At 69.5% G+C, this 56,649-nt stretch carries 48 protein-coding genes, 1 tRNA gene and 1 riboswitch (1 of these 50 only partly in view); of the genes, 25 read left to right on the forward strand and 24 right to left on the reverse strand.

Features of this window, described 5'->3' with window-relative positions:
- Positions 1-595 precede the first annotated feature (595 nt).
- Together AB6A65_RS02695 and AB6A65_RS02700 are read left to right on the forward strand one after the other, a co-directional pair.
- A complete protein-coding gene (locus AB6A65_RS02695; protein WP_371036818.1) occupies positions 596-1,105 on the forward strand; it encodes a hypothetical protein in 510 nt (169 codons plus the stop codon).
- A 68-nt stretch (positions 1,106-1,173) separates the two neighbouring features.
- Positions 1,174-1,959: a DUF6782 family putative metallopeptidase gene (locus AB6A65_RS02700; RefSeq protein WP_371036819.1), complete on the forward strand. Its 786-nt coding sequence runs from the start codon at positions 1,174-1,176 to the stop codon at positions 1,957-1,959.
- Between the two features lie 126 nt (positions 1,960-2,085).
- Here the strand turns inward: AB6A65_RS02700 and AB6A65_RS02705 are convergent, their stop codons facing one another.
- From AB6A65_RS02705 to AB6A65_RS02720, 4 genes are all read right to left on the reverse strand, one after another.
- A complete protein-coding gene (locus AB6A65_RS02705; RefSeq protein ID WP_371036820.1) occupies positions 2,086-2,388 on the reverse strand; it encodes a hypothetical protein in 303 nt (100 codons plus the stop codon).
- A gap of 165 nt (positions 2,389-2,553) precedes the next feature.
- Positions 2,554-4,179 carry a hypothetical protein gene (locus AB6A65_RS02710; protein ID WP_371036821.1) on the reverse strand — a complete coding sequence of 542 codons (1,626 nt, stop codon included), beginning with the start codon at positions 4,177-4,179 and terminating at the stop codon, positions 2,554-2,556.
- Between the two features lie 85 nt (positions 4,180-4,264).
- Complete coding sequence (locus tag AB6A65_RS02715) at positions 4,265-4,942, reverse strand: hypothetical protein (protein WP_371036822.1); 678 nt, start codon at positions 4,940-4,942, stop codon at positions 4,265-4,267.
- A gap of 128 nt (positions 4,943-5,070) precedes the next feature.
- Positions 5,071-5,652, reverse strand: a complete 582-nt coding sequence (locus AB6A65_RS02720; RefSeq protein WP_371036823.1) for a hypothetical protein — start codon at positions 5,650-5,652, stop codon at positions 5,071-5,073.
- A gap of 614 nt (positions 5,653-6,266) precedes the next feature.
- On the opposite strand from AB6A65_RS02720, the gene AB6A65_RS02725 reads away from it, so the two are divergent.
- Both AB6A65_RS02725 and AB6A65_RS02730 read left to right on the forward strand, forming a co-directional pair.
- Positions 6,267-7,955: a secretin and TonB N-terminal domain-containing protein gene (locus AB6A65_RS02725; protein WP_371036824.1), complete on the forward strand. Its 1,689-nt coding sequence runs from the start codon at positions 6,267-6,269 to the stop codon at positions 7,953-7,955.
- Between the two features lie 14 nt (positions 7,956-7,969).
- Positions 7,970-8,302 carry a hypothetical protein gene (locus AB6A65_RS02730; RefSeq protein ID WP_371036825.1) on the forward strand — a complete coding sequence of 111 codons (333 nt, stop codon included), beginning with the start codon at positions 7,970-7,972 and terminating at the stop codon, positions 8,300-8,302.
- Positions 8,303-8,335: 33 nt separating this feature from the next.
- On the opposite strand, the gene AB6A65_RS02735 is transcribed toward AB6A65_RS02730, so the two are convergent.
- The 6 genes from AB6A65_RS02735 to AB6A65_RS02760 all read right to left on the reverse strand — a co-directional run bounded on the left by AB6A65_RS02735 (position 8,336) and on the right by AB6A65_RS02760 (position 15,978).
- Positions 8,336-8,629, reverse strand: a complete 294-nt coding sequence (locus AB6A65_RS02735; protein WP_371036826.1) for a cytochrome c — start codon at positions 8,627-8,629, stop codon at positions 8,336-8,338.
- Between the two features lie 99 nt (positions 8,630-8,728).
- Entirely contained in the window at positions 8,729-10,789 is a 2,061-nt protein-coding gene (locus AB6A65_RS02740) for a PhoX family phosphatase (protein WP_371036827.1), read from the reverse strand.
- 648 nt (positions 10,790-11,437) lie between these two features.
- Positions 11,438-12,514, reverse strand: a complete 1,077-nt coding sequence (locus tag AB6A65_RS02745; protein ID WP_371036828.1) for a chemotaxis response regulator protein-glutamate methylesterase — start codon at positions 12,512-12,514, stop codon at positions 11,438-11,440.
- Positions 12,514-13,401: a protein-glutamate O-methyltransferase CheR gene (locus tag AB6A65_RS02750; RefSeq protein WP_371037236.1), complete on the reverse strand. Its 888-nt coding sequence runs from the start codon at positions 13,399-13,401 to the stop codon at positions 12,514-12,516. The genes AB6A65_RS02745 and AB6A65_RS02750 overlap by 1 nt, the downstream gene beginning before the upstream one ends.
- Before the next feature lie 30 nt (positions 13,402-13,431).
- Positions 13,432-15,657, reverse strand: a complete 2,226-nt coding sequence (locus AB6A65_RS02755) for a methyl-accepting chemotaxis protein (protein ID WP_371036829.1) — start codon at positions 15,655-15,657, stop codon at positions 13,432-13,434.
- Positions 15,658-15,705: 48 nt separating this feature from the next.
- Positions 15,706-15,978, reverse strand: coding sequence for a hypothetical protein (locus AB6A65_RS02760; protein ID WP_371036830.1), 273 nt, complete (start codon positions 15,976-15,978; stop codon positions 15,706-15,708).
- A gap of 281 nt (positions 15,979-16,259) precedes the next feature.
- On the opposite strand from AB6A65_RS02760, the gene AB6A65_RS02765 reads away from it, so the two are divergent.
- The 6 genes from AB6A65_RS02765 (at position 16,260) to AB6A65_RS02790 (ending at position 23,563) form a co-directional block, all read left to right on the forward strand.
- Positions 16,260-17,759, forward strand: a complete 1,500-nt coding sequence (locus AB6A65_RS02765) for a hypothetical protein (protein WP_371036831.1) — start codon at positions 16,260-16,262, stop codon at positions 17,757-17,759.
- 216 nt (positions 17,760-17,975) lie between these two features.
- Positions 17,976-18,341 carry a response regulator gene (locus AB6A65_RS02770; protein WP_371036832.1) on the forward strand — a complete coding sequence of 122 codons (366 nt, stop codon included), beginning with the start codon at positions 17,976-17,978 and terminating at the stop codon, positions 18,339-18,341.
- A 5-nt stretch (positions 18,342-18,346) separates the two neighbouring features.
- Entirely contained in the window at positions 18,347-20,377 is a 2,031-nt protein-coding gene (locus tag AB6A65_RS02775; RefSeq protein WP_371036833.1) for a chemotaxis protein CheA, read from the forward strand.
- 12 nt (positions 20,378-20,389) lie between these two features.
- Positions 20,390-20,881, forward strand: coding sequence for a chemotaxis protein CheW (locus AB6A65_RS02780; protein ID WP_371036834.1), 492 nt, complete (start codon positions 20,390-20,392; stop codon positions 20,879-20,881).
- Between the two features lie 120 nt (positions 20,882-21,001).
- Complete coding sequence (locus AB6A65_RS02785; protein ID WP_371036835.1) at positions 21,002-23,011, forward strand: methyl-accepting chemotaxis protein; 2,010 nt, start codon at positions 21,002-21,004, stop codon at positions 23,009-23,011.
- 66 nt (positions 23,012-23,077) lie between these two features.
- On the forward strand, positions 23,078-23,563 hold the full coding sequence (locus AB6A65_RS02790; protein WP_371036836.1) for a chemotaxis protein CheW: 486 nt from the start codon (positions 23,078-23,080) through the stop codon (positions 23,561-23,563).
- A gap of 947 nt (positions 23,564-24,510) precedes the next feature.
- Here AB6A65_RS02790 and AB6A65_RS02795 read toward each other — a convergent pair.
- Both AB6A65_RS02795 and AB6A65_RS02800 read right to left on the reverse strand, forming a co-directional pair.
- A complete protein-coding gene (locus AB6A65_RS02795) occupies positions 24,511-26,961 on the reverse strand; it encodes an FAD-dependent oxidoreductase (protein WP_371036837.1) in 2,451 nt (816 codons plus the stop codon).
- A 226-nt stretch (positions 26,962-27,187) separates the two neighbouring features.
- Positions 27,188-29,644 carry an FAD-dependent oxidoreductase gene (locus tag AB6A65_RS02800; protein WP_371036838.1) on the reverse strand — a complete coding sequence of 819 codons (2,457 nt, stop codon included), beginning with the start codon at positions 29,642-29,644 and terminating at the stop codon, positions 27,188-27,190.
- A 257-nt stretch (positions 29,645-29,901) separates the two neighbouring features.
- A riboswitch (TPP riboswitch) is annotated at positions 29,902-30,013 on the forward strand.
- Between AB6A65_RS02800 and AB6A65_RS02805 the strand changes: the two genes are divergently transcribed.
- From AB6A65_RS02805 to AB6A65_RS02820, 4 genes are all read left to right on the forward strand, one after another.
- On the forward strand, positions 30,004-30,612 hold the full coding sequence (locus AB6A65_RS02805; RefSeq protein WP_371036839.1) for a YkoF family thiamine/hydroxymethylpyrimidine-binding protein: 609 nt from the start codon (positions 30,004-30,006) through the stop codon (positions 30,610-30,612). It overlaps the preceding riboswitch by 10 nt.
- Positions 30,613-30,672: 60 nt before the next feature.
- Positions 30,673-31,257 carry an ECF transporter S component gene (locus AB6A65_RS02810; RefSeq protein WP_371036840.1) on the forward strand — a complete coding sequence of 195 codons (585 nt, stop codon included), beginning with the start codon at positions 30,673-30,675 and terminating at the stop codon, positions 31,255-31,257.
- Entirely contained in the window at positions 31,250-32,824 is a 1,575-nt protein-coding gene (locus tag AB6A65_RS02815; RefSeq protein ID WP_371036841.1) for an ABC transporter ATP-binding protein, read from the forward strand. Before AB6A65_RS02810 ends, AB6A65_RS02815 begins: the two co-directional genes overlap by 8 nt.
- Positions 32,818-33,558 (forward strand): energy-coupling factor transporter transmembrane protein EcfT, encoded by a 741-nt coding sequence (locus AB6A65_RS02820; protein ID WP_371036842.1) that lies wholly within the window; start codon positions 32,818-32,820, stop codon positions 33,556-33,558. The genes AB6A65_RS02815 and AB6A65_RS02820 overlap by 7 nt, the downstream gene beginning before the upstream one ends.
- A gap of 337 nt (positions 33,559-33,895) precedes the next feature.
- Here AB6A65_RS02820 and AB6A65_RS02825 read toward each other — a convergent pair whose 3' ends face one another.
- Positions 33,896-35,455 (reverse strand): S8 family serine peptidase, encoded by a 1,560-nt coding sequence (locus tag AB6A65_RS02825; RefSeq protein ID WP_371036843.1) that lies wholly within the window; start codon positions 35,453-35,455, stop codon positions 33,896-33,898.
- A gap of 94 nt (positions 35,456-35,549) precedes the next feature.
- Here AB6A65_RS02825 and AB6A65_RS02830 point away from each other — a divergent pair, with 94 nt between their 5' ends.
- Complete coding sequence (locus AB6A65_RS02830; RefSeq protein ID WP_371036844.1) at positions 35,550-36,056, forward strand: RNA polymerase sigma factor; 507 nt, start codon at positions 35,550-35,552, stop codon at positions 36,054-36,056.
- A 26-nt stretch (positions 36,057-36,082) separates the two neighbouring features.
- Positions 36,083-36,841: an anti-sigma factor gene (locus AB6A65_RS02835; protein WP_371036845.1), complete on the forward strand. Its 759-nt coding sequence runs from the start codon at positions 36,083-36,085 to the stop codon at positions 36,839-36,841.
- A 259-nt stretch (positions 36,842-37,100) separates the two neighbouring features.
- On the opposite strand, the gene AB6A65_RS02840 is transcribed toward AB6A65_RS02835, so the two are convergent.
- Together AB6A65_RS02840 and AB6A65_RS02845 are read right to left on the reverse strand one after the other, a co-directional pair.
- Positions 37,101-37,583 carry a hypothetical protein gene (locus tag AB6A65_RS02840; protein WP_371036846.1) on the reverse strand — a complete coding sequence of 161 codons (483 nt, stop codon included), beginning with the start codon at positions 37,581-37,583 and terminating at the stop codon, positions 37,101-37,103.
- Positions 37,584-37,832: 249 nt separating this feature from the next.
- On the reverse strand, positions 37,833-38,240 hold the full coding sequence (locus AB6A65_RS02845) for a thiol-disulfide oxidoreductase DCC family protein (protein ID WP_371036847.1): 408 nt from the start codon (positions 38,238-38,240) through the stop codon (positions 37,833-37,835).
- Between the two features lie 87 nt (positions 38,241-38,327).
- Here AB6A65_RS02845 and AB6A65_RS02850 point away from each other — a divergent pair, with 87 nt between their 5' ends.
- On the forward strand, positions 38,328-39,809 hold the full coding sequence (locus tag AB6A65_RS02850; protein WP_371036848.1) for an HTTM domain-containing protein: 1,482 nt from the start codon (positions 38,328-38,330) through the stop codon (positions 39,807-39,809).
- Between the two features lie 302 nt (positions 39,810-40,111).
- Entirely contained in the window at positions 40,112-41,005 is an 894-nt protein-coding gene (locus tag AB6A65_RS02855) for a homocysteine S-methyltransferase family protein (protein ID WP_371036849.1), read from the forward strand.
- A 56-nt stretch (positions 41,006-41,061) separates the two neighbouring features.
- On the opposite strand, the gene AB6A65_RS02860 is transcribed toward AB6A65_RS02855, so the two are convergent.
- The gene (locus AB6A65_RS02860; protein ID WP_371036850.1) at positions 41,062-42,144 is read right to left on the reverse strand and encodes a flavin monoamine oxidase family protein; all 1,083 of its coding nucleotides are present in this window, start codon (positions 42,142-42,144) and stop codon (positions 41,062-41,064) included.
- Between the two features lie 969 nt (positions 42,145-43,113).
- Between AB6A65_RS02860 and AB6A65_RS02865 the strand changes: the two genes are divergently transcribed.
- The 4 genes from AB6A65_RS02865 to AB6A65_RS02880 all read left to right on the forward strand — a co-directional run bounded on the left by AB6A65_RS02865 (position 43,114) and on the right by AB6A65_RS02880 (position 47,535).
- Positions 43,114-44,085, forward strand: a complete 972-nt coding sequence (locus tag AB6A65_RS02865; RefSeq protein WP_371036851.1) for an ABC transporter substrate-binding protein — start codon at positions 43,114-43,116, stop codon at positions 44,083-44,085.
- Between the two features lie 92 nt (positions 44,086-44,177).
- Positions 44,178-45,224 (forward strand): ABC transporter permease, encoded by a 1,047-nt coding sequence (locus tag AB6A65_RS02870; protein ID WP_371036852.1) that lies wholly within the window; start codon positions 44,178-44,180, stop codon positions 45,222-45,224.
- 14 nt (positions 45,225-45,238) lie between these two features.
- A complete protein-coding gene (locus AB6A65_RS02875) occupies positions 45,239-46,300 on the forward strand; it encodes a glycine betaine/L-proline ABC transporter ATP-binding protein (protein WP_371037237.1) in 1,062 nt (353 codons plus the stop codon).
- A gap of 203 nt (positions 46,301-46,503) precedes the next feature.
- A complete protein-coding gene (locus tag AB6A65_RS02880) occupies positions 46,504-47,535 on the forward strand; it encodes an AI-2E family transporter (RefSeq protein WP_371036853.1) in 1,032 nt (343 codons plus the stop codon).
- Between the two features lie 119 nt (positions 47,536-47,654).
- Here the strand turns inward: AB6A65_RS02880 and AB6A65_RS02885 are convergent.
- From AB6A65_RS02885 to AB6A65_RS02895, 3 genes are all read right to left on the reverse strand, one after another.
- Positions 47,655-47,740, reverse strand: a tRNA-Leu gene (locus tag AB6A65_RS02885).
- Between the two features lie 47 nt (positions 47,741-47,787).
- Positions 47,788-48,330, reverse strand: coding sequence for a tetratricopeptide repeat protein (locus AB6A65_RS02890; RefSeq protein WP_371036854.1), 543 nt, complete (start codon positions 48,328-48,330; stop codon positions 47,788-47,790).
- 33 nt (positions 48,331-48,363) lie between these two features.
- Positions 48,364-48,843, reverse strand: coding sequence for an Lrp/AsnC family transcriptional regulator (locus AB6A65_RS02895; RefSeq protein WP_371036855.1), 480 nt, complete (start codon positions 48,841-48,843; stop codon positions 48,364-48,366).
- Positions 48,844-48,948: 105 nt separating this feature from the next.
- Here AB6A65_RS02895 and putA point away from each other — a divergent pair, with 105 nt between their 5' ends.
- Together putA and AB6A65_RS02905 are read left to right on the forward strand one after the other, a co-directional pair.
- Positions 48,949-52,377 carry a bifunctional proline dehydrogenase/L-glutamate gamma-semialdehyde dehydrogenase PutA gene (gene putA, locus AB6A65_RS02900; protein WP_371036856.1) on the forward strand — a complete coding sequence of 1,143 codons (3,429 nt, stop codon included), beginning with the start codon at positions 48,949-48,951 and terminating at the stop codon, positions 52,375-52,377.
- A gap of 31 nt (positions 52,378-52,408) precedes the next feature.
- A complete protein-coding gene (locus tag AB6A65_RS02905) occupies positions 52,409-53,182 on the forward strand; it encodes a rhomboid family intramembrane serine protease (protein ID WP_371036857.1) in 774 nt (257 codons plus the stop codon).
- On the opposite strand, the gene AB6A65_RS02910 is transcribed toward AB6A65_RS02905, so the two are convergent.
- From AB6A65_RS02910 to thyX, 5 genes are all read right to left on the reverse strand, one after another.
- The gene (locus AB6A65_RS02910; RefSeq protein WP_371036858.1) at positions 53,166-53,957 is read right to left on the reverse strand and encodes an inositol monophosphatase family protein; all 792 of its coding nucleotides are present in this window, start codon (positions 53,955-53,957) and stop codon (positions 53,166-53,168) included. The genes AB6A65_RS02905 and AB6A65_RS02910 overlap by 17 nt on opposite strands.
- A 220-nt stretch (positions 53,958-54,177) precedes the next feature.
- Entirely contained in the window at positions 54,178-54,576 is a 399-nt protein-coding gene (locus AB6A65_RS02915; protein ID WP_371036859.1) for a DUF2177 family protein, read from the reverse strand.
- Positions 54,577-54,633: 57 nt separating this feature from the next.
- Positions 54,634-54,948 (reverse strand): HPF/RaiA family ribosome-associated protein, encoded by a 315-nt coding sequence (locus AB6A65_RS02920; RefSeq protein WP_371036860.1) that lies wholly within the window; start codon positions 54,946-54,948, stop codon positions 54,634-54,636.
- Positions 54,949-54,973: 25 nt separating this feature from the next.
- On the reverse strand, positions 54,974-55,318 hold the full coding sequence (locus AB6A65_RS02925; RefSeq protein ID WP_371036861.1) for a hypothetical protein: 345 nt from the start codon (positions 55,316-55,318) through the stop codon (positions 54,974-54,976).
- Positions 55,319-55,397: 79 nt separating this feature from the next.
- The gene (gene thyX / locus AB6A65_RS02930) at positions 55,398-56,303 is read right to left on the reverse strand and encodes an FAD-dependent thymidylate synthase (RefSeq protein ID WP_371036862.1); all 906 of its coding nucleotides are present in this window, start codon (positions 56,301-56,303) and stop codon (positions 55,398-55,400) included.
- A gap of 209 nt (positions 56,304-56,512) precedes the next feature.
- Here thyX and AB6A65_RS02935 point away from each other — a divergent pair, with 209 nt between their 5' ends.
- A protein-coding gene (locus AB6A65_RS02935; protein ID WP_371036863.1) for a thymidylate synthase crosses the window boundary here: on the forward strand, positions 56,513-56,649 show its start. The gene runs 835 nt beyond the window's last position; the window shows 137 of its 972 coding nt (coding positions 1-137); its start codon is at positions 56,513-56,515; its stop codon lies off the right edge, out of view.

Genomic DNA, 56,649 nt, shown 5'->3' on the forward strand with positions numbered 1-56,649 from the left:
TACTCGGGCTGGCTACTGCGTCCATTGTTTACATTGGTCTTGACGCGTATACACTCACTCGAATGCGTATAGAGCTGTTTTCCTTAACTGGGTCTGAACAACCAAATATGAGGATGGCGCACCTAAGGCGAAGCAACGCTTGGCTGGATTCCCTCATCCCAAAATCAGTCGGCTACTCAAGCAATGCACTCCATCGCGTGTTTCAGAGGTGCGGCTTGATATGGTCGTTCGCACTTCTGATATCTTCGCCATTGATCATTGTTGCGGCTCAAGCAATTTGCGTTGCCTCGACAACAACTCTATTGAGCGTCTCACTTTCATCGTTGCTTCTGTGGCTGGGCATAATCCTATCGGGGAGCAGCATAGTTATTCTCGTAATTGTTGCGATTGTCCCACTCAAATTTACCTTGCGAGCTGCGCAGGGGTAGGCTGCGTGCTCGCCACGCACCGCGCCGCCCATCGTGCATCGGCGCGTGACATCACGCGCCCTACGCCCACCGCATGGAGGGCAGCGCGGGGGGAATGTGAGGCGGCGGGGGCGTAGGGTGCGTGCTCGCCACGCACCGCATCGGGATCCGGAAACATCGGCCGGTGCGTGATATCACGCACCCTACGCGGCACCAGCGACGCCGCGGGAGCCCATGGCCACGGCGCGTCTCCGCCCTATCTCTCGCCCATGCGCCTCGCCCTCGCTCTCTGCCTCCTCGCCGGCCCGCTCCATGCCTGGGAGTTCTCGGCCGATCCGCTCTGCACCCTCTCCCACTCGACGGAGGAGGCGGCGGTGGTCGTGACCCATGATCCCGCCATCCCGGAATACGCGATCACCATCACCCGGGCGGGCGCGCCCTGGCCCGGGGGGCCGGTCTTCGCCATCCGCTTCGAGGGGCCCCGCGGCCTCACGATCTCCACCACGCGCCACGGCCTGGGCGAGGCGGGCCGCGCGCTCACCGTCACCGATCGCGGCTTCGGCAATGTCCTCGACGGGCTTCAGTTCAACGACACCGCCACCGCGCGTCTCGGCGACACGGCGGTGGCTTTCCCGCTCGACGGCGCGGCGGAGCCGGTCGAACGGTTCCGCGCCTGCGTCGCCGCGCCGGTCGCCTGAGCGCCCTGCCCCTCGTGACATTCCCGCCGATCTCGTTAGGCTTCGGGCCAAGCGGCGGGAGAGTGATCATGCGGAAACGAAGCCTCGCGGTGCTGGTGGCCGCCAGCCTCTGGGCGCTCCCCGCATTCGCGCAGCCTGACGGCTTCGGCGGGCAATGCCTCGCCGCACCCCACGACGCGCCGGTGACGGCGCGCCAGCACGAGGTCGCGGATCTCGTGGACAGCCTCCGCCCCGCCCTCGCCCGGTTCGATAGCCTCGAGCGCGCGCTGGCCGAGGGCGCCCCCGAGATCTGCCTCGTGGACGCGCTTCTCGACGCGCAGGGCTATCTGGGGGTGGAGGAGAACCGCATCGTCCTGCGCGCCGCCCTCGCCCCGCCCATGCGGCAGGCGGTGCTGATCCACGAGCTGCGCCACTTGCACCAGGCGCGCACCGGCGCCTGCCCGGGTCCGGCGCTGTCGATGGGCGAAACCGCGCGTGCCACGCTCGCCCTCGAGGCGGACGCCACGGCCGTCACGCTCCACGTCGCCTGGGCGCTCCGCGCCGAGGGCGCGCCCGCCGTCTGGGACGCGCTTGCCGCCTGGCCGGGGCAGCGGGACATCGCCGCCGCCTTCGCCGGTGCGATGGCCGAAACGGGCGATCCGGTCCGTGCCGCCGCGCGCGCCTTCGCGCAGTGGTACGTCTCGGAGTGGCGGCGGGAGACCTACCGGATCGCGGCCTGCGCCGACTACCTCGACCGTCAGGAGCGCAGCCACGCCCTGCCCACCTACGGGGCGCTTCCGCAGGGCTTCCTGTCGGCGCTCTGCACGCTGCCCGACGGGCGCGCCTACCCCTGCACGCCGCCCGCCGGCGAATGAGCGCGCCGGCCGCGCCCCCCGGGACCCGGCATGTCCCGCGCCGGTGACCCGGCGCGGGGATCAGTCGTCGGTGTCGTCGCCCTGCAGGATCATCCGGAACGTACCGAGCGCCACCCCGCTTTCCGCCTAGTCGTCGAAGTTCACCACGATCCCGTTCTCGGCCGTCGGCGCGAAAAGCGTGCAGGAGCCGCGGGCAAGCACGCTTCGCTCGCCGCCCACCGCGACGACGACGCGGCCCACATTCCCGGCATCGAAGCAGATGAGGTAGTTGCCGAGCGCCCCGCGTCCGGCCAGCACATACGCGTTCTCGGGTATGTCGCGTTCAAGCGCCCAGGTGCCCGACACCGAACTGTCGATTTCTGCCGCGGCGGCCAGCGGCGCGGCGAGGAAGCCTATCGCTAGGGCGAGGAGGCGGTAGCTGCTCAACATTTTATGGCCTCACCTATATGTAGTGAGAACACTAACATAACCGCGCCCGGCGGCGCCAGCGTTTGTCGAATCACTCGTCACTTTCACGCGGCCGGCGCGCAAGGCCGGTGCGCGGCGACAGTGTGCAGCCGATGCGTTAACAGGATACGGACGGCGATTTCGCCGTCAGCGCACGGTCTCCACCGCGACGCCTTCCGCGCTGCGGGACAGGCGTTGGGTCACCTCGCCGACCTCCCGCCCGCTGTCGCGCAGAATGGTCAGGAGCACATACTTCCCCTGGGGCAACTCCGAAAGGTCGAGCGTGGCGCCGAAGCTCCGGGCCGCGAGCGGCATCAGCGGCCCGGCCGCCTCGCTGGCGAGATCTCCCCGGCGCAGCTCCGCGCCGTCGGCGGCAAGAAGGCTGTAGCGCGCCTCGGGGCGCAGCAGAACGTTGCCCGTGTTGACCGCCCGCAGCGCGAGCGCGTAGTGGCCCGCTTCCTCGAGGCTGGAGACGCGCAAGGGCTCGAGCTCGGCACGGGCCACGTCCTCGCCCTCGGGGCGCGTCACCTCGACGAGGGCGGTGGCCGACCCCGCGCGCTGACCGTCGCCGTAGCGCGCGTCGAGCCGGAGTTCGGCGTAGTAGTTCCGGTGCGCCGCGTCGGTGCCGGGAAACCGCGCGAGCAGCCGCAGGTTCCGCGACTGGCCCGGCCGCAGGGTGAACCGCGCGGGCGCCACGTCGATCCAGCCGGCCGCCGACAGGTCCTCTCCGCGCAGCTCGGCGCTCGCGCGCCCGCCCATCCCTTCGGGCAGCGCGACCTCCACCGTCACGTCGACGGGATCGATCGAGGGGTTCTCGACCGTGACGCTGCCGGTGCGCCGCGCGCCGGCGCGGTAGTCGTACTCGAACACCTCGGGGCTGAGCCCGAGTTCGATGTCGGTCACCAGGTCCTTGATGTCGGGATGCCCCTCGAAGGCGATCTCGCGGCGCAGGGGCACCGTGCGCCGCCCGTCCACGTAAAGCTCTCCGCGCACGCGGTAGTCGCCCGCGGGCAGAAGCCGCCCGAGGTCCACCGGCACCATGAGCGTCGTTTCGGGAAGAAGGCGCCGCTCCTCGATGGGCACGCGGCGGATCTGCCGCCAGGTATCGCTGGCATCCTTGTAGTCCACCCAGATGTCGCCGCCGAAGCGGGAGTAGGTGCCGCCGCGGTTCTCCACCCGCGCGGTCACCACCGTCGTCTCGGGAAACGGCGCGGCGGCGGCGTCCTCTGCGCCCGTGACGTCCGGCAAGCGGTAGGACAGCGTCGCATCGGCAAGGCGCACGTCCTGCCGGGCGGGACGCCCCTCCGTGCCGAGAATGATCGGAACCAGAAGGCGCAGGGTCAGGCGCAGCCCCTCGGCATCCTCGGGCGGGCGCGCCGTCAGCAGAAGGCCGGCGACATGGCTGCCCTGCGCGGAAGCGGGCACGCGCATCAGAACCTCGAGGATCGTCGTCTGGCGCGCGTCCACCTGCACCTCGGAGGGCGCGGTGATCCACGGCGCGGCCGAGCGCGGCAGCACCTGGCCGCCCTCCTCGTAGGGCACGATGGTGAAGGCGCCGTCGGGCGTCTGGGCCAGCTGGACCACGTCCACCTCCAGAAGCCGCCCCTCGAGCTGCGAGGTTCCGGTGATCTCGATGGGAATGTCCACGGTGGTGCCGGGCGGCACCTCGCCTTCCACGGTGAGCGGGCGCACCTGGAAGCCCTGCGCCGCGGCGCCGGGCGCCATCGCGCCGAGGGTCAGAAGGGCGAGGAGGACAAGCAAGGCTGCGCGCACGGGGACGGCCCTTTCGCTGGGATGTCGCGCCGCGGGTCGGTGCGGCCACGCATTCGCTACGACAGGCCGCGGCGGTTTTCAACGCTCAGCGCGGCTGAAGCGTGATCTCCACCTCCAGGCTGTAGATGCCGGGCGCGGGCAGCCCGGTGGGATTGTCGGTGAAGCGCGGGCCCAGATCGGCCCCGACGCCCCAGAGCGCGGCGCCGCGCGCGCCCAGGGCGGCGAGCCGGCCATCGGCGTCCTGGTAGATGCGGGCCTCCCCGCCACCATTGCCGCCGCCCCCCGGGCGGCCGGGGCGTCCCGGACGGCCGGGATCGTCCAGCCAGTCGGGCGGGCCGGTCTCGCCCAGCCAGTCCGGGCGCCCCGGCGGGCCGAGCCAGTCCGGCCGGCCCCTGCCCCCCCCCGCGCGGTCGCGGGCGAGGTAGACCCGCCCGCCGCTCCGGGGGGCGCCGTCCGAAAAGGCCGGCTGGCGGTAGTTCGCGGGCGCGGGCGGGGCCGGCTGCCATGTCGGAAAGCCGATCGTGACGGTGTAGGGCACGGTGGACAGCACGCGGAACCGCGCCGTGTCTTCGGTGGTCTCGAAGCCCGGCGCACCCAGCAGATCGGCCACGACGTAGTCCACCTGCCGGTCGAGCACCTGCACCAGCAGCGCATCCCGCCCGCCCGGCCGCGGCACCACCTGCCCGCCCTGCTGCGCCACGGCGGGCACGGCGAGGCCGGCGGCGAGAAGAAGCGGAATTAGGGTGCGAAAGGGTCTCGTCATGCGCGGTCAGCTAATCCGAGCGGGGCGTCGAAGGCAACACAGCCGCGCGCCCGGGTGCGGGCCGCGCGGCTGTGAAGCGATGGCGGAGAGGCAGAACGGGGCCCCTCCACACAGGTCGTCGGTGGCGGTCAGGAGGCCGAAACCGTGATGGCGACGTCGAGCGAGTAGGTGCCGGGCGCAGCGACGTCGTTCGTGCAGTCCGTGATGTCCGGAGAGGCTGAGGTGCCGATGCCGTAAACGACGTCCATGCCGGGCGCGTAGGCCGTGCCCACGGTCCACGGATTGGCCCCGCCCGAAGGGTAGCTCACACCGGTGCCGTCTTGTCCGGGCGTCTCGTCGAAATGGACGGCACCGCCGATGGAGCAGCCGGCGACCGAGTTGTAGTAGTTGGCCTGCGCGTATCCCGGCGTCGGATCGCCGACACCGGCGTCAATCCAGGTCTCCCAGGCGAGCGCGATGTCGTAGTCCACGTTGGCCGTGACGGTGAAGGTGGCCTTTTCGTCGCCTGCGCCGTTGTTGTTCACGTTGTTGTTCGCGCCATCGCCCGAGCCGGTCGCGATGTTCAGGTCGCCGATGGTCGACCCCTGGCTGTCGGTGATCGCGATGTAGTCGCCGACCGTCGCATTCAGCGTGACTGTGTCGGTGGACTGGGCGTAGGCGCCCGTGCCGAGAAGGGCGAGGGCGCTCGCCGTGGCTGCAAGTTTCTTCATGTCTGTCCTCCAGTGTTCGAGGCAATGCTCAAAAAGGGTCGCGCCGCGGGACTTCGGGTCGCGGCCCGGGCCCTCAGAGGGTTAATGAGAGAGATTGTCGAAAAATTGAGCGGCCCGGGGCCGAATTGAGGCCGAGAAGGCGACAATGCGCGCGCCCTGCCCTGCGGCACCGCCTATACCATTGATACAATTCCAATATCGCGCAATAGATGTTAATTAATTATTAAATCTCTTTAAGGTTGCGCCTCGTCCCGGCGGCCGCCCCGTTCCGATCAATGGGGCGCTTCGCCGTGAACCTCCGGCATGGGCGCGGCGGCGCAGCACCCTCCTCGCGATGGCTCCCGCCGCAAGAGGCCCGGCCCCGATACGGCGGCGCCCACCCGGCCGCGCGAACAGATGACGCCGCGCCGGCCAGGACATCCCCAGCGCGCCCCGGCAGGGTGGCAATTTGACGACACTTCCCCGGGCCCGGACAAATTTGACTGTTTTCAGGATCTTCCGCATGGTAGCTAAACTGGAAATCGAATGTGCCGCGAAAAACGATCCACAGAGCAGCGCGGCGCGGCAAGGACAGGCCGGATCTACCGGCGACCTTTCGAGGCAGGAAAATGCAGGTGAGACCGATAACCGGCAGGCTTTTTGCGTGCGTCCTGTGCGCGCTCGCGATCGCTTTCGCCACCGTCGCGCAGGCCCAGAGCCGCGCCATCGTCGACAACGTCTTCTTCCAGACCGATCTTCGCACCGCGCTCGAGGATATCGCGGCGCAGACGGGGGCCAACATCGTGGCCGACCCCGGCGTGCAGGGTATCGTGACGGTCACCATCGAGGATGCCACGATCGAGGACGCGCTCGACCTGGTGCTGGCCGGCACCGGCTATCGCGTCGTGCGCCGGCCCGACTACTTCCTCGTCTACAATCCGGATCCCCGCGCCGACCTCTTCGCGGAAGTGTCGGACACGGAGGTCATCGCCCTGCGCAATCTCGAAGCCTCCGCCGCGCGCGACCTGCTGGTGGAGCCGCTGCGCAAATACGTGCGCGCCGACAGCGCGAACCGGCGGCTCGTCATCTCGGCGCCGCCGGAGCTTCTGCAGGTCATCCTGCAGGACGTCGAGACAATCGACCGCCCGAACTCCGACCAGACCGTCTTCGCCGCGCTCACCTACATCGAGGCGGCCAGCGCGCGGGAGCTTCTGCCCGAGCGGCTGCAGGGTTACGTGCGCGCCGACCAGGTCCGCAACAGCCTGTCGATCAGCGGCCCCGCCTCCGTCCGGCAGGAGGCGTTGCAACTCGTCCAGCGCCTCGACCGTCCGCTTCCACCCAAGAACGTCGATGCGCGCGACGTCTACGATACCGGCCTGATAAAGCTGGACCACGTGACGGCGGAGGTGGTGACGAACCTGCTGCCCGAGAACCTCGCCACCCATGTGCGCGCCGACGCGGTGTCGAACACGCTGTCGGTCAACGCGCCGCCCGCCATCGCGCGCCAGATCCACGCCGACATCGCCAAGATCGACCAGCCGCGCAAGCACATCATGCTCGAGGCGCGTGTGGTCGTGCTCGACACCACCGCCTTCCTCGATCTCGGCACCCAGTTCCAGCCGCCCGGCCTGACCGCCGGCGCGAACCGGACCGACGGCACCACCGACATTTCTGAGATCGCGCTCGGCTACACCAGCGGCCGGACCTTCACGAACGCGCTCGGCCTCACGCTGAACCTGCTGTCCGAGAACAACCAGGCCGCCATCGTGGCAAGCCCGCAGGTTCTTGCGCAGGACGGGATCGAATCCGTGATCCGCGTGACCACCGCCGAGTTCTTCCAGATCCTGACCGAGAACGACAGCTTCATCCGCAGCGACCTCGAGGAGATCGAGACCGGCACGATCCTGCGCATCACACCGCAGGTGGGCCGTGACAGGACGCTCACGCTCGACATGGAGCTCGAGGTCTCCGACGTGGTGGCGCGGGGCGAGCAGAACCTGCCCGTTGTCAACCGTCGCACGGTGCAGAACACCGTGCAGCTTCAGAACGGCGGGACCGCGGCCGTGGCGGGGCTTTCCGATCTTCGCAGCCAGCAAGGCCGCAGCGGGATACCGGGGCTTCGCAACCTTCCGTTTCTGGGCCGCAACGACACCTCGCGCAGCCGGACGCAGCAGGTGGCGATCTTCGTGACGGCAACGCTGGTGGAACCCGAGGACCGCCGCTTTCGCAGCGGCAACCCGGGGGCGGTTCCGCTCGGCCAGGTGGACGAGACGGCCTTCCGCTCCGAGCTTGCCGCCGCCATGGACCGGCTTGGCTACCGGTGAGGGAGGGCGTGAGCTTGAAGAAGACGCTAATCTTCCTGGTCGTGTCGGCACTGGCGTCCTGCGCCGACGTGAACGTCTCCAACTCCCTTTCGGGGGTCGTGCCGATCTCGGGCGGTCAGACGGCGCGCGTGTCCGCCGACGATCTCGTGATCGCGATGGGGCGCAGCGGCTTCTCGCGCGAGGAGATCCTCGAACACGGACCCGCGATCCGGAACGCGCTGTCGAACCGGGGCGGCGCGGAAGTACGCCGCGGCGGGCGCGTCACCGCCATTCTTTCGGTGATGGACGGCTCGCTTTACGTGGTCAGCCAGCGCGGCGGCACCTACGTGCACGAACTTGGCGCCTGATCCCAGCGCGCGCGCCGAGAGCCGCACCTCACGTCACTCGCGCGACTGCGCCAGGTAGGCGGCGATCGCGGCCACATCCTCCCGGGCGAGCGCGATCCGCGGCATCATGCCGATGCCGGCCTGCGTGGCGTGCTGCAGAACGCGCGCGGGCAATCCGCGAATGTCGCCCACCTCGCCCTCGGCCCCGGTCGGACCATGGCATTCGCGGCAGTTGGCGATGTAGAGCGCCTCTCCGCGCGCGATCTCGGCGGTGTGATCCGCGATCGCCTGCCCCGTCAGCAGGGGCGAAAGGATACAGATGATCGCGGCACTGCGGTATCCCGTCACGGGGGCGGCCTCCCTTGCGCGCGGCGCGTTGCCTTCGGTCCCGGGCGTCGCGTGGAAAGGGCGCGAAACCGCGCCCTTTCCGTCTTTCTAAGTCCGGCGTCAGGTGCCGATGAAGCCGCCATCGTCCTTCGTGATGACGACGGTGGCCGAACGCGGCACGGTGCCGTCGTAGTCGGGAAAGCCCGACCCGAAGTCGCCCTGGGCGAACTGCTCGGCCGAGGCGTGGGCGCCCGGATGCTGGAAGTTGACAAACATGGTCTTTCCGTCCGGCGTGCTGACGACGCCGGTGCACTCCTGCCCCCAGGGTCCTGTCATGAAACGCTTGATCTCTCCGGTGGCCGGATCGGCCGCCAGCAGCATGTTCATGCCGAACTCCTTGAGCGGGCCTTCGTAATCGGGACCGGTATCGCCCATGTCGGTCTGGATCCACAGCCGCGAATCGTTGTCGCACCACAGCCCGTCCGGGCAGGCGAAGATGCTGTCGTCGCCCAACGCGCCGCCCGTGGCCAGCGCCGAGTTGCGGGCGTTGCCCGCGATCACGAACAGATCCCACTGGAACGTCGCCTTGGTGTGGTCGACGTTCTCGTAGTTCCAGCGCACGATCTGGCCGAAGTTGTTTTCCGCGCGCGGGTTGACGGCGTCGGTCTGGGCCTGGGTGCGGCGGGAGTTGTTGGTGAGCGCGAAGTAGAGCGTGCCGTCGTTGGGATCGACGGTGCCCCATTCCGGGCGATCCATCTTCGTCGCGCCCACATGGTCCGCGGCGAGGCGGGTGTTCACGAGGATGTCGGCCAGATCGGCGAAGCCGTTGGCCGGCGTCAGCCCGTTGCGTCCCGGCGCCAGAGCCAGCCATTCGCCGGTGCCGTCGTCGTTGAACTTGGCCACGTAAAGCGTGCCGCTGTCGAGGATCGAGCCATCCGTCTCTCCCGGCACCCAGACGCCGTCGGAGACGAACTTGTAGATGTACTCGAACCGGGCGTCGTCGCCCGAGTAGCACACCACCGGAGCCCCCTCGACGACGGGGGCGAACACGACGCCCTCATGCGCGAAGCGGCCCAGATGGGTGCGCTTGACCGGCGTGCTTGCGGGATCGAACGGGTCGATCTCGACCATCCAGCCATAGGTATTGGGCTCGTTGCGGTAGTCCTCGGTGGCCGAGGCGCCCCGGGTCGTGGCGTCGAACCTGACGAACTCGTCGGCGCCCGACTTCGCCTTGTGCCAGCCGTAGCGGCCACCGTTCGGGTTGGTCGAGACGCCATAGCGGGCATGCTCGCGCGGCAGGTCGGGCTTCTGGTCGATCTGGGTCGTGTTCGAGAAGTAGCCCGCCCAGTTCTCTTCCGCGGCGAGATAGGTGTTCCACGGCGTCACGCCATGGGCGCAGTTGTTGACCGTGCCGCGGGTCATCGTCCCGTCGGGGCTGTACTTGGTGCGCACATGCGCCGAGCCGCGGACCGGGCCGCCGATCTCCATCGGCGTGTTGCCGGTGATCCGGCGATTGTGCGGGTCGGCGACGATGGCCCACTGGCCGTCGGCCTGCCTTGCGGTACGATAGATCGAGATGCCGTGGGCGGCGATCTCCATGCGCACCTCGTCGTCGTCGCGCATGCCGTCGGCGTCGTAGACCACGCTGCGCTTGTCATGCGCCACGCCCTTGTAGCCTTCCTTTTCGGCATGCAGGAAGCGCGGCTCGATGTACTCGTGGTTGAGGACGAGCAGACCGTCCTCCGAGGAGACACCGTCGATCGGGAAGAAGTGGATTCCGTCGTGGCATTGGCCGATCTGGTGCTCCTGCTCCGCGCCGGTGTTGGCGCCGGAACGGAAGGCGGGCATGTCGCCCGAGACCGGCTCGCCGGTCGCGCCGAGAACCTGGAAGCTGTAGCCTTCGGGGACGACCACGACGTCCTCGAAACTCACCGGCACGGGCTTGAACCCGATCAGCTTGGAGGTGCCCTGCGCCAGCGCCGCCTTGCCCGACAGCGCGCCGCCGATCAGACCGGTGGCGATGGTGGCGAGGCCCCCCATCATGAAGCCGCGACGCGCGACGCGGGCCTCCATCACGTCGTAGAAGTTGCGATTGGCGGACGTGTTGCACTGCGGCTCGTCGCCGTGCTCGTAGCCCATCGCCTGCGTGTGGTCGGGATAGTCCCGCTCAAAGTCCTTCATGTCCAGCTCCCTGTGCTGCATCGAAAGAGCGAGTCGGCAGACCGCTCGACGCGGAGTTAGCTGCCAAGTGTCACAGGTGCGTGACGAACGCGGCGGGGCGCGACCCGCCGCCGGCAGCAGCCCTCCGAGTGTGCCCGCCCCGGGTGATGTTCCATTGATCCACCGCAAACCAGCGCGGAACTCGGGAGATGGCTGACGCCGGGTCGTTTCGTGCTGGAGAACGCTCGGCGCATTGAACAGTGATTATTCGCGACTCGGGAACGAAGCGACACCGCCCCGGCCCGGCAAACGGGCGCTTCCCGGCGGGGCCCGCCCGGAAAGGCCCGCCGGACGCCGGAGGTGGAAGATCCCGACGAGACAAGGTGGATCGGGACGATAAGACCCCGTCGCCCGCGCCCCGGCCCGCGCGGTGTCGATGCGCCGGGTGTCTGCCGCGACCCCATGTCCGGCCTGCCCGTGGCCCGTGACAGCGTGCAAAATGCGGCGCGCGCCAGCCGCCGTCACGCCTTTTCTGCCGGGGCCGGACGCATGCAGCGTGGCGCATCGCTCCTCTTGCCACCTCGGCTGGCGCGTGCGGGGCGACGACCGCTCGCTCGCACCGGCTGGGTCGCCTCTCTTCGAAAGCGCCGCCGTGCGGCAAAAAGGGCCTCACTCCTGGCAGAGCCTCATGGCGGCCGCGGCGAGCCGCGGAAGCGGCAGTTCCTCCTCGACGCCACCCATGCGCCTTGCCTCCTTCGGCATCCCGTAGATCACGCAGCTGTCCTCGTCCTGGCCCAAGGTGCGGGCGCCGGCCTCGCGCATCTCCTTCAGACCGCGCGCGCCGTCATCGCCCATGCCCGTCATGATGATCCCGACCGCGTTGGAGCCCGCGTTCTGCGCCACCGAGCGAAACAGGACGTCCACCGACGGGCGGTGCCGCGACACCAGGGGCCCGTCGCGCACGTCGATCCCGTAATGCGCGCCCGAGCGGGTGACCATCGTGTGGCGGTTGCCGGGGGCGATCAGGGCATGACCGCGCAGCATGCGGTCCCCCGGCCGGGCCTCCTGCACGGAGATGTCGCACTCCCCGTCGATGCGCCGCGCGAAGGCCGCGGTGAACGTCTCGGGCATGTGCTGCACGATCACGATCGGCGGGCATCCGGCCGGCATCTGGCGCAGGAAGAGGCGCAGCGCCTCGGTCCCGCCGGTGGAGGCGCCGACGGCGATGATCCTGTCGGTGGTGCGCGCCATCGCCCTGCTTCCCGGCGGCGGAAGCATGGCGTCGGCGGTCAGCTTCGCCTCCACCTCGGACGGGCGCAACCGCGACAGCCGCGCCTGCGCGGCCGCGCGCACCGCGTCGCAGATGCGAACCCGGCTTTCCTCCAGAAAGCCGCGAATGCCGACCTGCGGCTTGCAGATCACGTCCACGGCTCCGGCCGCCATGGCCGCGGTCAGGGTCGCGGTATTGGCGCCCACGAGCGAAGAGCACATGACCACGGGAATCGGGTGTTGGGCCATGAGCTTCTTGAGAAAGGTCACCCCGTCCATGCGCGGCATCTCGACGTCGAGAATGATCACGTCCGGCTTTTCAACGCGAAGCCGCTGCGCCGCGGCGAAGGGATCGCTTGCCGCACCCATGACTTCCAGCCCCGGGTCGGACGCGATCAGTTCGCACAGTGTCTGACGCACCACCGCGCTGTCATCCACGATGAGCACCTTGAGCGGGCGCCGCGGCTGCGCGGACATCACGGGCCCTCCTTGCGGTAGAGCGTGGGCGCGACCTGCCGCAGCCCCTGGGGCACGCGGCTCAGCCCCTCGGCGTGACCGGTGACGAGATACCCGCCTGGCCGCAGGCGGCCCACGACCCCTGCCGCGATCATCGGCTGCTCGGATGGCGGGAAATAGATCAGGACATTGCGCAGAAAGGCGATGTCGGCGGTCAGGGCCGGGCCACGGGCCGGCTCTGACAGGTTCGCCCAGGCCAGTCGCGCCTGCGCACGCAACTCCGGCACGATGCGGTAAAGCGGCCTGCGTCCCGCGCGGGACCGCATGAGATAGCGCCGGCGAAAGGTCTCCGGCAGACCTTCGATCTCGTCTTCGGTGAAGATCGCGGTGGCGGCCCGTTGCAGGATGCGGCGCGAGATGTCGGTGCCCACTACCGCCCAGCGCAGCCCGCCGGCACGCGACCGGGCGGCCTGATCCAGCACCATCGCAGCCGACCACATCTCCGCCCCGGTCGAACAGGCGGCGCTCCAGACCGTGAGGGGCCAGGACCGCCCTGCGCCGGAGGCCACCACCTGGTCTATGCCCTCCTGTGCAAGCCAGTCGAAATGCGCCCGCTCCCGGAAGAACGACGTGGTGTGGGTGACCAGCGCCTCCGCGAGGTTCTGGCGCTCGGCCGCGCCCGAGGGGCCCCGCAGATGGGCGAGATAGGCGTCGAAATCTGCCGCTCCCGTCGCCTGAAGCCGTCGCCCGACGCGCAGCTCCAGAAAGCTGCGCTTGGCGGCATCGATCCGCACGCCGGAAACGCGAAGCATGATGTCGCACAAGCCGCTTGCTTGGACCTCGGTCAACGCCGGCGGAGGAGAGGTCTCGACGGCACCCGCCGCGCCGCCGAGCCCGCGATGCGTCATCGCGCTCACGTCGATGTTCCCCCTGTCATCTCAGGCCCGGCCCGCCGCGCGCGTGTTTTCCCTCGCGTAGCGCTCGAAATCGCTGTCCGAGATGTCCTCGGAGCCGAGATCCAGCGTTACTCCCTGACCACCCGCCACGACGGGCGGCATGGAAGCCCGGGCCGTTACGGTCGAGCCGGATGCCTCCGTCGCGGGACGCAGGCCACGCGGCGCGGGCGACACCCCTGTCGTCGCACCGGGCGACGAAACTTCTCCGGATGCGTCCGACAGGCGGAAATATCCGATCACCTGGCGCATCTGCTCGGACTGAGACGCGAGACTCTCGGCGGACGAGGCGGCCTCCGTCGCGGCAGAGGCGTTTTGCTGGATCACGATGTCGAGTTGACGGATCGCTTCGTTGACCTGTTCAGCGCCCGTGGTCTGCTCCCGGGCCGCGGCCGAGATCTCCTGCACCAGATCCGCGGTGCGCTGGATCGAAGGCACCAGCGCGCGGAGCATCTCGCCCGCCCGGGCGCTGGCATCGAGCGTACGTCCCGAAAGCGACGAAATCTCCGTCGCGGCCTGCTGGCTTCGCTCGGCCAGCTTGCGCACCTCGGAGGCGACGACGGCGAAGCCCTGGCCGTGCTGGCCGGCGCGCGCGGCTTCCACGGCGGCGTTGAGGGCCAGCAGATCGGTCTGGCGCGCGATTTCCTGGATGATCGTGATCTTCTCCGCGATGGTCTTCATGGCGGCGACCGCCTCGTCCACGGCGCGGCCGCTATCCTCGGCCTCCTGCGCCGCCTTGGTGGCGATCTGCTCGGTCTGGGCGGCGTTGTCGGAGGATTGGCGTATGGTGGCCGACATCTCCTCCATGGAGGCGCTGGCCTGGCCTGCCGCAGCCGCCTGCTCGGTGTTGCCCTGGCTGAGTTGTTCGGCAGTGGCGCTCATTTCCTGCGCGCTGGCGGCGACACTGTCGGCACTGGCACCGGCACTGGAAATGACCTGGCGCAAACGGGCCAGCATGTCCTCGAGCGCGATGCCGAGCGCGTCCACTTCGGAGCGGCGCGTGACGCTCGCGGTCAGATCACCCTTCGCGATGGTTTCCGCTGCACGGGTCATGCCGCGCAGGTCCCCGGCCATCGTGTCCATCGCGCGCAAGAGATCGCCGATCTCGTCGCGCGGTCGGTTGGCCGCGGCAATGTCCAGATCGCCCCGCGCGACCCGGTTCGCCACATCCGTTGCCAGACCGAGACCACGAGTGATCGATATCATGATCCATGCGCCGGCGGCGAGGCTGACGATGAACGCCAGGGCCGCGGCGGAAAAAAGCATCGACCGGGCCTCTGCGTAAGTGGCATCGGCCTCGGCCTGGGCATCGACCATCTCGGCACGGCTGCCGGCGAAAACCTCGGAAATGGTGTCGAGCGCCCGCTCGAACGCCGCATCGGCCGGCCCCGTCGCCAATGCCTCCGCCTGCCGGTTGCTGTTCTCCAGCGCCAGCATGCGCACCTCGTCCAGGACGGAGGCCGACCTGTCCCAGGCATCGCGCAGATCGCTCCTCTCGGCGCGGGCGGTCACCCCGAGAATGGCGTCGATCCGCGCAAGCGCTGCCGACCCTCTGGCCAATGCCGCGTCGAGCTTGGCCGAAGCCTCTTCCTGCTCCGCGGGATCGGCCTCGAGCAAAGTCATCTGCGCCGCCGCCTGGGCGGCCAGAAACGCGTCCGCCATCTCGTCGAGCGCGCCGTCGACGGCGTTCGCGTCCACCCCGGCGCCTCGCGCAACGGCACCGCGCAAGGCCGAAACGGCCTCCCTCCCTTCGGCGATGGCAGCCTCGCCGGCATCGCGCGCAAGCCGGCGGCCGCGGGTGTTGGTCTGGGCCTGCGACATCGTCGCAACTTCGCCGAGTATGTCGTCGAGATCGTCAAGCGCCCCGCGGATGTCGGCCATCTGCGCGAGCAAGTTTGGACCGGCTCCCTCGGCCATGTGCGCGAGCGCAGCGTCAAGCTTGGAAGCATGAGCCGCGATTGCCGCCTCGGCCGCCTCGAGTTCGGCCGGCTCGTCGGCGACGATCAGCCGGTTCATCGCGATTTCCATTTCGAGCGCGTGCCGGCGCATGTCGGCAGCCGTGAGGATATTGTCGGCGCTCTCGTTGACGATTTGGTCAAGCACGGAGTCGAGGCTTTTCAGATTGCGCTCCGACACGAAGACGAGGGCGCCGAAGAGGACGAGAACGAGCGTGAAGGTCGCGGCCAGCTTGGCCTTTAGGGTCGGGCGCATGGGAACCTCCTGAAACGTGCCGAACCGGGAAACGGAACCAAGGAAGAATCAGGTCTCTCGCGGGGGCGGGCCCAGCGCAGCCCGTGCCCGAGGGCCAAGGGCCGGATCGATGTCGCGCGCCTGAAGGGCAAGCCGCGTCGCCTGAAGCAGCTGCAGCGCCGGCGCCGTGGCCCGCCCCTCGCCGAGTTCCAGCCGCACGGGCCGGGCCGGATCGAGATCGGCGAGCCGCGCGCAGAGCGATGCATGCACCGACTGCGCGCCCGACAGGTCCAGGGCCGCGTCGATGTCGAGAATCTGCAGGTCGGGCGAATCGGCGGGCACGGCAACCTCCTTTACGGTCGAGGCCGTTGGTAGCGCCCTTCGCTTAACGATCGCTTGCCAGCGCCGGACCGACGGCGCGCTTGGCCGGTAACCGGATGTCAACGGGGGTCAGGAAGAAACGTCCCATCGAGCGGCTGCCAAGCGAGCAAGAGATGCCCAAGGACACGGTTGAAATCGTCGCGGAAGGATTGGCGCAGGCCGAGGAGGCGCGCAGCCGCGTGGTCGCCGCCTTCGAACGTCTTTCGCAAAGCCTCGGCGGCGCCAACGAAAGCCTCGGCGACGTGGGCGGCGCGGTGAAAGGGCTTGGCGCGCTGCTGTCGCGTCTCGACGACCCGGGCACGCAGGATGCGCTTGCCGGCATCTGCGAGGAGATCGCGCAGCTTCTCGCCACCCAGGCCAAGGAGCTCGCTCAAGGCGCGCTTGCCGAAGGGCTTGACGGCGCGTTCTCGGCCAGCGGCGCCATCCTGCGCGAAACACGCCAGCTGGCCATGGTCGCCACCATGAGCCGGATCACGGGCAATGCGAGCGGCATGGAGCAGATCAACGGGTTCGTCGCATCGCTTCGCCACATGACAGAGGAACTGCGCGGATCGGCCGGCAGCCTGGAAAGCACGATCCAGGAGATTCGCGAGCGCAGGGATGCGGCGCTCCGCCAGATCGGCGCGACGGCCCTCAGCGCGGCAGAGGCGCAATCATTCGGCGGCGCGGCGCGCGCCCGTCACGCCGACATCCACGATCGCAACCGCGAACTGAGCAACGGCCTCGACAGGCTTGCAGAGCGGCTGGAGGCCACGAGCCGCACCGAAACCGGCGCGCTGATCGCCGGCATCCAGCACGCCGACGAGCTTTCGCAGCGGCTGGACCATGTCGGCACCATTCTTTCAAGCACCACAGCCGACCCGGTCGCCGCCCGCGCGCTCGCCTCGGCGCAGATCGCAGCGGCTTGCGCCGACACCGATGAGGTGCTGCGCCGTTTGCGGACCGCGCTTTCGCGGATGCGCGAAAACGGGCGCAACGCCGCCCAGATGCTGGCCGGCGACATCGGTGGCGAAGCCGAGGCCCTGATCGAGGGCCTGTCGACCGAACTGGCGCAGGCCGAACGGCTGGAGCGGTTGCTGGGCCCCGCGCTGGCCGCGGCCCTGGAAGCTGCGGGCGCCGTGCGCACCCGCGTGTCCGAAGCGCGCTCCGATTTCGCGCGGCTCCTGGACACCGCCGAGGGTATCACCCTCGCATCGATCAACGCGGGATTGCTGGCCGATCGCAGCGGCATGTCGAAGGCGGCCATGGACGTACTGTCGCGCACGGTCCAGGAAACGGCGGCCCGGTGCAGCGCGCAAGCCGACGCCTGCAAGACGGCCTTCTCCCATGTCGATGCACTGATCGAAAGCGCGACCCTGTCGCGCCTGGAGGATCGCGCCGCAGAGCTGCACCAAAGCCTCGCCGCGGCGCGCGCGCGTCACGATGACGTCGCCAAGGGCGTATCCGACCTTGCCGCCTTGCGTGACAGCGCGCGCGCGGACGCCGCGACGCTGTCCAACGCCGTCGAGGAAGGGCTCGGCGCCCTGGCCATCCTGCCCGAAGCGGTCGAGGCGCTGCGCCGCTGCGGCCGCGCGATGGAGCCAGCGACCCCCTTGTCAGGCGCCGCCCTCGAAAGCCTCGCACCGTTGAATGCGATCTACACGATGCAAAGCGAGAGGGATGTGCACGTGGGGCTGGACGGTACGGCCGCGCCGAAGGCGACAGCGCCCGCTTCGCAATCCCTCGATGACATTCTGTTCTGAGCCTCCGGCGTCGCTGCATGCGCGCCCAAGGGAATCGAATGACAAGTATATGAAAATTCGAAATAAAACCGGAACTCAGGGGTTTTGACACGACGAGGTGCCGCATCATATGCGGCTGCGGTCAGAGGTCGGACGCACGCCGCAAATGCCCGGTTTCGAAGATGGCCACACTGCGCTTCGCCGTAATTGGCGTCGCGTCCTTCGGAGGACAGCAAGATGACACGTACGGTTCTCACGGTCGATGACAGCAAATCGGTCCGCGACATGGTGGCCTTCACCCTCGGCCAGAAAGGTTTCCGGGTCGTCGGGGCGGCTGACGGCGCGGAGGGGCTGTCGGCTTTCACCTCCCAGAAGATCGATCTGGTCATCACCGACCTCAACATGCCCAACATGAACGGGTTCGAATTCATCGAGCAGGCGCGCGGCTCGGCGGCCAATGCCGGGGTTCCGATCGTGATGCTGTCGACCGAGTCGGACCCCGCCGCCAAGAGCCGCGGCAAGGCGCTGGGCGCGACCGGCTGGATCAACAAGCCCTTCGACGCCGACATGCTGACGGCCGTCGTCAACAAGTTGCTGGGGTGATCGCCATGTCTGCCGAGATCAACCCCGCCATCGCCAGCTTCGTTCAGGAGGCCCGCGATCTGCTCGAGGGCCTCGAAGGTCAGCTTCTGGACCTCGAGGCGAACGCGGATCCCGAGCGTCTGGATGCCGTATTCCGCACCCTGCACACGATAAAGGGATCCGGAGCGATGTTCGGGTTCACCGATCTCAGCCGGTTCACCCACCATTTCGAGGAGGCCTTCGATCAGCTGCGCGCGGGTCATCTCACCGTCGATCCGTCGCTTGTCGACTTGTGCCTGCGTGCGCGCGACCACATGATCGGGCTGCTCGAGGCCGGCGCAGACGGCGACGCTGCGGATGAGCCCGACACGTCGCCCGAGGCGGCGCGCCTGCTCGAGGCTCTGGCACGGGTCACCGGCGAGACGTCGAAGACATCTTCGCCCCCCGCCCCCACCCGACATGACGCGGTGGCCACCGATCGCGCGCGGCGCTGGCATATCCGTTTCCGCCCCGACCGGGAGGCGTTGCGCCAGGGCATGCGCCCGGATCTTCTGATCGAGGAACTGGCGTCGCTCGGTGCGCTCGACGTCATGCTCGACACCACCGCGGTTCCGACGCTCGAGGCGATGCCCCCCGAGGACAGTTATCTTGCCTGGGAGGTCGTGCTTCGTACGGACCGGCCGCGGGCGGAGATCGAGGGCGTGTTCATCTTCGCCGACGACGCGACCCTCGAAATCGAGCCGCTGGAAGAGCCGTCCGAGGCGGCGCCCGGCGCATCCGGTACCGACGCGCGGACGCGCGCAGAAGCCCCGTCCGCAAGCATGTCGTCGCCCCGCGCGGACGGACCGGCCCAACCGGTGGCGCGGCCGGGGCAAAACCGGCCCGCCGACAGCCTGCGCGTGGCATCCGCCAAGCTCGACCGCATCATGGATCAGCTCGGGGAACTGGTGATCGCCCAGTCGCGCCTGCACAAGCTGGCCGCCGATGTCGGACATTCCGAGCTCGAGACCGTGGTTGAAACGGTCGAGCGTCTCGTCACGGGCATGAGGGAGGAAACCCTCTCGATCCGGATGCTGCCCATCGAAGGCGTTTTCGGAAAATTTCGCAGGGTGGTGCGCGACCTTGCCGCCGAACTCGGCAAGGAGGTCGACCTCGTCGCCACCGGGGGCGAGACGGAGCTCGACAAGACCGTGCTCGACCAGCTTACCGAACCCCTCGTGCACATGATCCGCAATTCCATGGACCACGGGTTCGAGCCGGCCGAGGACCGGCTCGCCGCTGGCAAGCCCGCGCGCGGCACCCTGCGCCTCAACGCCCGCCAGGAGGGCGGCGAGGTATTGATCACGCTGGAAGACGATGGCGGCGGCCTCGACACGGAGGCGATCCGGACCCGCGCGGTCGAGCGCGGCCTGCTGGCACCGGAGGCTGCGCCGACCGAGGCGGAACTGCAGCAGATGATCTTCGCGCCCGGCTTCTCGACGGCGCAGACGCTCTCTTCCGTCTCGGGCCGCGGTGTGGGAATGGACGCGGTGCGCAGCACCATCGACGGGCTGAACGGCGGCGTCGAGGTCACCTCGTCCCGCGGTCAGGGCACCCGCGTCACGCTTCGGCTTCCGATGACGATGGCCATCATGGACGGGTTGCTGGTGCGGCTGGGCGACTCGGTGCTGGTGGTTCCGCTGGCGGTCATCGACGAATGCGTCGAGATGGACCCCTCCGACACCCTGCGCGACAGCGGGCGCCGCACGCTGCAGATCCGCGACACGTTGATACCCTTCGTCGCGCTGGACGACGCGCTGGGCCTCGCGGCGGATCCCGACGCGCGCCGGCGTGTCGTGGTCGTGCGGGCGGATGGCGCCCGCCTGGGCCTCGTGGTCGGCGACATCCTCGGCCAGAACCAGACGGTCATCAAACCGCTCAGCCCCTATCATCGCGGCATCTCCGGACTGTCCGGGGCCACCATCCTTGGCGACGGATCCATCGCGCTCATCATCGATGTGGCCACGCTCTGCCGTGGCCTGTCGCGCAGCACGCCCGTCGCGCCCGACGCCGCCTGAAAGGATCCCGCCATGGCCGACACGCATCCCGACATCGTGGCCGAGGCGCCCACGGGGCTTGCCACGCTGCTTGTCTTCCACCTCGCCGGCGAACGGTTCGCGCTGCCGGTCACGACTGTGGCCGAAGTGATCGATCCGGTTCCGGCGACCCCGGTGCCCCATGCAGCGCCCCACGCCCGCCTGCTGGTGAACGTCCGTGGCGTCATCACGCCGGTGATCGACATCCGCCGACGCCTGCGCATTCCCGCCTCGGCCGAGGCGCCGGCCACCCTGCGACTGGTCGTGATCGAGGTCACGCTGCCGGTCGGGCCCCAACGCCTCGCCATCGAGGCCGACGCGGTGGAAAACGTGCTGGAGGTCGATACAGGCGCACTCGAGCCCTTGCCGGAGCTGGGCAGCCGCTGGCCCGCCTCGCTCGTCAAGGGTGTCTGTCGCGATGCCCAGGGCGTCGTGATCCTTCTATCCCCCGATGCCGTGTTCGACCCGGACACCGAAGCCGGCTGAGCCTCTCCCGGGATCGAACCGCATTTCGCCCTACTGCGCGCGTCGCCGAAGGCGGTGCCGCGTCTCTTGATTGCCAACTGAAAAACCTACCCGATGAAGAACCCCCTTGATAATCTGAGCGTGAAACTGAAAGTCTCCGTGCTTGGCGCCTTCGGCGTGCTCGGCGTGATCGCATCCGTGGCGCTTTTCGTGCAGACCCGAGCGACCACCGACCGGCTCGATGCGCGCTACGACAAGTATACCGAGCAAGTGTCTCTCGCATCCGCGCTCGACGAGGCTTTTTCCGACTCCGTCATAGCCGTGCGAGGCTTTGAACTCGCGCCGGGAAACGAGAGCCTCGCGGTCGCGGAGGCGGCGCTTGACGCCAAGACCCGGCCGTTGGAGGCGCTTCGCGCCCTGCTCATGGACCACCAGGACGACACGCGCGCCGCGCTGGAAACCGTGGACGCGCAGATACGCGGTTATGGCGACGCCGTCGCACGACTGTCCGCGCGGATCGCGGAACGCGGCTTTGACTGGAGCATGGGGCTGCGCGCCGAACTGGCGGCAGCACGACAAGCGCTGGACAACAGGCTGGTAAACGTGGACGACGCTCAACTGCGGGCCCTGGGCCTGCGGTTGCAAGGCCACGAACGCACGTTCATCACCATCCGGGACGATGCGGCAATCCGGGAATTCCAGGACGCGGCGGAGGCGTTCGCCGCCCGGCTGGACACGGCGCTCGCGCTGCCCGCGGGCGAGCGCGCCGCGCTGCGCGAGGCGAGGAACGGCTACGTTTCGGCCTTCGAGGCTTATGCCGAGGGCGTTGGCAACGTTAGCGCGGCCCGGGCCGACCTCGACGCGGCCACCATCCTGCCTACCGAGGCGATCGGCACGTTGCGGGAGGCGATCGACGCCGACAGGTCCGCCGTCCGGGCGGAAGTGCGCGCCGCCGCGGCCGAGGCGCAGAACACGCTCTGGTGGCTGACGGGGGCGATCGTCGTGGCGCTGGCGCTGCTGGCCGCACTCACCGTGCGCAGCATCACGCGCGGTCTCGGCCGCGCACTTCACGTGGCCGAGCAGGTGGCCGACGGCGACCTGACGGTCGACGCCTCCACGACCTCGCGCGACGAGATCGGGCGACTTCTCGGTGCGCTCGACCGCATGGCGGTCAAGCTGCGCGACGTGGTGAGCGAGGTGCAGGCCGCGTCGGCGCAAGTGGCCGAAGGGGCGCAATCGGCCGGCGTCGCCTCCGAGCAGATCAGCCAGGGCGCGACGGAGCAGGCGTCGGCCGCGGAACAGGCCAGCAGCGCCATGGAGCAGATGACCGCCACGATCCGGCAGGCGGCCGACAACGCCGCGCAAACCGAGAAGATCGCCGAACAGGCCGCGCGCGAGGCCGAAGAGGGTGGACAGGCCGTCGATGCCGCGGTGACCCGGATGAAGACGATCGCGGAGAAGATCACGATCATCCAGGAAATCGCGCGCCAGACCGATCTGCTGGCCCTCAACGCCGCCGTGGAAGCCGCGCGCGCCGGCCAGCACGGCAAGGGCTTCGCCGTCGTCGCCTCCGAGGTGCGCAAGCTGGCCGAACGAAGCCAGCAGGCCGCCACCGAGATTTCGGGCATGTCCGGCGCGACGGTCGAGGCGAGCGAAACAGCCGGCCAGACGCTCAAGTCGCTCGTCCCCTCGATCCGGCGCACCGCGGACCTCGTGCAGGAGATCTCGGCGGCATCGCGCGAGCAAAGCACCGGCGCCGATCAGATCAACGACGCCATCCGCCAACTCGACAGCGTGATCCAGCAGAATGCCTCCGCCGCGACCGAGGCGGCCTCGGTGGCGGAGGCGCTGGCCGCCCAGTCCGAACAGGTCCGCGCCGTCCTCGCCTTCTTCAGCACCGGCACGGCGGAGCGGCACCATGCCGCGCGCACGGTTTCGGCGGAGGCCCGAACTGCCCCCTCCGTCCCGGTCGGCGCCAAAGAGGCTCAGAGTCCCCGGAAGGAAGGATCGCGCAAGAGCATCGACCTGGCCGACCGGGGGTCGCGCGCCGCGACGGCCCCGGCATCCGGCACGGGTCACGGGCCGACCAACGGCGTGGCGCTGGATCTCGGCTACGACGACATGACCGACGCCGATTTCGCCCGCAATTGACGCTTGCGCCGGGCCGGGCACCAGCCCGGCCCGGCATTTCTCCACGCCCCTCTCCGGAAGACCGCCATGACCATCGAAAATGACGCAACCGACACCATCCCGTCCCGGCCAGAAGAGCAGGAGGCGCGAGCCTATGTCGTTCTGAGCCTTGATGACCAGCTCTTCGTGCTCGACGTCGCGCATGTGCGCGAAATCCTCGACATGGCGCGGATGTCTCCCCTGCCCGGCGCCGGGTCCGACGTCCTCGGCCTCATAGACCTTCGCGGCCGCGCGATCGAGGTCGCGGACCTGGCCGTCCGGCTTGGCCTGCCGAGGAGCCCGGCCGGCGGCGAAGGCCGAATCCTCGTGCTCGATGGAGGCGGGGATCGTCCGAGAGGCCTGCGCGTCGACCGCGTCGAGAGCGTGATCGAGATCGCCCCGGACGCTTTCGAACCGGCCGAATACGGGCAGTCCGGCGGAGCGGTGCGCGCCATCACGCGGATCGATGGCCGCCTTGCACTGGCGCTGGATGGCAACGCGGCGCTCGGGGCGGGCGGCGGTTGGCCGCTCTAGGCATCGGCGCGAGGGCGCCGGCGCTCGACGCCTTCGGGCGAAGGCAATCCCGCCAGGACTGGCGCCTCCCGGAACGGCCCCCGCGCCGGGAATGATCGGGGCTTTCGCGAGCTTTCGATGGGCCCTGGCGAAGGACTGCGGCACGGGTTGCGCCCGAAAGACCCGTCCAACCCGGATCGCGAGGAATTGATCCTTCGCGTCGCCTTGCATCGCGTCCTGAAGATAACGGCCACCCCTCCGTCGCGCGCGCGAGGATGACGGCATCCGGGTCCCCTGGCCAATCGCGCCGCTCGTCCGCGTCATGGCCCCTTGCCGGTGACACTGACAGGCAGTGGCGGGGCGCGCCCACCACGGCGACCGAGGCGTCAGGCAGCCGGGCGGTCGTGCTGCTTCGTTCGACCGGATTTTCCGGTGGCCTGCATCGGGCCGAGCGTCCTCGACACCCTCCCCGGGCAAATTCCAGGGCGGAACCGGCCATGCCCAAGGGCGCACACGGGGGCAGCGCCACGTTCCCGGGCGGGGACGGCGCGGGCTGACCGGACCGCAAGCCCCCGGGCGTCGCCCGCCGAGGAATGAGATCCATGATCTCGGGCGCGCCGCCTTCGATGCCGTGGGTGGCGTCTGGCGGCATGGAACGCCCCCATCGCGGGCCAGCTCCTTTCGATGCGCCCAGACGGGACCGGCGAGGCGGGAAAGCCGCGCGGTGCGCATGGGGCGCGAGATGCGGATCCGTGCGGACGCCTGCGCCCGCGACGACACGTGCCGAGGCGGCGGCGATGTCCACGCCGCCCGCGCGACGGGGCAGCGCGGGGAGCGCGCCTCCCGGCAACACGGCCCGAATGCCGGCCCCGCGCAGCGGGCGAGCGCCGCGCACGAGGACACCCGCGGGCCGCTGGCGCCGGCCATGCCGGTATCGGGCCCGGACCCACCGTTTCCCGCTTCCGCCGTCAGGTTTTCACCCTCAGCGCCTTGGGGTCGTACATCGGCGTCAGGCTCGCGTGGGCGGGCACACGGCGTCCCGCGACCTCGACCGCGTAGGAGGCGGCCAGCATCCCGACCGCCGGTCCCCCTGGACGGGTGCAGGGCACATAGCCGAGCCCGACCGCCGCCCCCAGGGCGGGGCCATAGCCGCCGGAGGTGAGAAACCCCACGATCTCACCGTCGCGCAGCAGCGGCTCGTTGTGGTGCAGGTGGATTTCGGGATCCTCGAGCCGAAATTGCACGAGACGCCGCTCCGGGCCCGTCTCCAGCTTGCGCAGCACGGCCTCGCGGCCGATGAAGCCCCCCTTCCGCGTCTCCACCGCGAACCCCAGCCCCGCCTCGATCACGTCATCCTCGTCGGTGATATCATGCCCGTAATGCCGGAACGCCTTCTCGAGGCGGCAGGAATTCATCGCGTGAATGCCGCAGAGCCTGAGCCCTTGCGCCGCGCCGGCCTCGACCAGCGTCTCGAACACATGGGCGGCCTGATCGCAGGGCGCGCAGATCTCCCAGCCAAGCTCGCCGACATAGCTCACGCGATGCGCACGGGCGATCCCGAGGCCGATCTCGATGTCCCGCGCCGTGCCGAAGGGATGCGCCGCGTTCGAGAAATCGTCCGGTGAACAGCCTGCAAGCACAGCGCGCGACAGCGGCCCCATGAGCGAGAAGACGGATTCGCCCGAGGTCATGTCGACGATCGCCACCGCGCCCTCGCCTGCGTGACGGCGCAGCCATGCCAGATCGCGTTGCAGCGTGGCCGCCGGGACGACCAGAAGATAGCTCGTCTCGCCCAGCCGGGTCACCGTCAGGTCGCTTTCGATGCCGCCACGGGCGTTCAGCATCTGCGTGTAGACGATGCGCCCCGCCGCCACGTCGAGCTGCCCGGCGCAGACGCGCTGAAGAAAGGCGCAGGCGTCGCGCCCCTCCACCCGGATCTTGCCGAAAGAGGTCATGTCGATCAGCCCCACGCCCTCGCGCAGCGCGATGTGCTCGGCCCGGGCGTTGGCGAACCAGTTCTGCCCGCCCCAGTCGTAGCGATAGGCCCGCTCCTGACCGGGGTCGGCGAACCAGTTGGCGCGCTCCCAGCCGGCCGTTTCGCCGAAGACCGCGCCGGCGGCCTTCAGATGCTCATGCACCGGCGAGCGACGCACGCCGCGGGCCGTGACCGGCTGGCGGTTCGGGTAGTGATCGGCGTAGAGCAGGCCCAGCGTCTCGGACACGCGCTCGCGCAGGTAGCGGCGGTTGCGCTGAAAGGGCTGGGCGCGGCGGATATCGACCTCCCACAGGTCGAAAGGCGGCTCGCCTTCCGTGATCCAGTGCGCAAGCGCCATGCCGGCGCCCCCGGACGAGACGATCCCGATGGAGTTGTAGCCCGCCGCCACCCAGTAGCCCCGAAGCTCCGGCGCCTCGCCCAGATAGTAGCGGTCGTCGGGCGTGAAGCTTTCGGGCCCGTTGAAGAAGGTGTGGATACCGGCCGTCGCCAGCATCGGCATCCGCGCGACCGCGGTCTCGAGGATCGGCTCGAAATGGTCGAAATCCTCGGGCAGCTGGTCGAATTCGAAATCCTCGGGGATGCCGCCCATCCCCCAGGGCTTGGCGCGCGGCTCGAAGGCGCCGAGCATCATCTTGCCGGCGTCCTCCTTGTAATACGCGCATTCGTCGGGCACCCGCAGGACGGGCAACCGGCCCAATCCCTCGATGCCCTCGGTGACGATGTAGAAATGCTCGCAGGCGTGCAGGGGCACGGCGACGCCCGACTGCGCGGCCAGTTCGCGCGCCCACATCCCCGCGCAGTTCACCACGACGTCGGCCGCGATATGGCCCTGTTCCGCGCCGCTTTGCCACGACACGCCGGTGACGCGCCCCTCCTTCACGCCGACACCCGTGACCTTCACGTTCTCGGCGATAGTCGCGCCCCGGTCGCGCGCGCCCCGCGCGAGCGCCAGCGCGATGTTGGCGGGATCGGCCTGCCCGTCCTTCGGCAGCCAGACACCGGCGGTGACGCCCTCGGTGTTCAGATGCGGATACATCGCCTTCACGTCGGCCGGCCCCAGCTCCTCGACCTCGACGCCGAAGACCCGCGCCATGCCGGCGGTGCGCAGCAGCTCCTCCTTGCGGTGGGAGGTCAGCGCGACGGTGATCGATCCGGTCTGGCGAAAGCCTGTCGCCATGCCGGTTTCGTCCTCGAGCCGGGTGTAAAGCTCGGTCGAATACCTGGCGAGGCGGGTCATGTTCTGGCTGTTGCGCAGCTGACCGATTAGGCCGGCCGCATGCCAGGTCGTGCCGCTGGTCAGCCGCTTGCGTTCCAGAAGGACGATGTCGGTCCAGCCCGCCTTCGCAAGGTGGTAGGCGACCGAGCAGCCGGACACCCCTCCGCCGATGATGACGGCCCGGGCCTCGCGGGGAAGCGCGGTCATGTCGTTCGTCCCGAAGCGGAGCCGAGCGGGGTGACGGGAGGACGGTGTCGCGTCAACCCTGCCGGCCTCGCGAGCTCCGCGCGCGCCCCGTCGCTTACCCCGCCCGACGGCCCCGGCGCTTCGGGGCGGGCCGGCCGGGGGCGCACCATGGCCCGCGCACGGGGGTGCGCCGCGTTTCGCGACCTGCGTCGCCCCGTCGAGGGCGAGTTCGGGCGTGGGGAAGGCATCACCGTTTCACGCGCTCCATCGCCGGATCCAGCATCGGCCGCAGCGCGGCGCGGGCCGGCACGCGCTCGCCCGCGACATCGACCTCCCACGGGCCGGCCTCGACGATCTCGGGCGTCACGGCGCAGTCGAGCGCGACGAAGCCGATACCCACCGCACCGCCCAGCGTGTGCCCGTAGCCGCCGATCTGAAGATGGCCCACCTCCTTGCCGTCGAGGCGCACGATCTCGTTGCCGAAGAGCAGCGGCTCGGGGTCCTCGAGCAGGAATTGCAGCATCCGCGTCTTCGGCACGCCTTGCGCCTTGATCGCGGCCAGCGCGTCGCGGCCGATGAAGCCTCCGGGCTTGTCGAGCTTCACCGCGAAGCCGAGACCCGCCTCGATCGGGTTGTCGGTGTTGTCCACGTCGATGCCGAAGTCGCGATACGCCTTCTCCAGCCGCAGCGAGTTCAGCGTCTGCATCCCGGCGTTGCGCAGCCCCAGGTCGCGCCCGGCCTCGACCAGCAGATCGTAGACCTGAACCGCCTGCGTCGCCGGCACATGGAGTTCCCAGCCCAGTTCGCCCACGAAGGTCACGCGCAGGGCGAGCACCGCGTAGTAGCCGATATCGATCTCCTGCGCCGTCATGAAGGGGAAGGCCGCGTTGGACAGGTCGGTTTCGCTCAGCCGCTGCATCAGCTGCCGCGCCTTGGGGCCATGCACGTTGATCTGCGTGATGCCCGCCGTGAGGTCGGTGATAGTGACCCATTCGTTCGCGCCGATGTGGCGGCGCATCCGCATCTCGGTGTGGCCGTGCGAGTTCTCGCCCACCACGACGATGAATTTCGTCTCCGACAGGCGCGTCACGGTCAGATCGGCCTCGAAGCCTCCCCTGTCGTTGACCCAGGCGGTGTAGACGACGCGCCCCGGCGCGACGTCGACGTCGTTGCAGCTCAGCCGCGAGAGCAGCGCGCAGGCGTCCGGCCCCTCGACGGCGAATTTCGACATGCTCGACATGTCCATCACGATCACGTCCTCGCGCGCCGCGCGATGCTCTTCGGCGTGCCAGTCCCACCAGTTCTGGCGGAACCAGCTCAGCCGCTCGATCTTCGCCTGGGCGGGTGATGGCGCGAACCAGTCGGGCTGTTCCCAGCCGTTTCCTTCGGTGAAATACGCGCCCGCCGCCGCCAGCCGGTCGTAAAGCACCGACCGCTTGAGGTTCCGCCCGGTTTTCGGGGCCTCGTTGTGGAAATGCTGGCCGAACAGCTTGCCCAGAAGTTCGGTCGTCCGGTCGCGGCGGAAGGCGGGCGTCGCGTGGTGCCGGGTGAAGCGATTGACGTTGATGCCGGTCACGTCGATCGGCGGCACGCCCTCGACGATCCAGTGCGCGAGCGCCCGGCCCGTGCCCGCCCCGTTCAGGATGCCCAGGGAGTTCATGCCGCAGGCCACCCAGCAGTTGCGAAGCTCCGGCGTTTCGCCCACCAGCGGCGCGTTGTCCGGGGTGAAGCTTTCCGGCCCGCAGAAGAGCTTGCGCACGCCCACGTCCAACGCGCCGGGCACGCGGCTGTAGGCAAGTTCGAGCCAGGGGCCGACCCGGTCCCAGTCCGGCTCGATCTCGCCGAAGGCGAAGGTCTCCGGGATGCCCTCGACCTTCCAGGGCGCGGCGCCGGGCTCGAACAGGCCCAGCATCAGGCCGCCCACTTCCTCGCGGTAATAGGTGTAGGTCTTCGGATCCTCCAGCACCGGCAGGTCGCGCGGCAGCCCCTCGATCTTGTCGGTGATGAGATAGTAATGCTCGGCGGCCTGAAGCGGCAGCGTGATGCCGGCCTTCGCGCCCAGTTGCCGCGACCACATGCCCGCGCAGATCACCACGTGATCGGCGCTGATCTCATGCCCGTCCGCCATGCGCACCCCCACGGCACGGTCCCCCCGCACGACGATGTCGGTGACGGCGGTCGTCTCGAAGATCCGCGCGCCACCCATCTGCGCGCCCTTGGCGAGCGACATCGTCACGTCCACCGGGTTCGCGCGCCCGTCCTCGGCGATGTAGAAGCCGGCCAGCACGTCGCTCACGTCCCCGACCGGGAAGAGCTCCTGCACCTCGCGGGGCGAGATCTCGACCATGTCGATCCCGTGCCTGCGCATGAAGGGCGCGACGCGGCGCATCTCGTGCACGCGCTCCTCGTTGCTGGCGACCTGCAGGTATCCCACCGCGCGAAAGCCGGTGGGCACGCCCGTCTCTTCCTCGAGCCTGGCGTAGAGGTCGCGGCCGTGGGTGTAGATCTCGCATTCCGCCTCGGACTTGAGCAGCCCCGCGACGACCAGCCCCGCGGCGTGCCATGTCGTGCCCGATGTCAGGCGGTCACGCTCCAGCACCACCACGTCCGACACGCCGAGCTTCGTGAGGTGATAGGCGGTGTTGCAGCCGATGGAGCCGCCCCCGACGATCACGACGCCTGCGTGCGATGTCAAGTCGGACATGGTTGCTCCTCTTTCCCCAGGCTGCGCATCCGCGTTCGAAGCGGCGACACGGCAAAGCATTCTTGGATGCGCGCGGCGGCGCAACCCCCCTTCGCCCCGCGACCCGCGCGCGGTGCGCCCCGTGGAAACGCGGTCGGCACGGCCCCTGCTCCAGCGGCGCCGCAAACGTGGCCGCCCGGATCCTTCCGCCCGGGACCGCTGGATGCACGGTCGGCCCGATATTCGGGCTTGAAGCCGACCCGGAAGAGTATAATTTCATGAATGCACAGGGGAGCTCCGCGATGCCGGGGCTGAGATGCAGGGCGCAGGCCCTCGGACCCTTCAGCTGATCTGGGTAATGCCAGCGGAGCGAGGTGATCATGTTTTCCGGCGCACAGGTGTCAGTGTATCCGATGTCCGACGATTTCGTCGGCATCATTCTCGGCGCGCTCGGGGCGCTCGATCCCTGGCGCGATCGGCTCCGGCTCGAGACCGACGACCTGTCGACCCTGATGGTCGGTCCGCCGGAGATCCTCTTTCCCGCGATGCGCGACCTCTTCGTGGCGGCCGCCGCGTCCGGCGCGCACACGACGATGCACGCCACGATCTCGCGCGGCTGTCCCGGAGAGCCCGACGACCCGATCTGCACCCCCGTCGCCGGGCCGCCCCCGGAGATGGACCTGCCCACGCGCATCGCCACCTGCCGCGAGGCGGTGGCCGCCGCGCCTGAAAGCACGCAGACGGTGGCGGCGCAGCTGTCGCTCTATCCGCTGGGCATCGGCCATCACATGGACGAGATCTACGGCTGCATCGCGTTCCTCAAAAGCTCGGGCACCTTCGACAGGTCGAAGAATTTCTGCACCGCGCTGCGCGGCGACGCAGGCCCCGTCTTCGAGACGCTGAACCAGGCCTTCACCGGCTTCGGGTCGGCGGCCGCGCATCTCGCGCTCGACGTGACCGTATCGGCGAATTCGCCAAGCGACCGCTGACCCTGCCGCCCGCGCGCGGCCGGCATCCCTTCGAAATCTTGTCCAAAAAAGGAGGCCGACATGGCTGAACAATCCATCTGGACCATGCGCGAAACCCTGATCATCGCCGTTCTCGGCACCGTCTTCGGCGTGCTTTACCTGGGCTGGGTCCAGGTCTGGCTGGTTTTGCAGGCGATCTTCGGGGCCGTGACGATGGACGTGGTCATGGGCTTCTGGTTCATCGTCTCGATCATCGCGGCGGCGATCATCCGAAAGCCGGGGGTCGCGCTTGTCTCCGAGGTCATGGCCGCCGCCGTTCAGGTGCTTCTGGGCAGCCCGGCGGGGCTCTTGCTGCTGCTCACGGGCCTCGTGCAAGGCGCGGGGGCGGAGGCGGTCTTCGCGGCGACGCGCTGGCGGCGCTATTCCCTGCCGGTCCTGATGGCCGCGGGCATGGGGGCGGCCGTGTTCTCGTTCGTCTACACATGGATCCGGTTCGACTACGCAAGCCTCGCGCCAGGGCTGCTCGTCGCCATGTTCGTGCTTCGGCTGGCTTCGGGCGCCTTGCTGGGCGGCCTTCTGGGGCATGTCGTCGTCAAGGCGCTCTACCGCACGGGCGTCCTGTCGGGCCTCGCCATTGACCGGGACACCCGCGCCGCCAATGCCTGACGCGCTGGCCTACGAACGCGTCGCGCTGCGCTATCCCGGCGCGGCGTCCGACGCGTTCGGGCCCGTCTCGTTCTGCGTGCGGCGTGGCGAACGGGTGCTTCTGCTCGGCCCGTCCGGCGCGGGAAAATCCTCGCTTCTGCACGCCGCGACCGGGCTTCTACCCGAAGCGATCGACGGCATCCGCAGGGGCGAGATCCGCGTTGAGGGGCAGCCGGCGGGCACGCGGCGCCCGGCGGGCTGGGCCGATACCTGCGGCTATCTCTTTCAGGACGCCGCGCAGACGCTGGCCGGATTCACCGTGCGCGACGAGGTGGCCTTCGCCCTCGAGAACAGGGCGGTCGAGGCCGCGGATATCCCGGGGCTGGTCGCAAGAGCGATGGCCCGCGCCGGGCTGCCGACAGACTGGGCGGGACGGCGGATTTCCAACCTCTCCGGCGGGGAGCGTCAACTGGTGGCGCTTGCCGCGCTTCTCGCGCAGGACGCCGCGATCACGCTTGCCGACGAGCCCGCGGCAAGCCTCGCCCCCCAGGCGGCGCGGCGCATGACGGAGCTCGTACTGGCGCGCGGCCGCACGGCCCTCGTGGTGGAGCACAAGCCGGGGCCGATCCTCGACCGGATCGACCGCTGCCTCGCGCTCGGCCGCGACGGCCGCATCATCGCCGAGGGCCCGCCCTCGGAGGTGCTTGTCGCGCAGGGCCCGGCGCTGGCCGACAACGGGATCGCCCTGCCGCTTGGCATCCGCTTGCACCTCGCCATGCCGGAGATCCTCGCCCCGGCAGCCGACCTGACCGACAGCCTGCGCGGCCTGGCGCCCGGACGCCGCCGCACGGAGGCCCTGCGCGCCGCCGTCCTGCCCGATCCGGTGCCGCCCGGCGAAACGCTCGTCGCGCTCCGGAACGCGGATTGCGCCCCGGCCTTCGGTCCCGTGGTGCTGCGGGACATCACGTTATCCCTGCGCGCCGGAGAGGTCCTCGCGATCCTGGGGGCCAATGGGGCCGGCAAATCCACGCTTGCCGCCTGCCTCGCAGGGCTGCTGCCCCCGCACGCGGGCCAACGGACCGGCCCGCCCGGCGCGGTGGCGTTCCAGAACCCCGAGGCGCATTTCAGCCACGAATCCGTTGCCGCCGAGATCACGGCGGCAACGGACTCTGCGACGGCCTCCGACATCCTGGCCCGTTGGGGCCTGACCTTGGTGGCGGGCCAGCACCCCTTCACCCTTTCGCAGGGTCAGAAACGGCGGTTGGCGCTGGCGCTTCTGACCGAAACCGGCCGCTGGCCGGTCCTGATCCTCGACGAGCCGACGGGCGGGCTCGACGGGGCTGGCGAGGCCGCGCTGGGGCGGCGGATCCGGGCGCTTGCCCGGGGCGGGCACGGGGTTGCCGTGATCACGCATGATCTCGATTTCGCCCTGTCGGTGGCGGACCGCGCGGTGCTCGTCGCGCAGGGTGCCCTGCGGTTCGACGGCGCATGTCCGGCCCTGTTGCGGGACGAGGCGCGGCTGGCGCAAGCGGGGCTCCTGCCGCCGGAGGCCGCGCCGCTGCTCGGCTGGCTGGAGACGGCATGCTGAACGGCTTTCATCCCCTGCCGAAGCTGGCGTTGTGCCTTGCCTGGATCGTGGCGTCCCTCCTCGTTTTCCGGCTCTCCTTCCAGATCGCGCTTTTCGTGGCCGCGTCGGTCCTGCTTCTGGTCGACGCGCGCATCCCGCCGCGGCGCCTTCTGGCGCTGATGGTGCCCTTCGCGCTTTTCGGGTTCGGGTTCTTCACGACATCGGTGCTGTTTCGCGCCGACACGGGCTTCGCCTTCCAGATGGCGCGGGACCAGGGCGGCGCGCCCGACGCGGCACCGGGGCTGGTGCTGTTCTTCCGGGTGCTGGCCTGCGGCATGGTCTCGGCCGTCTTCGCGGCGACGACGGATCCCGGCCGGTTCGTGCGCGCGCTGATGTTTCATCTGCGCCTGCCGGCGCCGATGGGTTTCGCCCTGCTGCAGGCCATGCACATGGTGCCGGACCTGCGCGCGGAGATGCTTCAGCTGCGCATGGCGCGCGCGATCGGGCTGGGCCGCCCGCTGCGGCGCATCGCGTCGCCCGCGGAAATCGGGGCGCTGGCCATCCCGGCCCTCGCCTACGCGATCCGGCGCGCGACCCGCTCCGCACTCTCCTTCGAGGCGCGCGGCATGCAGCCCGGCGCAACGAGAACCCACCTGCCGCAGCCTCCGATCACGGGACGGGACTGGACGCTGCTGGCGCTGGGCCTCGGCCTGCTTGTCGCTGCGCTGTCGGCCGTGGGCGCGGCGGGGCCGTGATCGTCGGACGGGTGGCCAGGAGGCCGGGTGTCGTGCAGGACCTTTAAGGAAAGTCGGCGCCGCGGAGAGCGCCGGGAGGGAGAGGCGCACCGGACGACGGGGGCGTGACTTCGGCAATCCCGTGCCACCGCCGGGGTCCCGTTCGACGTCGATGATGCCGACCATCCCGTCGCGGATCATCCTCATGGTCTCTCGCCCGCACTTCGCCCGGGCGGGTGACGCCCCACCCCCCCAGGCGCGCGGCGTTGGCCTTCCGGTCGAACGCGCCGCGATGGCAAGCGCCGCCCGGATCACGCCTCGTGCCATGGCCGCCCTGGCAGGCTGCCTCCGGCAGGCTTCAGCCTCGGCCCTCGCAAAGCGTTCCGAGTTGAAGCAGCCCCGCGCCGAAGACCGGGTCCGGGCCGGGCTCTCCCAGATCCGCCGCCATGACGCGCAACTTCGCTGCGATCTCGCGCGGGCGAAGCTCGGGGCGCCGCTCGCGCAGGATCGCGGCGGCGGCGGTGACGAACGGCACCGCGTAGGAGGTGCCCGTCTTCCAGCGCGCGCCGCTGATAGAGGCCGCCGTCCATACGGCGACCCCCGGCGCGGCAAGATCGACATGCGCGCCCTGGATCGCGCGGCGGTAGACCACGAGGTCGCGATCGACCGCGGTGACGGCGATCACCTCGGGATAGGCGGCGGGAAAGGCCGGGTCTGCCCGCGGCCCGTCATTGCCAACCGCGGCGACGAGGACGATCCCCGCCTCGCCCGAAAGCCGCGCGACGACGGTCTCGAGCACGGTGTTGGGCGGACCGGCGAGGCTGAGATTGATGACGCCGACATCGCGCTCGGCCAGAAGCGCCATCGCCTCGAGAAGGGTGAAGAGATCCGCGCGCTCGTCCGATCCGCGACGGTGAAACGCGTCCACCGCGACAAGCCGCGCCGAGGGCACGAGGCCGGGCGCGCGTGTGGCCGGATCGCCGACGAGAAGCGCCGCGATCGCCGTGCCGTGCAGGGCGCGCGAGGGCGCGATCTCCTCCGGCGACAGGCGCACGACCTCAAGGTCGGCGCCGACGAGCGTCTCGTGGGCCTCGTTGATGCCGGTGTCGACCATCCCGATCGCCCCCCCGCCGCCGCAGCCCGCGGCCCGGTCGGCCGGCTCGGGCCAATCGATCATCCGCCGGATCGGACATTCCAGCGCCTCGCAATCCTCGGGGAAGCCCTCGGACCGGTAGTAGTGATTGACGTCGGCGTCCCGACCGCTTGGCAGCGCACGCACCGCGGCGCGGGCATCGGCCAGCGTCTGGCCGCGGGGGATGCGCAGCCGCCGCGGCGTCGCGTCGAGCCCGGGCACCGCAAGCTCCTCGATCACCTCGAAGCCCTGCGCGGTGAGCGTGGACAAATCGGCCGTGGTGAGCGCGAGGGCGACGATCTCGTCCGGCGCCGAAAGGGGGGGCGGCGGGGCCGGCGCAGCGGGGGCGGCGGGGGCAGGTGCCGTGCGACGCGGCTCCGGCGCGGTGCGCTCGGGCTGACCGAGCAGGCGCTCCAGGAAGTTGCCCCCGTCGCTCCCGCCGCTGCGCCCGCCGCCACCATCGTCGTCGTCGTCATCATCATCGTCGTCATCATCGTCGTCGTCGCCCCGGCCGTCGTCGCCGCCGTCGTCATCGTCGTCGTCGCCCCGGCCGTCGTCGCCGCCGTCGTCATCGTCGTCGTCGCCCCGGCCGTCGTCGCCGCCGTCGTCATCGTCGTCGTCGCCCCGGCCGTCGTCGCCGCCATTGTCGTCGTCCCCGCCATCGTCGTTCCCGCCGTCGTCGTCGTCCGCCCAGGCCGCACCGCCGGGCCCCCCGGTCGGGAAAAACGGGGGCGCCACGGCAAGAAGACCGGCGAGAAAAAGCAGGGTGGCCGCGCGCAGCATCATGGCGATACTCTCCGTTTTTCTTGCGTCGCATGGAATACGTTCCGGATATCTTCGTATTCCGCAATGCTGCGCGGAAAGTTCTGGGGCGCGCCGGATGCTGGATGATTTCGAGACGGAGCTCGTCGCGGCGCTGCCGGTCCTGCGCCGCTACGCGCTGTCGCTCTGCCGGCGGCCGGACATGGCCGACGATCTCGTGCAGACCACGGTGGAACGCGCGGTCGAGGCGCGCGGCCGCGTCGAACCCGGGGCGCGGCTTCAGCCGTGGCTCTTTCGCATCCTGCGCAATGCCTGGATCGACACCGGGCGCCGGCAGGCCACCCGGGGCACGGAGATCGACGTGCACGCCACGCCCGAGGCCGCGGTCACCGACGGGGCGCGCGCGACGGAGGCGTCGCTGATGCTGACGCAGACCGTGGCAGCGCTGGAAACCCTGCCCGCCGATCAGCGGGACGTGATCGTCCTCGTCTGCTTCGAGGAACTGACCTATGCCGAGGCGGCCGGGGTTCTGGGCGTTCCGGCGGGCACCGTGATGAGCCGCCTGGCGCGCGGACGCGTCGCGCTGGCCCGGAAGATGGGAATAGACCGCGCCGCCGACGCGTAGGTCCGTCGAGGAAAAGGAAAGAGCCCATGGCAACGCATGACCTCTCCGACGAGACCCTGATGGCCTACGCGGACGGGGCGCTCGACGCGGACACCGCCGCCGCGGTCGAGAGGGCCGCGTCGGAGGACGAGACCGTGGCGCAGCGCATCGCGCTTTTCCGCGCGACGGGCGATGTGCTTGCCACGGCCCGCGCCGCCCGCCCCGCGGAGCCGGTGCCCGAAACGCTGATGGCGCGGGTGCGGGCGACGCTCGACGCGGCCCGCGACACGCGCGTCACGCCGTTTGCCCGACCCGCCGGCCGGGGCGCGGCCAGCGGGCTGCCCTGGGCGCCCATGGCGCTCGCGGCGAGCCTGGCGCTCGCGGTCGGGCTGGCCACGGGCCTGACGCTGCGGCCGGATACCGCGCCGGATGCCGCGCGGGGGCTCGCCGCGCTCGAGGCGGGCGGGATCGCCGGGGCGCTGTCGCGGCTCGAGGCCGGGGCGGCGGCGCGCGTGGCGGCAGGCGAGGTTTCGGTGATCTCGTCCTTCCGCATGCCCGACGGCGCGCTTTGCCGCGAATTCGAACTCGACACGGAGCGCGACGCCACGACCGCCGTCGCCTGCGCCGAGGGTGCGGCGTGGAACCTGCGTTTCGCAGCCTCGACCGGCGCTGGCGCGGACAGTGGGCAGAGCTACGCGCCCGCCGGCGCGCTCGAGGCGCTGGACGCATGGATGGTGTCGGTCGAAGCCGGTGCGCCGCTGCCGCCGGAGGAGGAGCGGGCCGCGCTGTCGGCGCTGGAGGACTGACAGCCTCGCGCCGGCCGGTCCGGGCGCCTTCGGCGCCCTTGCCACGGCGCATCGGCTTGCATCACGACCGAAAGACCGGTGCGACGGGGCCGGTCGGCATGTTGCGCATGTTCGGGTGCCGGAACGGGGCTGTCGCCCGGCGTTCGGTCCATGCGCGGGAAAACCCGAGGGACAAGGCGCTCGGCGCACGCACGGAGCGGGAACGAAAAGGGCCGGCCCGCATGCCGGGCCGGCCCCACCTCGGTCGCGATGCTATCGCTCAGTCGTCATCGTCGTTGTCGTCGCCGTCGCCCCCGTCGTCATCGTCATCGCGGTCGCCACCGTCATCATCATCGTCATCGCGGTCGCCACCGTCATCGTCGTCGTCATCGCGGTCGCCGCCGTCATCGTCATCATCGTCGCGATCACCGTCATCGTCATCGTCGTCGAGATCACCGTCATCATCATCATCATCATCATCATCGTCGTCGTCATCATCGTCATCGTCATCATCGTCATCGTCGTCGTCATCATCGTCGTCATTCATGCCACGCACGTCATCGCGCGAGAGGTCCTGTCCGCCGTTGCGGTCCAGGAACCGCGTCGCCGCGGCCGCGCCGAAGCGGCTTTCAAGCTCCTCGAAGGACAGAAGGCCGTCCCCGTTGGTATCGATATCCGAAAAGCGCGCCTGCGCTCCCGCGGTCGTGCTCGTCATGAGAAGCGCGACGGTGCCGAGAGCCGCGAAGGTGAATCTGAAGGTCATTGCAGGATCTCCGTGATTTGAGGTGTGGTTCGATCGAACCGGTCGGGTCGCGCTCTGCACGCGGCGGAAGCCGCCGACCGCGCCGGCGAAGGCCCGGACGGGCGCGCGCCCGTCGAGGAGTGCACGGGATGGCCCGGCGCGGCGGGATCGACGACCGTCGTGAACGATGTTCGGTCCTTCATTCTTGCGCTCCCGCCACCTGGCCCCGTGCGCTGGGCCTCGGAAGGGTTTACGAACCGTGGCCGTCATCTATTCCCGGGACGGGACGGATTTCTTCCCCGCCGCGATCGGTGCGCGACCGGCCAGCCGCAACCACGCCCGCCGTCCGCGCACGAGCCACGGATAAATCAGGGCGGCCCTGCCCGGCTTGCCGAAGAGCCAGCGCTGCACCCGGTTGCCGAGCCCGCCCTCGCCGGACAGCAGGGCGAGCAGGTGAACCGCCTCGACCCCGTGATATCGCTTCCCCTGCCAAAGCACGACCATGCCCTCGTCGAGATCGAGCCCCGCGTCCAGCGCCTCGCCGACGCGCGGATCCCCGGACCGGGCATCGACCAGCTCCACCTGCCCCACCGTCGCGCGAAGCCGCGCCATGCGGACATAAGACGCGCAGAACGGGCACGCGCCGTCGTAGAGGATGGTCAGCGGATCGGCCGTCATGGCGGGGTCCTTCATTTCATGGCTTCATGGAATACGCAGCCGCTTGGATCGTATTCCGACAGGATGGGAAAAACCGGAGACGGACGGATGCCGACACGCCTGCCGCACGCAGCCACCCTCGCCCAGGCGCTCGCGCGCCCGGTTCCCGCGCTCTCGCTCGCCGCGTTCCGGATCGCGCTGGGGGCCATGCTGGTCTGGGATTGCTGGCGTTTCATCAAGTACGACCGGATATGGCGCTACTGGGTCGCGCCGGACTACCATTTCACCTATCCCGGTTTCGGCTGGGTGCAGCCCCTGCCGGAGCCGTGGATCTACGTCGCGTGGCTGGCGATGGGCGTCTTCGCGCTGCTCGTCATGCTGGGCCTGTTCTACCGCGTGGCGATCGTCGCGCTGACCGTGACGTTCAGCTATTTCTTCCTGCTCGACAAGGCGGAATACCTCAACCACTTCTACCTCGTCATCCTGTTCCTGCTGATCATGTGCGTCCTTCCCGCGCATCGGGCCCTGTCGCTCGACGCGCGCCTCTTCGAGGGTGTGCGCGCGACGCATGTGCCCTATGCCGCGGTGTTCATCCTGCGCGCGCAGATGGAAATCATGCTGATCTATGCGGGCCTCGTGAAGCTGACGCCCGACTGGCTGGCGGGAGAGCCGCTTGGGCTGTGGCTCCGCGCGCAGGCGGGCGATCACTGGTTCGGTTTCCTTTTCCAGTACGATTGGGTGATCCTCGCGGGCACATGGGGCGCCGTCGCGCTCCACATCGTCGGCGCGCCGCTGCTCCTGTGGGAAAGGACCCGGCTTGCCGTCTTCCTCGTCTACTGCGTGTTCCATGCCGCGAACGCCCTCTTCTTCAACATCGGGATCTTTCCCTGGCTGACGATCGCGGCGACGACGATCTTCTTCGCGCCGGACTGGCCGCGCCAGTTCGCGCGCTGGCTGCTCCTGCACTTCGAGGAACTGCCGCCCCATGTGCCGCCACCCGCGCCGGCCATGCGCGCCCTGCCGGCCGCGGCCCTCGTGGCGATGGCCGGCTGGCTTGCGGTGCAGGTCGCGCTGCCGCTGCGCGCAGGCGCCCTTCCCACCGAGGTGCGCTGGTCGGGGGACGGGCACCGCTTTTCCTGGCGGATGCGGATCTACGACCGGGACGCCGAGGGGGTGTTCCACGTGACGTCCGGCACCGAGACGTGGGAGGTCGACGCACGCGATTACCTCTCCCGGCGGCAGGCGCGCAAGATGATGGTGCGCTCCGACATGGTGCACGCCTTCGCCGGTCATCTGGAAGAGATCTGGCGACAGGCCGGCCACAGCGACGTCTCGGTCCGCGCGGAGATCCGCAAGTCGCTCAACGGCCGCCCGCCGCAGCTATTCATCGATCCCGACGTGGACCTGACCGCGGTGCCTCTGGGCTACCTCCGCGCCGACCCATGGGTGCTTCCGCTGCGCGAACCGGTCTGGGGCGTGGCCGACAACGGCTTGCCGGATCCGGTCATCGACCTTTCCCTTGCAACGGACGCTCCTGCCCTCGCGGTCGGCCCTGCGCGCGCCACGCGCGCGGAGCGCCCGCCGCAATGATGCCCGCGGCAGCCGGCTTCGGAAGACGCCGCCGCGAACGGACCCGCGCGCCTTGGTCCGGGCCAAGGCGTCGCCGCGCGATCGCGACGACGCGGCACGGCGTTCGGCCGGTGGCAGCTTCTCCGCTCGCGCGGAAACGGCAGAGGCCCCGGTCCCGCGGCTCGACTGACGCCTTGTCGACGCCGCTGCCCGGTTCGAACCTCCCCCGCCTCGCGGGCGCGTTTCGCCCGGCGGTCGAAGAAGGGCTGGACTTTCCGGGGCGTCCGGTTACTTGCCCGGATCGGGGTCTGCGAGGCAATATCATGGACATCACCATCCTCGATGGCGGAATGGGGCAGGAGCTGGTGCGCCGCGCGGGCCGCGCGACACCGCTCTGGTCCACGCAGGCGCTGCTGGACGAGCCCGATCTGGTGCGCGGCGTGCATCGCGATTTCTTCGCGGCGGGTGCAGAGGTCGCGACCGCGGACACATACGCCCTTCTGCCAGACCGGCTTGCGCCGCGCGACCTTGCCGAGCGCCTCGAGGAACTGATCGATATCGCCTGCACGAGCGCCGCCGAGGCGCGTGACGCGGCCGGCCGCGGGCTGGTCGCCGGATCGCTGGGGCCGCTCGGCTTCTCGTATCGCCCGGACCTTGCCCCGCCGGTCGAGCGCGCGGCGGAGATCTACGCGCATGTCGCCGCGCGCCAGGCGCGGGTGGTCGACGTCCTCCTGCTCGAGACGATGTCTTCGGTCGACGAGGCGCGCGGCGCGCTCATGGGTGCGCGAACCGCCGGCAAACCCGTCTGGCTGGCGCTGAGCGTCATGGACGAGGACGGCACGCGCCTTCGTTCCGGCGAAGCCTTGTCCGATATCGCGCCGCTCCTGCCCGAATACCGCCCGGAGCGGGTGATGCTGAACTGTTCGCGTCCCGAGGCAGTGTCCCGCGGATTGCCGATCCTCGCGGGCCTCGGACTGCCCTTCGGCGCCTACGCCAACGGGTTCACGCAAATCGATCCACGGTTCGACCGGATCGGCGCGACCACGGACCTGCTGACGGCGCGCGAGGATGTCGGGCCGGAACGATACGCGGACTTCGCAGCCGAATGGGTCGAAGCCGGCGCCTCGACGATCGGCGGGTGCTGCGAAATCGGGCCCGCGCATATCGCGGAACTCTCCCGGCGGCTCAAGAGCGGGTGCCCCGACGCTTCATCCTGAGACGATCGCGGCCGCGCCCGGCGTCAAAGCGGCGGCGGGCCGAGAGATCTCATGGGTCACAGCACGCCGGACTGCGCGGCGATGATCGCGCTCGCGGCCCTTTCGGCCGATGCCAGGGCCCCCTCCATCAATCCGCCCATCTCGGGTGCGGTCTCGGTCACGGCGAAATGAAGCCGGCCGCCCCAGAGGTCCGTCGCTCCGGCGGGCACGCCGTAGGCAGGGTGGCCTTGCGGAGGAACGTGATCCTGCCCGGTCGCGGCGAGGGGGTCGAACGCCCAGTCCTTCAGCGACGTCAGCACCGGCGACGCCGCGGCGGAACCGAAGATGCGCGAAAGCTGGCCAAGCGCGGCGTCCTCGATCTGCCGGGCATTCTCGAACCGCTGGGCCGCGGGAACGCCCAGGAATCCGAAAAGCGCGGCAGGGCGTCCGTCAGCGCCCGAGGCGTCGTGGATTTCCGCGAGCGGCCCGTGGCGGCTCATCGCGTCACCGGACAGGCCCGCCTCGCGCCAGAAAGGGCGATCGTAGACCGCGACGAACTTGGCATGCCCTGCCATCCAGGTAGGAATGGCGTCGAGGCGGTGCAGCACGTCCCCGGGCAGACCGGGCTCGAAACGAAGACCCGCGGCAAGGCGCGGCGGCAGCGCCAGCACCACGTGGCGCGCCATCACGCGCCGCCCGTCGGCCAGCAGGATCCCGGCGCCCCGTTCGACACCGCGAACCGGGCTGTCGAGGTGCAGACGGTCCGCCGGCAAGCGCGCCACCAGCCCGTCGATCACGGCGACCGCACCGCCGTCGATGCGCAAGGCGCCCTGCATCGACGCAAAGCCCTCCCCGCGATGCACGCGCCCCTGCGCGTCCTCGAGGCAGATCTCGCCCTCCGAATGCTGGGGAAAGGCCCGAAGGCCGAGATCCGCGATCAGTTGCGCAAGGCGCGGCTGACCCGGCCAGAACCAGGACGGGCCGAGGTCCACGCGGCCACCGGGCGCGCCGAGCGCCGCGATTCGGCCGCCAAACCTCTGTCCCGCCTCGAAAACCCGGAACTCTATCCCGGCGCGCGCCAGCCGCGCGGCGAGCGACACTCCGGAAAGACCGCCGCCGACGATGGCGACCGTCGTGTCGAGGCTTTCGGCGTCACGCATGGACGCGCCTCCGCCGGCCCGGCCGAGGCCCCCGGTCGCTGCCGGGGCGCTCCGCCCCGGGCACGCTCGTCCTGGTCATCATGCCTCGCTCGCCTCCTTGAACCGTTCTTGCCGGACCGTATCCGCCGGGGAACGGGAAATACCAGCCGACTTTCCGCGCGACCAAGCCGGTCTTCGGCCCGGCACGTCGAACCTGAAGAGGTCTCCGAAGGGATCAGGCTCTTGCCCGGCCCCGGAGAGATCGCGGGAGCCCCGGGCCGCGACGGGTCGGGCCGGACAGGTCAGGAAGGCTCCGCCGACAGGGCCCGGACGGCGGCCCGTCCGCAAGATCACCCCGACGTCCGGCGGCGACGGGGGCGCGACATGCATCGGCGGCGATCACGCCGGCCGCGTCCCCGGAGATGAGGCGCGCGGCGTGGGCCGCGCGGTCCATCGCATGACCGGCCCGGAGGGCGCATCGAGCCTCTTGGCCTTCGCTTGCGATCTGCCGCCCGAAGCCCGCTCGGCACGGATGACCCTGACCGGCTCGCGGCCCGGGTTCCGCGGCAGGAGGCGGGACGCGTCAGCGCGAAGGAGGTGCCGCCCGGCCGGGGCAACCGGTCGGTCCGGTTCTTCGAGCACCTGGCGCGGGCGCGCGGCGGCCCGGGTTGACCTCGGGCTCAGGTTGGTTATGTAGCGTGCAGGTGTGGCGCAAGACAGGCGCCCACGCCCGACGGATGCCGATCACGCGCCGAACCGCCATCACGAAAGGCGGTGCATCCGAATTGGGCTTCATGGCGCGGCAAAACGATCTCGACGCTTGGGGCGATCACATGCGCCCCCCGACACCGGCGCTGACCGCGCCGCGGTCGCGCGTCCTTGGCACGTTTCGGCGCAGCCGCGCCGATGCCGGTCTGCGGGAGACAGTACCGATTGTCCCGCGACGAGACGACTGAAATGTTACGCAACCACTCCGAAGGGAGAGAAGCGATGAAAAAGCTGACACTTGCAATGGCCGCAGGGGCGCTGAGCGTTCCGGCGATGGCCCACGCCGAATGCGGCGAGGTGTCGATCACCGAGATGAACTGGGCGTCCGGACAGGTCGTCACGAGCGTCGCATCGTTCATCATGGGTCAGGGCTATGGCTGCGACGTGAGCGTCGTGCAGTCCGACACCATCCCGGCCGTCACCTCGGTGGCCGAGAACGGCGAGCCCGACATCGTGACCGAGCTCTGGCTCAACTCGACCGGCGACACCTACGACGAACTCAAGCAGGCCGGCAAGGTCGTCGAGGCCGGCCCCGTGCTCGATCCCGGCGGTGTCGAGGGCTGGTGGATTCCCACCTACCTCGCCGAGGCGCATCCCGAACTGACCACCATCGAGGGCATTCTCGAGAACCCGGAGCTGGTCGACGCACGCTTCTACAACTGTCCCGAGGGCTGGGGCTGCCGCGTGGTGAGCGACAACCTCGCCCGCGCGCTCGACCTCGAGGGCAACGGCTTCGAGGTGTTCAACTCCGGCTCCGGGCAGGTGCTCGCCTCGTCGATGGCCGACGCCGTGCTGAACGAGGAGCCGTGGCTGGGCTATTACTGGGGACCGACCGTGCCGCTGGGCAAGTACGACATGACCAAGGTCGATCTCGGCCCGGTCAAGGAAGACGTGCACGCGCGCAACCAGAACGCCGACGCCGACAATCCCGGCGTCTCGGACTTTCCGGCCGCGCCGGTCGCCACCGCCGTAACGGCCACCTTCCAGCAGGAAAACCCGGAGGTTTTCGAGTTCCTGCAGAACATGACCTTCAAGACCGCGGACATGAGTTCGGTGCTGGCCTGGAAGGACGAGAACAACGCCTCGGCGGATGAGGCGGCGGTCTACTACCTGACCAACTACCAGGATCAGTGGGCAAACTGGCTGAACGACGAGGCGCGGGCGAATCTCGCCAACATCCTCGACCAGAGCTGATCCGCTGAAACGCGGCGGGGCCGGTCAGGGATCGGCCCCGCCTTTTTTGCGCCGGGCCCCTCGATGCAACGGCGCATGGGAGCAAGGTCACCATGGCAACATATGATTTCGTTTTCCGGGCCCTCGGGCTCGAGGAGTGGTGCGCGGCCGATGGCGGCGACGCAGCCCCGATGTCGATGGACGCGCTTGTCGCCCAAAGCTCGGGCGAAGAGGCGTCGACATCCATCTGGACCCTTCCATTCCCCTCGATGGACGCGCTGAACGAGGCCTGTCCTGCGTTTCCCCAGTCGCGCAACGTCACGCTCGGCCTGGAGCAGGGCTTTCTGGACGTGAAGGACTCCATGAGCGTCGTGCTCGATCCGATCACGCAACCCTTGTCCTGGCTGCTCGAAGGGGCGCTCTACGGCATTCTCAACACGCCCTGGTGGATCGTCATCCCGCTCCTGATGCTCGTCGTCTGGATGGTGTCGAGATCCTGGAGGCTTCTGGCCTTCGTCGCGCTCAGCCTCGGCGGGCTCGCCTTCATCGACTACTACAGCTACGCCATGCAGACGCTGGCGATCATCTTCGTCTGCGCGTTTCTCTGCGTGCTTCTGGGCGTGCCGATCGGGATCGCGATGTCGCGCTCCGACCGACTGCGCGGGGCGACGATCCCGGTCCTCGACATGCTTCAGACGCTTCCGCCCTTCGTCTATCTCATCCCGCTCATCTTCCTCTTTTCGGTGACAGAGCCCAAGCTCTACGGCATCGCCATCATCCTTTACGCCATCGTCCCGGTCATCCGGCTGACCGATCTTGGCATCCGCATGGTGGACCCGTCCGTGATCGAGGCGGCCGACGCCTTCGGCATGACCAACCGGCAGAAGCTTTACGGGGTGCAGATCCCGCTGGCGCTGCCGAACATCATGGCGGGCGTGAACCAGACCATCATGATGAGCCTCGCGATGGTGGTGATCGCCTCGCTGGTCTCCGCGCCGGGCCTCGGCGTGCTGGTGCTGCGGGGGATCAACAACCTGGAGCTTGGCGTGGGCCTCGTTTCCGGGCTTGGCATCGTGCTTCTGGCGGTGATGCTCGACCGGACGACCAAGGCGGCGCTCGATCGCGTCAACGCCGCGAGCGCCGCGCAGCAGAAATCATGAGCGGGGCGGAGCACATGGACAAGAACGTCAAGATCTCGATCCGCCACCTCTACAAGATCTTCGGGGCCGACCCCGAGGGCGCGCTGGAGCATGTCCGCGCGGGTGTCGGTAAACCCGAGCTGTGGGAGGACTACGGCCACGTCCTCGGCCTTGAGGATATCAACGTCGACATCCGGGACGGGGACATCACGGTGATCATGGGGCTGTCGGGGTCGGGGAAATCCACGCTCATCCGGCACCTCAACCGGCTGATCGAACCCACGGCGGGCGAGATCCTCCTCGACGGCGAGGACGTGCTCGCCCATGACGAGCGGGCCCTGCGCGCCCTCCGGCGCCAGAAGATGTCGATGGTGTTCCAGCACTTCGCGCTCTTGCCGCACCGAACGGTGCTGGAGAATACGGGCATGGCCCGGGCGGTCCGCGGCGAGCGCCACGCGGAGTACGAGCAGGACGCCCTGAAATGGCTCGATCGCGTGGGGCTCGGCGGCCAGGGCGGGCAATATCCCCACCAGCTTTCCGGCGGGATGCAGCAGCGGGTCGGCCTTGCCCGCGCGCTCGCCTCGGATTCCCCGATCATGCTGATGGACGAGGCGTTTTCGGCCCTCGATCCGCTCATACGCACCGACATGCAGAACCTGCTGCTCGACCTGCAGGAGGAGTTGCGGAAGACGGTCGTGTTCATCAGCCACGACCTCGACGAGGCGCTGAAACTCGCCGATCACCTCGTTATCCTGAAGGATGGCCGCGTGGTGCAGCAGGGCGAGCCGCAGAACATCCTGCTTCACCCCAACGACCCCTACATCGTGGATTTCATCAGCGACATCAATCGCGCGCGGGTGCTGCGCGTGCGCTCGGTGATGACCGCCAGCAAGGCGCCCGAGGGGCCGTTCGCCGGAGACGTCGATCCCGACGACACGCTGGAATCGGTGATCGCGATCTCGGGCGGGGACACGCAAGTCAGGTACCGTGTCACGCGCGACGGCGAGCCGATCGGCGTGCTGCACATGAAGGATCTCGTGCGCGCCCTGGTGCCCACCAACGGCGCCGATGACGGGATGCGCGCCCGCGCCGTCTGAGGCCACCGGCAGCGCACGCCACGAGGTCGGAACGGCGCTCGCCGGCCGACGGCGGGCTCCTGCCCGGCGTCCCCGACATCGTGACCGCGTGCCTGGCCGGCTCGCCGGGCCGGTCAGCGGTCCGTCTCTCGCGGACGAGTTGACAACCGACCTCCGCCTCGCCGAGCGTAGCGCCAACCCGGGCCACAGGACCGCGGACTCCCATGCGCAACGCGACATATGCGACGGCACTCACCCTGATGTTCGGCTGGCTCCTGTGGGTCGGCCGCCCCGTGCTCGTCCCGGTCATCGCAGCGGTCATCTCCGTCTACGTCCTGTCCACCGCCGCCGCGACCATGCAGGCGCTTCCGGTGGTCGGCCGCCTCCCGGCCATGGCCCGCCGCGGCATCGTGCTGCTGGCCTTCGCGGTGGGGCTCGTCTCGCTCTTCGTTCTCGTCATCAACAACCTCGCCCAGGTCGCCGCGGCGCTTCCCCGCTACGAATCCAACCTCGACGCGCTGGTGACGCGCAGCGCCAGCCTTCTCGGCATCGAGAACGAGCCGACTTGGGAAAACATGCGCCGCGTGACGCTCGACCAGGTCGACATGCGGACGTGGATCACCCCGGCGCTGCTCTCGCTCAGAGGCTTCGGCACGACGCTGTTCCTCGTCGTGCTCTACGCGAGCTTCTTCATGGCGGAACGCGGCGTGATGGCCCGGAAGGTCATCATCGCGATGGGCGGGGCAGAGGCCGGAGAGCGGGCGCTTTCCTTGCTGGCCCGGATCAACGACCGCATCGGCCGCTACCTCTTCGTCAAGACCGTGGTGAACATCATCCTCGGCGGCGCCTCTTTCGCGATCATGCTGCTTCTGGGGATCGAGTTCGCGCTCTTCTGGGCGGTGCTGATCGCGTTCCTCAACTATATCCCGTATATCGGGTCGCTCATCGGCGTGATCTTTCCGGTGCTGCTCAGCCTCGCCCAGTTCGGCACGCTGTGGATGGCGAGCGTCGTCCTGGTGGCCCTGACCACGGCCCAGATCGTCGTCGGCGCCTATCTGGAGCCGCGCATGATGGGCCGGGCCTTCAATCTGAGCCCCTTCGTCGTCCTCCTCGCGCTGGCGGTCTGGAGCACGCTCTGGGGCCTGCCCGGCGCGCTTCTGGCCGTGCCGATGACGGCAAGCCTCGTTCTCGTGCTTTCGGAGATACGAGCCACGCGACCGATCGCCGTGATGCTGTCGGCGAGCGGAAAGGTCTGACGCACGGGTCAGCGATGGCCCGGTCCCGGCCTGCCAAGGCGGGCCGCACCGGCCGCTTCCGAAGCGCATCGCGGACCCACAAGATGCGGCGATGGAACCTTGCGGCCCCTGAACCTGGTTGGTGCCCGCGGCGAGACTCGAACTCGCACGGCCTTTCAGCCTGGGGATTTTAAGTCCCCTGTGTCTACCATTCCACCACGCGGGCATGCCCGCGTGACCCTAACGGGCCGGTCCGGGGAACGGAAGGCGGCGTCAGAGTTCCTCGCCTTTCAGAAGCGACCGTTCCGGCAGCCACGGGTTGATCGCGAGCGCCGCGCGCAGCAAGGCCTGCGCCTCGGCCTCGCGTCCCAGCGCGGTGAGGGTCAGCGCCTTGCCCGAAAGCGCGCCGAGATGGGTCGGCGCCCGTTCGAGGGCGGCGTCGAGGTCGGCAAGCGCCGCGGCGAAATCCTGGTCGAGATAATGGACGAAGGCGCGCTGGTTCCAGCCCTCGGCGTAATGCGGGCAGTACTCGATCAGCCGGTCGAACTCCGCCCGCGCGCCGAGAAGGTTCCACGACGCGCGCATCCCCATGCCGCGGTCCAGCACCGCCTGTGCCGCCTCGTCTGGCGCGTCGGTGTAAAGCTCCCAGGCCCGGTCGTTGAGCGGCTGCGCGGTCGCCGGGTCGGGCGCCTCCTGCATCCGCTCGTAGAGCGCGGCGAGTTCCCTCTCGTGGTCCGGGACCGGCGGGCACGCGGCGCGCGCGGGCGCCGCGGCGACGACCGCGGCCAGCAGAAGAGACAGGGTCAGAATACGCATCCCCGAAAGCATCGCCCGGACCGGCGGCCGCGATCAAGTCACATCCGCGACATATCCCTCCTTCACCGCCTGCATCGCCATGTAGGTCGAGGTGCTCGCGACATGCGGCAGGGTCGAGATGCGCTCTGCCAGGACTTCGCGATAGGCGCGCATGTCGGGCGTGCGCACCTTCAGCAGGTAGTCGAAATTTCCCGCGATCAGGTGCGCCTGCTCGATTTCGGGCGTGGCCGCCACCGCAGCGTTGAAGGCGGCGAGCGCGGCCTCGCGCGTGTCGTCGAGGCGGACCTCCACGCAGGCGACATGCTCGAGCCCCAGCCGGATCGGATCGAGGATCGCGCGGTAGCCGCGTATCACGCCGCTGTACTCCAGCCTGCGCAGCCGGGCCTGGGTGGGCGATTTCGACAGCCCGATTCGGCGGGCGAGCTCGGTGACGCTCACACGGCCGTCGCGCGCGAGCTCGTCGAGAATCGCGCGATCGAAACGATCGAGGCCCAGTTGATCGGGTGACTTCATTCAGACCTCGAGTTTGGTCGCTCCGCCTGCCAAATCCCAACTTATCAGGAAATCCGCCCGCCGCCACGCTGATATGCTTTACGGCGACAAGGAGGATCTCAAGCCATGCCCCGTGACGCCGCAGACCTGCGCGCCGCCATCGACGCGGCGACCTATGCCGACGAAGGCGAGACGATCGCCCGCCTCGCCGAAGAGGCGCGACTGACCGAGGACGACCGCGCGCGGATCAGCGACCGCGCCGCGGGTCTGGTGCGCGAGATCCGGTCCTCCACGCATCCGGGCCTGATGGAGGTGTTCCTCGCCGAATACGGGCTTTCGACGGAAGAGGGCATCGCGCTCATGTGCCTTGCCGAGGCGCTTCTGCGTGTGCCCGACGCCGAAACCATCGACGCGCTGATCGAGGACAAGATCGCGCCCTCGGACTGGGGCCGGCACATGGGCCGCTCCACCTCCACGCTGGTCAACGCCTCGACCTGGGCGCTGCTGCTCACGGGGCGTGTGCTCCGGGAAGACGCGCAGCCTGGGCCCGTCGCGGCGCTGCGCGGCGCGGTGCGGCGGCTGGGCGAGCCGGTGATCCGCACCGCCGTCGGCCGCGCCATGCGAGAGATGGGCCGGCAATTCGTCCTGGGCGAGACGATCGAGAGCGCGATGCGCCGTGCCGCAGAGCAGGAAGCGAAGGGATATACCTACTCCTACGACATGCTTGGCGAGGCCGCGCGCACGGACGCCGACGCGCTGCGCTATCACCGCGCCTACTCGGATGCCATCGCCGCGATCGGCGGCGCGGCGAAGGGTGACGTCCGGGACAACCCGGGCATCTCGGTCAAGCTCTCCGCGCTTTCGCCGCGCTACGAGGTGGCGCAGCAGGCGCGCGTCATGGAGGAGCTCGCCCCGCGCTTTCTCGACCTCGCGCAGCAGGCGAAGGCCGCGGGCATCGGGCTCAATATCGACGCCGAGGAGGCGGATCGCCTCTCGCTTTCGCTCGACGTGATCGAGGCGGTGCTGGCCGAGCCCTCGCTCGCCGGCTGGGACGGCTTCGGCGTGGTGGTGCAGGCCTACGGGCAGCGTGCGGCGCCCCTGCTCGACTGGCTGCACGATCTCGCGGAACGGCACGACCGCCGCCTGATGGTCCGGCTGGTGAAGGGCGCCTACTGGGACACCGAGATCAAGGCGGCACAGGTGGACGGCATCGACACCTTCCCCGTCTTCACGTCGAAGGCCGCGACCGACATTTCCTATCTCGCGAACGCGCGGAAGCTGCTCGGGATGACCGACCGGATCTACCCGCAATTCGCCACCCACAACGCCCACACGGTCGAGGCGATCCTCGACATGGGCAACGACCGTAACGCCTTCGAGTTCCAGCGCCTGCACGGCATGGGCGAGACGCTCCACGGGATCGTCAAGGCGAAGTCGGGCGCGCGCTGCCGCATCTATGCGCCGGTGGGCGCGCATCGCGACCTGCTGGCCTACCTCGTCCGCCGCCTGCTCGAGAACGGGGCAAATTCGAGTTTCGTGAACCAGATCGTGGACGAGAGCGTGCCGCCGGAAGACGTCGCGCGCGATCCCTTCGCCGTGCTGGCCGAAGGCGGTCGCCGCATCCCGACGGGCGCGGAGATCTTCCTGCCGGAGCGGCGGAACTCCCGGGGCTTCGACCTCGCCCACCGGCCGACGCTCGACGCGATCGAGGCCGCGCGCGGCCCCTTCGCGGACCATGTCTGGGACGCCGCGCCGCTCTTGGCGGGCGCGGCCGCGCCGCAGGCGCCGGAAGAGACGCGCAACCCGGCCCGGCCCGCGGATGTCGTGGGCCGCGTCAGCTGGGCGAGCCCGGCGGACGCGGACACCGCGCTTTCCGCCGCGCGCGCCTGGGACGCGCCCGCCGCCGAGCGCCGTTCGGTGCTGGAACGTGCGGCGGACCTGTACGAGGCGCATTACGGAGAGCTTTTCGCGCTCTGCGCGCGGGAGGCCGGCAAGTCCCTCAAGGACAGCGTGGCGGAGCTGCGCGAAGCGGTGGACTTCCTGCGCTACTATGCGGCGAACGCGCCCGAGGCCGATCCCGTGGGCCGCTTCGTCTGCATCTCGCCCTGGAACTTTCCGCTCGCGATCTTCACCGGCCAGGTCTCGGCCGCGCTCGCCGCTGGCAACGCCGTGCTGGCAAAGCCGGCCGAACAGTCGCCCCTCATCGCCCATCGCGCGGTGCAGCTGCTGCACGAGGCGGGCGTCCCCCGCGCCGCGCTTCAGCTTCTGCCGGGGGCGGGCGACATCGGCGCGGCGCTGACCTCGGACGCGCGCACCGACGGCGTGGCCTTCACCGGGGGGACCGACACGGCGCGGCTGATCCGCAGCGCCATGGCGGAAAACCTCGCGCCGGGCGCGCCGCTCGTCGCCGAGACGGGCGGGCTCAACGCGATGATCGTGGACTCCACCGCGCTGCCGGAACAGGCGGTGGCCGACATCGTGGAAAGCGCGTTCCAGTCCGCGGGCCAGCGCTGTTCGGCGCTTCGGTGCCTCTACGTGCAGGAGGACATCGCCGAGGAGTTCACCACGATGCTCACCGGCGCGATGGACGCGCTCGCCATGGGGGATCCCTGGGCGCTGTCCACCGATGTGGGGCCGGTGATCGATGCGGATGCCCACAAGAGCATCTCGGACTATGTCGCGGCCGCGAAAGAGGAAGGGCGACTTGTCCACAGCATCGCGGCGCCGTCGGGCGGCCATTTCGTGGCCCCGGCGCTCATCCGGGTGACGGGCATCGCGGATCTCGAGCGCGAGGTCTTCGGGCCGGTGCTGCACATCGCCACCTTCCGCGCCGAGGAGATCGACGCCGTGATCGCGGCGATCAACGCCACGGGCTACGGGCTCACCTTCGGCCTCCAGACCCGGATCGACGACCGCGTGCAGCATGTCTGCGACCGGGTCCATGCCGGCAACATCTACGTGAACCGCAACCAGATCGGCGCCATCGTCGGCAGCCAGCCCTTCGGCGGCGAAGGGCTTTCGGGCACCGGGCCGAAAGCGGGCGGGCCGCACTACCTCGCGCGCTTCTGCCGGCATCCCGCGCCCGACACGGCCGGCGACTGGGAGGCCGCGATGGAGGTCGCGGACATCGAGGCGGCGATCACCTCCGCGACGCCGGGTGCCGCGGAACGGAGGCTCTCCCTCCCCGGCCCCACCGGCGAGTCGAACCGGCTTTCGATCCTGCCCGGGGCGCCCGCGCTTTGCGCCGGCCCAGGAGCCGAGGCCGTCCGGGCACAGGCCGAGGCCGTGCAAGCGCTCGGCGGCCTTCCGGTCGAGGCCGCGGGCCATCTCGATCCCGCCGCGCTGACGCCGCTGCACGAGGTCTCCTGCGTTCTGTGGTGGGGCGACGCCGAGACGGCCCGGGCCATGGACCGCGCGTTGGCCGCGCGGGAGGGGCAGCTCGTGCCGCTGGTGAAAGGGCTGCCGGACACCGGCCATGTCTGCGACGAGCGCCATGTCTGCGTCGACACGACCGCGGCGGGCGGAAACGCCGCGTTGCTCTCGGGCGCGGCTTGACGCGACCGGGGGCAGCGCTCAGCTTAGCGCCATGTTTCCGATCCGCGATCACAACCCGTCGGGGCGCGTGCCCTATGTGACCTTCGCCCTGATGGCGTTGAACATCGTGGTGTTCCTGAGCTACGTCCAACTTTTCGCGGACGGGCGCGCGATCAACCTGTTCTTCTTCGACTGGGCGCTGACACCCGCGCGCCTGGCCCAGGGCGAAGCGTTGCACACGCTCGTGACGTCGATGTTCCTTCACGGCGGGTTCATGCACCTGGCCGGGAACATGCTCTTTCTCTTCATCTTCGGCGACAACCTGGAGGACGAGATGGGCCATGGCGGCTTTCTCGCCTTCTATCTCGCCTCTGGCATCGGCGCGGCGCTCGCGCAGGCGTTCTCGGCACCGTTGTCCGAGGTGCCGATGGTCGGCGCCTCGGGCGCGATCGCCGGCGTGATGGGGGGCTACCTTCTGTTGTTCCCGAAGGCGCGGGTCGATGTCCTCGTGATCCTCGTGGTGATCTTCAAGGTGCTGCCGGTGCCCGCCTGGCTCATGCTGGGCGTCTGGTTCGCGCTTCAGCTCTTCAGCGGGATCGGCGCGGACGCGGCGGCGGGCGGGGTGGCCTACTGGGCGCATGCCGGCGGTTTCGTCGCGGGCCTCGCGCTTGCCCTGCCGCTCTGGCTCAAGCTGGGCGGACCGGCCTACTGGACCCGCACCCATGGCGAGCCGCCGCATCCCGCAGCGACCTACCGCACGCGCCGCACCCATATCCCGCGTGCCGGGCGGCGGCGCATGAAGCCATGGATCAATCGCCGCGAATGATCCTGGAGAACCCTTCGAAGAGGTCACCGTTGGCGGCGATGATCTCACCCGTCTCCAGCGGGTCGGCGCCGTCGCGCAGCGGCCCGACGAGCCCCCCCGCCTCGGTCACGATAAGGCTTCCCGCGGCGACATCCCAGATCTGCAACTCGCGTTCCCAGAACCCCTCGTAGCGGCCCGAGGCGACGTAGGCCAGATCGAGCGCGGCCGCGCCCCAGCGCCGCACGCCCGCGCATTCCGGCATCAGCCGGGCGAGATCCTGCAAGGTGGCCGGCAAGGTGCGCTTCGCGCCGAACGGCACGCCCGTGGCGAACAGCGCCTCGGACATCCGCGCCCGCCCGGACACGCGGAGGCGGCGGCTGTCGTTCATCCAGGCGCCCTGCCCCTTCTCGGCATAGTAAAGCTCGTCCTTGGCGGCGTCGAAGACGATCGCCGCCACGATCTGCTTCTTGTGCTCGAGCGCGATGGAGATCGCCCAGTGCGGCAGGCCGTGCAGGAAGTTCGTCGTGCCGTCGAGCGGATCGACGATCCAGCGCCGGGTCGGATCTGCACCCGGCGTCTCGCCACCCTCCTCGGCAAGCCAGCCGTAGTTCGGCCGCGCGCCCAGCAGTTCCTCCTTCAGGATCGCCTCGGCCGCGAGGTCGGCGCGCGTGACGAAATCGCCCGCGCCCTTGCGCGACACCTGAAGGTTCTCGACCTCGCGGAAATCCTTGACCAGGGACCGGCCCGCCTTGCGCGCCGCCTTGATCATGATGTTGAGGTTGGCGCTGCCCTGCATGCTCCCGGCTCCTCTGGATCAGGCCGGGCGTATACGCGCAGGCGCGGGGAATGCCAAGGCCGGCCGGCGCCTCGGGAGGGGCGTTTTACGCGACCGTCAGGCCGGGTCACCCGCGCGGTCGAGGCTTGCCGTCCGCACCGACCTTCCGGCCGGGTGGCACCTGATCTTCCCGTGGGGCGCGAGGTGCGGCCCCGCGATGCGGGGCACGGGCACCGCGTCGTCAGCCGAAGGCGCGCAGAACCGCCACCCCGGCCCAGGCGGAGACCGCCGTGAGCGCCGTGCCCCATGTCAGGTCCACCGCGACGAGGGTCCAGTGCCAGTCGCGCAGCACGGCGTAGTTGGTGAATTCGTAAGTGCCATAGGCCACGAAGCCCAGCACCGCCCCGCCCACGAGCGCCTGCATCGGGTCGCCCGCGCGCAGGGCCGGCACCGAGACCAGGTAAAGAAGCCCCGCGACATAGGCGAGGTAGAACACCGCGGCCGGCCCCATCCGCAGCGGCTCGGCCATGATCGCACCGATCCGTCCCTCGAAGAGCGGGCGCAGCACCATGTTGAGCATGAGCGCGTCGAGAACGAGGAAGACCCCCGCCGTGGCAAGGTAGAGAAGTGCGATCTGCATGGGCGCCGGTCCTTCAATCATTTCAGGAGAATACGGGAGCCGGCGCCCGCCGGATCGTTATCGCTTGTCCGCCAGTTTCCCGAACTCGTGATCGAGGCGCGCGCGCATCTTCTTGGCGGCGCCGCGCACCGCGGATTCGATGTCGGTATCGTCGTGATTGGCGCCGAAGGGGCGCAGGCCCTCGGGCCGCGCCTCCAGCGTGGCGCGGATGTCCACGCCGCCCTTGTCGGCGTTGAGATCCTTGATGTGCACCTCGACGCGGCTCAGGCGCGACGCCACCGGGCCCAGGGCCTGCGTCACCAGACGCTCCACGACTTCCTTGACGCGGTCGTCGCCCTGAAGATGGTTGTCGGTGTTGAGCTGGATCTGCATCGGGTTCTCCTGGCTTGCGGGCGGCTCAGCCGCGGTTGATCTGCATTTGCCGGTTTCGGCCATCCGTGTCGATCCCTCCGAAAATGATCGCGCTCGGCATCTCGGAAAAGACCGCGCGCGCGGGGACGTCGCCGTCGATCCCGCCCTCGATCGTCAGGAAGCTCCAGCCCCCGTCGGACGACAGCGCCGCGGGCGCTTCAGGCAGGCCGGGCGTGCCGTCCGCACCGGGACCGAAACCCGCCACCCGGTCGGCTTCGTCCACCGGCACGCCGATGGCCGCGCGGTCGAGACGCCCTTCCTTCGGCCAGAAGGTGAGGGACAGATCGCCGTCGCGCGGCGGCGTGAATTCGAAGGGCTGGTCGTCGCTCATGGGGAAGCCTCCTGTTGTCAGGGCAAAGGCTAGCAGGGCGATGCGGCGGGGTTAAGCCGGTTTCGGCGCGGGCGGGTCGCTAGCCCGTCACCTCCCGGAACTCCCGCCACTCCCCTTTCGACATGCCGGAGCTCTCCTGCGTGACCTCCTCCCCCTTGAGCATCCGCCGGATGCAATCAAGGGCCGTGGCCGAGAGGGTGGCGCCCCCCACACGGTAGTCCTGGAACGCCTTCCAGCTGAGCGGCACCCAGTCGGCGACGAGATCCCCGATGGTCTCGGCATAGACGCGGATCTCGTATTGCGCGTGGGCATCGGCGCGCAGGCGCAGGAAATGCAGAAGGTTGTGCAGATCGGTCTTCCAGTACCACTGGGTGTAGACATTGGCGGGCAGATTCATCCGCGCGAGTTCGCGGGCGAGGCCCTGCTGACCCTCGTCCGAGATCATCTCCTCGTAGTGGTCGTAGCAGCGCGCGGCATCGGCCTTCAGGATTTCGAGCACGCGCGCCGCCTCCTGCCCTTCCAGCGTGGCGCCGCGGCCCTGGTTGTTCACGGTCGACTGGGCCGCCAGCATTTCAGGCGCGGGGATGTAGAACTCCCGGTCGAGGATCGAGTAGCGCGCCGAGTACTCGTTGACGTTGGCGGTGCGGTGGCGGATCCACTGCCGGGCGACGAAGACCGGCAGTTTCACGTGCAGCTTGAGTTCGCACATCTCGAACGGTGTCGAGTGCCAGTGGCGCATGAGGTAGCGGATGAGGCCCTCGTCGTTCGAGACGTGTTTCGTGCCCGCCCCGTAGCTCACGCGCGCGGCCTGTACCACGGCGGCGTCGTCGCCCATGTAGTCGATCACCCGGACGAAGCCGTGATCGAGCACCGGCTGCGCGGTGTAGAGATGGGCCTCCATCCCGGGGCTTACCGCGCGCAGGGTGGGTTGAGGGCTGGCGCGCTGCGCCTCGATTTCCGCCTGCTGCTCTCGGGTCAGGGTCATCCCGGAATCCTCCACCGCTACATGAGTCGCGTTTCCACCATATATTGAGGCGACCACCGGTGAAAACGCCAGATGCTGCGTAGGCAAATCCGCCTCAGTTCGAAAGATTTCCACAGGCCGCGCGGAACAGGCCGTTGACTTCCTGTGGATGACTCCGAAAATGTGACGAAAAACAAGACGAAACCGTATGGAATTGAGGCGGCGGTCCGATGGCACGACTTCTGATGCTTTTTCTCGTCCTGACGCTGGCCGCGGGCTGCGACAGCGACGGCACGAATCCCTTCGACAGGGACGACCCGGCCGATCCCGGCGATCCGGGCGGCGAAACGCCCTCGGGCGACATCCC

Source organism: Rhodosalinus sp. FB01 (assembly GCF_041365715.1).
GTDB lineage: Bacteria > Pseudomonadota > Alphaproteobacteria > Rhodobacterales > Rhodobacteraceae > Rhodosalinus.

What these genes read in the sequence shown, in the direction of transcription:
- AB6A65_RS02880 (WP_371036853.1), top strand. Translation starts at nt 46,504, where the DNA reads ATGCGCAACGCGACATATGCGACGGCACTCACCCTGATGTTCGGCTGG.
- AB6A65_RS02745 (WP_371036828.1), bottom strand. Translation starts at nt 12,514, where the DNA reads ATGTCCGCGCAGCCGCGGCGCCCGCTCAAGGTGCTCATCGTGGATGAC.
- AB6A65_RS02870 (WP_371036852.1), top strand. Translation starts at nt 44,178, where the DNA reads ATGGCAACATATGATTTCGTTTTCCGGGCCCTCGGGCTCGAGGAGTGG.
- AB6A65_RS02915 (WP_371036859.1), bottom strand. Translation starts at nt 54,576, where the DNA reads ATGCAGATCGCACTTCTCTACCTTGCCACGGCGGGGGTCTTCCTCGTT.
- AB6A65_RS02770 (WP_371036832.1), top strand. Translation starts at nt 17,976, where the DNA reads ATGACACGTACGGTTCTCACGGTCGATGACAGCAAATCGGTCCGCGAC.
- thyX (WP_371036862.1), bottom strand. Translation starts at nt 56,303, where the DNA reads ATGACCCTGACCCGAGAGCAGCAGGCGGAAATCGAGGCGCAGCGCGCC.
- AB6A65_RS02825 (WP_371036843.1), bottom strand. Translation starts at nt 35,455, where the DNA reads ATGATGCTGCGCGCGGCCACCCTGCTTTTTCTCGCCGGTCTTCTTGCC.
- AB6A65_RS02830 (WP_371036844.1), top strand. Translation starts at nt 35,550, where the DNA reads ATGCTGGATGATTTCGAGACGGAGCTCGTCGCGGCGCTGCCGGTCCTG.
- AB6A65_RS02875 (WP_371037237.1), top strand. Translation starts at nt 45,239, where the DNA reads ATGGACAAGAACGTCAAGATCTCGATCCGCCACCTCTACAAGATCTTC.
- AB6A65_RS02850 (WP_371036848.1), top strand. Translation starts at nt 38,328, where the DNA reads ATGCCGACACGCCTGCCGCACGCAGCCACCCTCGCCCAGGCGCTCGCG.
- AB6A65_RS02855 (WP_371036849.1), top strand. Translation starts at nt 40,112, where the DNA reads ATGGACATCACCATCCTCGATGGCGGAATGGGGCAGGAGCTGGTGCGC.
- AB6A65_RS02810 (WP_371036840.1), top strand. Translation starts at nt 30,673, where the DNA reads ATGGCTGAACAATCCATCTGGACCATGCGCGAAACCCTGATCATCGCC.
- AB6A65_RS02815 (WP_371036841.1), top strand. Translation starts at nt 31,250, where the DNA reads ATGCCTGACGCGCTGGCCTACGAACGCGTCGCGCTGCGCTATCCCGGC.
- AB6A65_RS02790 (WP_371036836.1), top strand. Translation starts at nt 23,078, where the DNA reads ATGACCATCGAAAATGACGCAACCGACACCATCCCGTCCCGGCCAGAA.
- AB6A65_RS02890 (WP_371036854.1), bottom strand. Translation starts at nt 48,330, where the DNA reads ATGCGTATTCTGACCCTGTCTCTTCTGCTGGCCGCGGTCGTCGCCGCG.
- AB6A65_RS02755 (WP_371036829.1), bottom strand. Translation starts at nt 15,657, where the DNA reads ATGCGCCCGACCCTAAAGGCCAAGCTGGCCGCGACCTTCACGCTCGTT.
- AB6A65_RS02910 (WP_371036858.1), bottom strand. Translation starts at nt 53,957, where the DNA reads ATGCAGGGCAGCGCCAACCTCAACATCATGATCAAGGCGGCGCGCAAG.
- AB6A65_RS02920 (WP_371036860.1), bottom strand. Translation starts at nt 54,948, where the DNA reads ATGCAGATCCAGCTCAACACCGACAACCATCTTCAGGGCGACGACCGC.
- AB6A65_RS02720 (WP_371036823.1), bottom strand. Translation starts at nt 5,652, where the DNA reads ATGAAGAAACTTGCAGCCACGGCGAGCGCCCTCGCCCTTCTCGGCACG.
- AB6A65_RS02780 (WP_371036834.1), top strand. Translation starts at nt 20,390, where the DNA reads ATGGCCGACACGCATCCCGACATCGTGGCCGAGGCGCCCACGGGGCTT.
- AB6A65_RS02805 (WP_371036839.1), top strand. Translation starts at nt 30,004, where the DNA reads ATGTTTTCCGGCGCACAGGTGTCAGTGTATCCGATGTCCGACGATTTC.
- AB6A65_RS02895 (WP_371036855.1), bottom strand. Translation starts at nt 48,843, where the DNA reads ATGAAGTCACCCGATCAACTGGGCCTCGATCGTTTCGATCGCGCGATT.
- putA (WP_371036856.1), top strand. Translation starts at nt 48,949, where the DNA reads ATGCCCCGTGACGCCGCAGACCTGCGCGCCGCCATCGACGCGGCGACC.
- AB6A65_RS02845 (WP_371036847.1), bottom strand. Translation starts at nt 38,240, where the DNA reads ATGACGGCCGATCCGCTGACCATCCTCTACGACGGCGCGTGCCCGTTC.
- AB6A65_RS02750 (WP_371037236.1), bottom strand. Translation starts at nt 13,401, where the DNA reads ATGACGCATCGCGGGCTCGGCGGCGCGGCGGGTGCCGTCGAGACCTCT.
- AB6A65_RS02860 (WP_371036850.1), bottom strand. Translation starts at nt 42,144, where the DNA reads ATGCGTGACGCCGAAAGCCTCGACACGACGGTCGCCATCGTCGGCGGC.
- AB6A65_RS02700 (WP_371036819.1), top strand. Translation starts at nt 1,174, where the DNA reads ATGCGGAAACGAAGCCTCGCGGTGCTGGTGGCCGCCAGCCTCTGGGCG.
- AB6A65_RS02715 (WP_371036822.1), bottom strand. Translation starts at nt 4,942, where the DNA reads ATGACGAGACCCTTTCGCACCCTAATTCCGCTTCTTCTCGCCGCCGGC.
- AB6A65_RS02705 (WP_371036820.1), bottom strand. Translation starts at nt 2,388, where the DNA reads ATGTTGAGCAGCTACCGCCTCCTCGCCCTAGCGATAGGCTTCCTCGCC.
- AB6A65_RS02800 (WP_371036838.1), bottom strand. Translation starts at nt 29,644, where the DNA reads ATGTCCGACTTGACATCGCACGCAGGCGTCGTGATCGTCGGGGGCGGC.
- AB6A65_RS02820 (WP_371036842.1), top strand. Translation starts at nt 32,818, where the DNA reads ATGCTGAACGGCTTTCATCCCCTGCCGAAGCTGGCGTTGTGCCTTGCC.
- AB6A65_RS02905 (WP_371036857.1), top strand. Translation starts at nt 52,409, where the DNA reads ATGTTTCCGATCCGCGATCACAACCCGTCGGGGCGCGTGCCCTATGTG.
- AB6A65_RS02835 (WP_371036845.1), top strand. Translation starts at nt 36,083, where the DNA reads ATGGCAACGCATGACCTCTCCGACGAGACCCTGATGGCCTACGCGGAC.
- AB6A65_RS02865 (WP_371036851.1), top strand. Translation starts at nt 43,114, where the DNA reads ATGAAAAAGCTGACACTTGCAATGGCCGCAGGGGCGCTGAGCGTTCCG.
- AB6A65_RS02775 (WP_371036833.1), top strand. Translation starts at nt 18,347, where the DNA reads ATGTCTGCCGAGATCAACCCCGCCATCGCCAGCTTCGTTCAGGAGGCC.
- AB6A65_RS02840 (WP_371036846.1), bottom strand. Translation starts at nt 37,583, where the DNA reads ATGACCTTCAGATTCACCTTCGCGGCTCTCGGCACCGTCGCGCTTCTC.
- AB6A65_RS02740 (WP_371036827.1), bottom strand. Translation starts at nt 10,789, where the DNA reads ATGAAGGACTTTGAGCGGGACTATCCCGACCACACGCAGGCGATGGGC.
- AB6A65_RS02925 (WP_371036861.1), bottom strand. Translation starts at nt 55,318, where the DNA reads ATGAGCGACGACCAGCCCTTCGAATTCACGCCGCCGCGCGACGGCGAT.
- AB6A65_RS02795 (WP_371036837.1), bottom strand. Translation starts at nt 26,961, where the DNA reads ATGACCGCGCTTCCCCGCGAGGCCCGGGCCGTCATCATCGGCGGAGGG.